This is a genomic window from Polyangium jinanense, assembly GCF_028435265.1.
GTDB classification, from domain to species: Bacteria; Myxococcota_A; Polyangia; order Polyangiales; family Polyangiaceae; genus Polyangium; species Polyangium jinanense.
Genome location: NZ_JAGTJK010000005.1, coordinates 1 through 57671, shown reverse-complemented (window position 1 = coordinate 57671; position 57671 = coordinate 1). Strand labels below are relative to the sequence as shown.

Below are 57671 nucleotides of genomic sequence, written 5' to 3'. Positions count from 1 at the left end.
CCGCCGAGGGTCCAGATCGAATCGAGCGCGCGCTCGTAGTCGGCGAACGACGGCCAGAGCTCCTCCCGCGCCTCGGCCGAACCCACGGGATAAAGCGGCCGGAACACGGCCGTGAATGCGCCCGTCTTCGCGGCGAGCTCGGCGAACGCGCGCGCCTCGTCGGCATTGTGCCGCATCACCGTGAACGCGAGCGAGAATCGCGCGTGCGCACGGAGCATCGCGAGCTTCTCGAGCACCCGATCGAACGTCCCCGCGCCGCGGACCGCGTCGTTCGTCGCGGCCGTCGCCCCATCGAGGCTGACGTTGAGCCAGACGAGCGACCGTTCGCCGAGCTTCTTCGCGGTCTCCTCGGTCAGCATGAGCGCGTTCGTCGTGAGGCACGGGTGCAGGCCGTGGCTCGTCGCGAGATCGAGGATGTCGAAGAGATCCTTGCGGAGCAGCGGTTCGCCGCCCGTGAGACCGAGGCGGAACGATCCCATTCGGGCCAGCGTGGCGAACAACGTATCGAGCTCGGCGAGCGTGAGCGGCGGCTCGCGGCGCGGCAGCTCACCGGCGAAGCAATGCGAGCAGGTGAGGTTGCACGCGGCAACGACCTCGAGGTGCACGGCGAGTGGCCCCGTGAGATGATCGGCCGGCGGCACGAGGTCGAGGGCCTCCCCGTCGAACCGCAAATCGTGGGTGAAAAAGTCCTTGCGATAGAACGCCTCGGCGAACGCGCCGAGCGCATCCTTTCGCTCGGGCGGGGCGGCGTCGATCATATCGCCGAGCGAGACCGAGCGAGCGCGGAGCAGGACGTCGGTCGCTTCGTGATCGAAGGGAAAATACCGCGAAGTTCGTCGATCGAAGACGGTCGATCCGAAGAACTGCGGCACGAGCACGAGGGGCGGGCGCGGGCTCACGGGGCACCTCCCAGGGCGATGTCGAAGGTGCAGCGCACCCAGAGCGGACCTGTCTGTCCTGGCAAACCGATGACACGCGCGCCCGTCTTCAGCACTTGCTCGAGGTGCCAGTTTTTCTCGGGATCCTTCGTCGCGGCCTTCATGCGGACGAGGGGCTGCCAACCGCTGTCGTCGAAACCAGGCTCGCGCCATCCCTCCCCTTTCGGCGGCGTCGTCGATCCGAGCATCACGGCACCCGCGCCCGAGAGGACCTCGACCTTGCGCCCGATCGACCGCGAACGATCGGGCTCGACGGTCCCCTCGGGGCCGTCGTCCGAGTACCTGAGCGCGAGCGCGAGCTGCGGCGGCAGGCCGTCCTTCGGGCGCACCGAGAGCGCGAGCACGTGGCGCCCCGCGCGCGCATCGACGCGGCTCGACGTGAAGGGCGCGCCGTCGAAGAAGAAGTCGGCCCCGCCCGTCGTCCAGCCCCACAGGTGCAGCGGCAGCGCTTCTTGCGGGTCGATCCATCGGAGGATCGCCCCGCCACACCCCGCCGGCACCTCGCAGCTCGAATATTCTTCGAGCACGAGGCGGCCCGACGACTTCTCGTAACGAGATACCGCGTTGACCTGAACCTCCCGCTTCTTCGCCATTCGCGGACGGTATCATGCGCCCGTTCGAGGAACGACACGGATTTGCAGGGCCCCCCTTCCGTCTGGGCCGGCGCATGCACCACCTCCCTCGGGGAGATCACCATGCGCGCTGCACGAAAGCTCGATCCGCGTGACCTCGGTCGATTGCACGCCCGCCCCACGCCCGGCCCCCGCGACGACGCCCAGCGCGGCGACAGGCCGCTCGGCCTCGGCGACAAACGCGACGGGATCCTCTTCATCCCCTCGAGCTACGATCCCGCCCGCCCGACCCCGCTGATGCTCTGCCTGCACGGCGCCGGCGGCGAGGCCCGCCATCGCATCGACGCCATTCGCCCGGAAGCCGAGCGCGACGGCGTCATCCTCGTCGCGCCCGATTCGTTTGGCTCGACGTGGGACCTGCTCCGCGGCGGATACGGCTCGGACGTCGCCCGCATCGATCGCGCGCTCACCGCCGCCTTTGATTGCCTCGCCGTGGACCCCACGCGGATAGCGATCGAGGGGTTTTCCGATGGGGCCTCGTATGCCCTCTCCCTCGGCCTCACGAATGGCGACCTCTTCCGATTCGTCTTCGCGTTTTCCCCCGGATTCATGCGGCCGCTCACGCAGGTGGGGGCGCCCGAGGTCTTCATCAGCCACGGCGTGAACGACCCCGTCCTCCCCGTTCGATGCAGCCGGAACATCGTCCCCTCTCTCGAAGCCGCGGGATATCACGTGACGTACCGCGAATTCGACGGGGACCATTACGTGCCCCAGGGCATGCTCCGGGAGGCGATGGATATCCTCCAGGGCGCGACGACGTGATCAGTGCCGCCTGCGGTTCGTCTCGAACCCGCCGACCATGATGGCGTGGTCGAGCGGCTCGGGACGGCCGAACGTCTCGTTGCGCGCCTTGTCCGCGCAAGGGCCGCAGAGCAGCACCTTGCCCACGTCGACCGCTTCGTACAGGCGAACCTCCCCGAGCACCGCGCAGGCATAACAAGCGCCCACGCCGCGGACCGCTCCGCTCCGCCGGGAGGCGAGCGTGGGGAGAGAATGGCGCTCGGCAGGCGCACGCCGCCTCACCATCTCCACGGGCGCACGCTCGGGCATCGGCGCGACGCGAGCTTTCCCGCTCGGACCGATCTTCACGAGTTTCCGCGCCTTGCCTTCTCCGGCGGCGCTCGTGGGTGCGTGCCGCTTCATCCGTTCCTCGAAACGGATATACAGAATCCTCCGGGGCCTGTCCAGACCGGACGCCCCGGAGGCTCCTTCACGCGCGCGGCGCGTGGGCTAGCGATTCGTAAAGGCTTGCGTCGACGCCTTTCGCTTCCGGGCCACGCGCCTCCGTCGCGCGAACGTCGCGGCGGCGAGCACGAGCGAGCCGAGGAGCAGCGGAGACGCGCTGCCACTGCCTCCGGCCGTGAGCGCACAGCCGCCGCCGTCGCTCCCGTCGCACTGCGACTCGCCCCATACGGCGTCCTTCTTCGCGAGGTAGTTCGAGCAGGCAGAACCCTCGCCGTCGCTGGTCGTCGCGAGCATTGCGTTGATCGCGTCCTGCTTCGAGATCTTGGGCACGTCGAACCCGCAGACGACCTCCGCGGTTCCATTCGCGTCGAGCCGCACCGCCAGGCCGGCGCCTTGCTCGTGGATCGGGACGAGCACCGGGGCACCGACGGTGTTGCCTGCATTCGAAACGTTGGTGAGCGTGTCGCCCACCATGGCGACGGAGGCATCGCCGTGAAGGACGTCAACCTTCACCGTGGCCGTTCCCCCCGACGTGACGGCAGTCACGGTCGCCTCGGCCACGGCGACGTTCCCCACGCCGGTATTGTTGCAGAAGCAGGCGTCGGCCTTGGACTCGAAGCAATACTCCGGCTGGATCCGAGCCGCCTCCGCCGCCGTGAGCCCCGCCCGATCGAGCCAGGCGCGGAGCGCGGCGTCTCCCTCGATCTCGCGAATGAACGCGTTGTTCGCCGTCCTTGCCACGCGCGCGACGAGATCGGTCTCGCCCGTCGACTCGATGAGGTACGCCATCGCGCAACGCGTCCCGAACGCGTCGACGAAATAGGGCATCCGGATCCCAGGGAAATCGAGGTTCCGCGGGAAACGCCCGGTGCGGGCATAACGCTGGAGCTCGGCGATCAAGCCCGCGCGCGCCGCGCGTTGCTCGGGCGAAAGGTGGCTCGTATCACGGGCGCGCAGCTCGGCGAGGACCGTGCGGAAATGGGCGACGAGGCGCGTTTTCTCCCTGGCGAGCGGGGAGCGCCCGTGGCGCAGAGTGGCACGCCGTCGGGCAGCAGGAGACGAGCGACGAGACTTGGACGTCAAAGCAAAGATCATTCTGGCTCCTTCGGGGCGCCCATCCGCGCCCCGGCAATCCCGATCCTAGCAGGAGTCATGCCGTCGCGAAGAGGGCGTTCAACGCAATGGCGAGCCAGCCGGCGAGCAGCATGAGGCCGCCGAGGGGCGTGACCGCGCCGAGCACGCGACGACCGGTCAGCGTCATGACGTAAAGACTGCCTGAAAATAGAAAAATCCCGCCGAGGAAGAACCAGGGCGCGAGGGCGCTGCCCTCCTTCGTCGGCGTGGGGTGCAATGCCGTCAGGCCTATCGCAAGGGCGTGGAGCAGGTGGTATTGGGATCCGGTCTGCCACCAGCCGAGGCGCTGCTCGGCGTCCGGGAACTGCGTGACCCATTTCTTGAGGCCGTGCGCCCCGAACGCGCCGAGCGCGACCCCGAGGAAGCCGACCACGCCGGCGAGCAGGAGGGAAAAACGTTCCATGCGTGGAGCGTGACGCGCGCACAGCGTTCGTGCACGAACCCGGAAGCACGAAAGTACCTGGGACGGAGCCCGGTTGTCGCGGTATGTTGCCTGCCCGATGAAATTCCGTGCCGCGGTCCCCTTCGCCCTCGCCCTCGCGCTCTCTGCCTGCTCGATGAGCGCTCCGCCGTGCCTCACCGGCGCGGTCCCCCAGGTTGGCCGTCCCGTCCCCGACGAGATGTTCGCCCTGATGCGGCGCGAGCGGGAACGAGCCGAGCGCGCCTCGCCGCTCGTCCGAGCCCATATCCTCGAAACGATCCCCCGGCTTTTCCCCGACGTCAGTGATCTCCTGCTCGCGCCGCCTTGCGACGAAGAGCTCGAAGCGGAGAGCGCGGCGGCGTTCGACGAAAAACCCCTCCACTTCACACGCTTGCTCGTCGCGCGCATCCGCACCGTGCACGACGCGGAGATCCTCATGGCGCTCGTCAAGCGGGACGAGGCGAGCATCACGGAGTACGAGCTCGGCCCGGACGAACCCGGGCCACGTCCGCCCAAATCCTTCGTCCGATATCTCGCGCTCGCCAGCATTCCCGCGTTCTGGGTGGTCAGCAATGTCCCCGAGGGCGGGCGGCTCCTTCTCGATCGGGTGCGCAAGAGCAAGGACGCGCGCGAGCAGCTCCTCTTGCACGACGCGACCTCCGCCATCTATGAGCATATGCTCTGGGGACATCCCGAGCGCGCGGTGGGCGACAAGGGGCCGGCGATCCTCCGCGGCTCGCTCCCCGAAATCAAGCGGAGGCTCGCAGGGCCCGCGGACGCGGCCTCGCTGGAGCTCGTGCTCCTGCAGATCAACGATCTGGGCACGTACGGCGTGCGTTTTGGCCTGGAGCGGGAGGCGCGGGCGCTCGTGAACGAGATCCTCGCGGCGAAAGGCGAGGTCCCGCTGACGCAGGGCACTCCGGGCGCGGCGCGGGACCTCGCGGAGGTGGCGCGCGGGGCGCTCTTCGATCTCGATACCCCGCAGAAATCGGTCAGCGGGGTGGAGCTCCCGCGGCCGCGACGAGATCGAATGTATGCCCAGGAGGAATTGCTTTACATGGAGCCTGGGAGCGGAAAGGTCCCGGAGGCCGCCGCGCTCGCCCGCGTGCGCGAGCTCGACCAGGAGCTCGAAACGCTGCGCTTCAATGCGCCCCGCTGCTACGTGCTCAACGAGCTCGGCCGATGGCTGCCGCCCGCCGAGGCGTCACGACGCTTCGACGCGTTCATCGCGCCGATCTTCGACGGAGAGCGCATCCGCCTCGACACCGAGTCCGTTTGCCGCATGGATGTCGCGCTGGGCCTCGACGGCGTGGACGAGGCGCGGCGCGTAAAGCTCCTTGAAAAGCTTCTCACGGCGAAGCCCGAGCAGGTCAGCCCGCGTGACCGGAGCCGCGACGAACATCATCCGGCGATTGCCTACCCTGCGGACGAGCAGCCCTTGTGGTCGGTCGTGGCGCGCGCCCTCCTGGTTCATCCGGGATGGATCGAGCGGCACGCCGGGGTGCGCGCCTGGCTCGAACAGCAGGCCCTCGCGCCGATTCCGATCGATTCTGCGACGGCGGAGGTGTGGAAGTACTTTCAGCCCTCGTTCGAGCGTGTGATCACGTTCCACGCCTCGGGCGCGCCCGGCGCGTCGATGGATACGGCGCGCGCGATTTTGCGCGGCTACATGCAGCCCGACCCGCCGGATCGGAAGAAGGTCGCGCACATCTACTTCCTCGAGGTGTCGAGAGCCCGAACGCGCGCGCTCGGCGAATACGGCAAGCTCGTCGGGCTCGTCCCGGAGATCACGGCGTACCTCGAAGAACGAAAAACGGAGCGCGCCGCGGCGATCGCGCTCCATATGCTGAACCTCTAGCGGTGGCCGGCGAACGACGGTAGCATCGCGCCCAGGGAGGAGCCCTCGCATGACCGACCGCGACAAGTACAACATCAACCTCGACGTGAAGTTCCAGCACCTCGAGCGCATCGACGTCCCCTCCGTCGTCGCCGCGTGCACCGAGAAATGGCAAAACCGGACGCTCACGCAGGTCAATGGCAGCGTGGTGCGGCTCGGGGTCGTGGAGGGCGATTTCCATTGGCACAAGCACGACGAGGACGACGAGTTCTTTTTCGTCCTCGAAGGCAAGCTGCTCATCGACCTGGAGGATCGGACGATCGAGCTCGGGCCGCAGCAGGGCGCGACGATCACGAAAGGGGTGATGCATCGGCCGAGGGCCCCGGGGAGGACCGTCATGCTCATGGTCGAGACGACGGCCATTCAGCCCACGGGAGATCCGTGAAGGATCCGCGGCGCGGGGCCGCGCGTACGTGGGGCGTGAGGCGACGTCTTTTGCTTCCTGCCCTCGTGCTCGTCCTCGGCTGCAGCGCCGCGCCCAAAGCGCCCCCCGCCGCCTCGCGCGGGCTCGTGCGCGAGGGGACGCCGGACGCGGTGAACCTCGCGCTCGCGCGGGCGAAGGAGAAGAAGCAGTTCTTCACGTGGCAATCGTTCTCGCCGGAGACCTTCGCGCGCGCCCGCGCCGAGCGGAAATTCATTCTCCTCGACGGCGCGGCCTCGTGGTGTCACTGGTGCCACGTGATGGACGAGACGACGTACCTCGACGAACGCGTGGGCCGCCTCCTTCACGAAAAATTCGTCGCCATTCGCGTGGACATCGACGAGCGCCCGGACATCGGCGAACGGTATGCCGACTGGGGCTGGCCGGCGACGATCCTGCTCTCGCCCGACGCCGAGGAGATCGGCAAATATCGCGGATACCTGCCGCCGGACGAGCTCTTGCCCATCCTCGAAGCGATCGCCCAGGCGGACGCGGAGAGCGGGGAGAAGTCGCCGGATCCGGCGCGAATCGTCCCCGCGCCCGAGGCGCTTCCGTGGATCGCCGCGCGGGTCTCGATCGACATGGACCGGTATTTCGACCGAGAACAGGGGAGCTGGGGTGATTTTCAGAAGTCGCCGCTCGGCGCGAACGTGCAGTTCGAGCTTCGGCGCGCGGCGCACGGGGACGCGCTCGCGCTTCGGCGCGCCGTGTTCACGCTGGAAAAACAGCGCGCGATCCTCGATCCGGTCTGGGGCGGCATCTACCAGTATTCCGCGGGATCGACCTGGACCGAGCCCCATTACGAGAAATTGATGCCCTACCAGGCGGCGAACCTCGAAGCGTACGCCGCCGCGCACAAGGCCGCGGGCCGCAAGGATCTGCTCGAGGACGCACGCGGGATCGCGCGGTACCTCTCGACCTTCCTGTCGAATGCCGAGGGCGGTTTCCTCGTGAGCCAGGACGCGGACGTGGGCGCGCACGAGGAGGGAAAACCGTTCATCGACGGGGACGTGTACTATCGTCTCGACGACGCCGGGCGGCGCAAGCTGGGGATTCCGCGGATCGACGAGCACGTGTATGCCTACGAGAATGGGCTCGCCATTGCGGCGATGTGCACCCTGTTCGAGGCGTCGGGCGACAAGGACGCCCTTGCACGGGCGGAGCGGGCCGCGGCCCTGGTGATGGCGAGCCACGTGGGGCAAGGCGGCGCGGTCGAGCACGACGCGAAGAACCGTTCGCCGGTTCATTATCTCGCGGACGCCGCGGGGTTTGGCCGGGCGCTTGTACGGCTCTTCGAGGTCACGCAAAACGCGACCTACCGTGACACCGCGCTCCGGATCGCAGAGACGATGGAGAAAACACTGCTCGACGAGGCGACGGGGGCATATTTCGCGCACACGAAGGATCCTTCGGCGGTCGGCGTGTTCGCGCGGCGCGAGCGGCCGTTCGTGAGCAACACGCAGGCCGCGCGGTTCCTCGCGGGGCTCGGACGGATCACGGGAGATCAAGCGTTTTTCACGCGCGCCAAGAGGACACTCGTGGCCATCGGGAGCCCGCGCGGTGTGGCGGAGCAGGGCCGGATGGTCGGGGAGTTCTTGCTCGCGCTCGACGAGGCGGGCGTTTTTCCTTGGCCGGGTGCGCGCTGAAGAAAACGCGGAGCTTCAAGGGCTTGCGGGAACGAGCAGGCTCGTGGAACACTACGTCGCCACTTCGTGCAGGAGGACGCGTGAAGCCCTCGATACGATCCATACCCCTCGTGCTGATGCTCGGCGCCCTTGGCTGCGCGAGCGCTCCCACGCCGCCGGTGGCCGCTTCCGTGCCGCCCGTGACCACGACGACGCAGGAACCCAAGGGCGCCGAGCCGCCCTCCGAACCGCCGCCTCCGCCGCCTGCATCCACGCCGAAGGTCTTCGGCTATCGGGATTTCCTCTCCATTGCAGGCGTGCGCGCCAGGGCCACGCTGGACGACGTCGAGGCGGCTTGGGGCAAGGGGGAACGGAAGAGCGACAAGATCCGGTACAAGGACGGGCCCACGGTGTCGGTCATGCCCTCCGGAGGGCTGATGATCGATATCCACGTGGGCGCGGCGGACTGGGTGAAGCAGCACGCGGACGGGCCGCTGTCCATCTGGGGAAAAACCTGCGAGGAGGCCGCCGCGGCGCTCGATTTCACAGATTCGGTGGGCGCGTACACGACCTGCAAGCATTACGAGAAGGACCTGTTCCTCGACGTGACCTTGATGTGCAGCTCGGGTCGCGTGAGCACGATCGCCGTCGTGTGGTATCCGTTTTCCCCGGCAGACGCGGTCCATCCGCTGCCGCCGGATCATTGTCGCTGATCCCTTGAACAAGAAAGGCGCACACGATCTCCTCGCCGATGGTTCGATCGCGGCGGACGAACGCCTCGCACGGGTGATCGGCGCGGGGGGTATTCCCGCATCCGTGCTGCTGCGGTTTGCCTGCGATTGTGCCGCCCGGGCCCTGGACGGGGAGCGAGAAGCGCGGCGCGAGCCCGAGGCGTCGAGCTGCGAGGCGATCCGGCGGGTGCAGCAATGGATCGAAGGGTCATGGCCCTGGAAGCCGGCCCCGGAAGAGGACAAACCTTCCCCCAACGGTTTCTTCGGCAGCATTGCATTGGCCGACGCCATGCTGAAGCGGAATCTGGCCCCGGCGCGCGTGCTCGCAGACGTGGGCGCGGAGGCGCGCAGGGCCGTCGAGGCATGGGATGCCCGCGCGCCAAGAGCCGCGGCCGAGGCGGCGGCCATCGTCGCGGAGGCGGCCGCCGAGATGGCCGCGGCCGAGGCCGACGCGGAGCACGAATGGAAGGCCGAGGAAATGTGGACCGACGTCGAGCTCGATGCCGCCATGCAAGCGGCCGCTTCACGGGGACCGGGCGCGTGGGCCGCGAAATCGGAGCTGGATGCCGGCGCGATTGCGACCCGGCTGGTTCAGCGACGACAAGCAGCGGCGAGCCGCGCCGCCATCGAGGTGTCTCGCCTCGCCGCGGTCCGCGCCGCCGAGGACGTGGCGGCCTCGATCCCCGAAGAAACGGCGCCCGGCGGCTTCACGTCGTGGCTTCGATCGCTGTGGACACCGCGGACTCCGCCCGCCGATTCCGCGGCAGCACGAACCCGCGCCGAGCAGGCGCACAGCGAGGAACATGCCTGGCAAATCGCGCACCTCAGCGCATTGCTCAGGCAGGACGATCCGGAATCGTGAAATTGGCTCAGGGAACGAGCAGAAGCTTGCCGACGACCTTGCCGGCGCGGGACCGTACGTGCGCCTCCTCGGCCTGCGCGAGCGGGAACTTCGCCTCGATGATGGCCTCGACCTCACCCTTCGCGAGTGCGGCGACGAGCGGCTCGAGGGCGGCGCGTGTGGGTTTGCCGAGGAGCGTCTTCGTCCGGCGCGAGAGCAAAAGCGAAGGGTAATCGGCGGGCCGAACGACCACGAGCCCGAGCAAGCCCGTCGCGGTCAAGAGCTTCCGGCACGCGGACGACGGATACACCGCCGAGCCCATGGCATTGAGCACGAGATCAAAGGGGCCGAGGCGAGCCGCGGCCTCGAACGGGTCGCCTGCATTGTAATCGATGGCCGTGGCGCCGAGCCGCGTGACGAGCGGTACGTTCCGCGCCGAGCACACGGCCGCCACGGTCGCGCCATACGAGCGGGCGAGCTGCAAAGCAAAAAGCCCGACGCCGCCCGAGCCTCCGAGCACGAGCACGCGCGCGCCGGGCTTCGCGGGGATATCGGCCTCCTCCAGCCAGCGCCAAGCCGTCACGCCGGCGACCGGAAGGCACGCGGCGTCGTCGAACGAGACCGACGTCGGCAGCTCGGCGCATTGATCGGGACGGATGATGACCTCGTCGGCATAACTGCCGCGCTGGTTGCGGGAGAAATCGGTGCCGCCGACGACGCGGTCGCCGAGCTTCGGCCCCTCGACAGCGCTCCCGACTTCGACGACCTCACCGGCGAAATCGATGCCGACGACGAGCGGCCCGGACGGGCCGATGATTCGCTGAGCCGTGCCGAGCGGGCCCCCTTCGCGCATTTTCCAATCGACGGGGTTGACGCCGATGGCCTGGACGCGGACGCGCAGCTCGTCCGGACGGAGCGGGCGTGAGGGCAGCTCGACGAGGCGTAGAGGTTCGCGGGACGAACGGGACGTCGCGACGATCATCGCCACGCGCCTCCGCGTCAATCCTTGCTCGTGCCGACGGACCCGCTCGCGCGCCCCGAAGCGTCGATCGAATAACAGAAGGTGCTTTTCGAGGAGGAGAACGGCAGGCGGGTGACGCTGCCGCTGCAGGTCGAGGCGCCCTTCTTCCCCTCGAAACTCCAGTCGAACAGCCCCGACGGCGAGACCTTGAGGTCGGTATACCCTTCCTCCGCGAGGGAGGCGCGAACGCTCGAAAAACCCATGCCCCAGTAGAGCGGGAGGATCAAGATCACGCCGCCGACGATGAGCAGCTTTTTCTTGCGCTGGTTCGCCGCGGCTTGCTCGAGCGCGGCGATGTCGGGATCGTTCTGGAGCGAGGAGTCCATGGCCTCGCGTACCACACCGCCCCCGCGTGCGTTAGTCAAGAGGATTTCAACGAATCATTTCACTCGGGCTCGGCGCTGCGGGTCGGGCGGGACAGCGCGGCGGCTCGGCGCACGGCGCTGCCGTCGTCGCTGAGCTTTCGAATCGCGAAGGCGAGGCCGTCGCGCAACGTCGCCAGCGTGCGTACGCGCGATAGGTCGAGGCCGAGGGAAACCATCGTCTGCGCGACGTTCGGGCGAATCCCGGTGATGATTCCTTCCGCTCCGAGGAGGCGGACCGCCGTGATGATGTTCAGCATATGGCCGGCCGTGGCCGTATCGACGACGTCGACGCCCGTCAAATCGAGGATCGCGAAGCGCGCCTGGGTGCGCGAGACCTCGGCGAGCAGGTCGTCCGTGACCCGCGCGGCGCGCCGGCTGTCGACGACGCCCACCATCGGGAGCGTGAGGACGTTGTCCCAGACCTGGATGATCGGGGTCTCCAGGTTGAAAATGACCTCCTGCTGCCGTTGAATGACGGCGAGTTTCGCTTCGAGCTCCGCTTTGGCCTGATGCGCCTCGGTGACGTTCAAGCTCAGGCCGAGAACACCCGAGACCTCCTTGTCGTCCTCGCCGAACGGGATGACCCAGTTGTCCCAGAAGGTACCGTTCGTCTGCGTGCGATCGTACGCCGCGCTGCCCAGGAGGGCGCGCTGCACGAGGCGATCGCCCGGGGAAATCTCGAAGATGTTTTTTCCTACGAGCGAGCCCCGTTCGAATCCAGCGGCCGGGCAGCCCTGACCGTCGTGGAACGTGAAGTCCCCTTTCTTGTCGGTCACCCAGACGACCACGTCGAGCTGGTCGAGGAGGCTCTGGAGGATCCGCGCCATACGGAGCCTCTCTTTTTCGGCGGTGAGCCGCTCCTCCTCGGCGCGCAGCCTTTGCTCGCGCTCGGCCTCGTAGCGCCTTCGCTCCCCGAGGTCGCGGCAGACGGCGACGGCGCCGCAGAGATCGCCGTCTGCGTCGCGGATTCCGCGCGCCGAGCATTCGATGTACCTGCCCGCCGGCAGTTGCTCGCTCCGCACGAAGAACTCGACGGCGTCGACGCTCTCGCCCTGCAAGGCCCGGACGAGCGGCATTTCGTGCGTCGGGAAGGGCGTCACGCCATCCAGATGGTAGATGCCATAACGCATCGACCACTCCGTGGGCATGACCTCGCTCCGCTCCCCGAAGATCGACGTCGCGACGGCGTTGAAATGAAGAAGGCGGCCCGCGCCGTCGCAGACCACCACACCGTCGGCCAGGCTGTGAATGGCCGCGCGGAGGAGCCGCGTCTCGCCGTCCTGGTCGGACGGACTCCCGTTCTTGTGGTGGCCATTCGTCTGGTGTCCATTCGTATAGTGGCCATTCGTCATGGCGGGCGCCTGCTCGGCGAGACGTGCTTCGAGCTCGGCGACCCGCGCGCGCAACTCCGCGCACTCCTGTTCAAAGGCAATAGACGACACGCTGTCCTCCCCCCTCGGTCCCACGTGAATGAGGGCGCGAGACCGATTGTCGTTCACGTTATCGGTGAACCCGTGGCGGTGTCAACGGACTGACGGCGTCGAAGACGTGCGCTCGAATTCGCGGCGCCGCCCGCAAGTCGGGATTTGCCTGATTGGAGGATACTCGTGAGGACGGGGGGATTCGTGCGTGGCGCGATTCAACCGGGCCGGGAGCTGCGGGCCTTTTGCGCTCCGGCCCCGAACCTGCCGCCGGCGGCCCCGTTGAGCTCTCGAATGACGAGGGACAGGCCGTCGCGCAACGTCGCCAGCGTGCGCACGCGTGACAGATCGAGGCCGAGGGAGATCATGGTCTGGGCGATGTTCGGGCGAATCCCCGTGATGATCCCTTCCGCCCCGAGGAGGCGAACGGCCGCGATGATATTGAGGATGTGGCCGGCCGTGGCCGTATCGACCACGTCGACGCCCGTCAAATCGAGGATCGCGAAGCGCGCTTGCGTGCGCGAGACCTCGGCGAGGACGTTGTCCGTGACCCGCGCGGCGCGCTGGCTGTCGACGACGCCCACCATCGGCAGCGTGAGGACGCGGTCCCAGACCTGGATGATCGGGGTCTCCAGATTGAAGATGACCTCCTGCTGCCGCTGAATGAGGGCGAGTTTCGCTTCGAGCTCCAGCTTGACGTGATAGGCCTCGGTGACGTTCAGGCTCAGGCCGATGACACCCGAGGGCTTCCCGTCGTCGTTCATCGGAATGGCCCAATGCTCCCAGGCGACCCCGTGGGCCTCGTTGCGGTCGTGCCCAGGGACACCCGCCGACAATGCGCGGTGGATGAGCATGTCGTCGGGGTAGACCTCGTGGGCACTCTTGCCGACGAGCCAGCCCCGCGCGAGGCCGGCCGACTCGGCGCCGCGACCATCGTGGAACGTGAAGACGCCTTTTTCGTCGGTCGCCCAGACGATGATGTCGAGGTGATCGAGCAGGCTCCTCAGGATCCGCGCCATGCGGAGCCGCTCGTTCTCGGCGGCGAGCCGCTCCTCCTCGGCGCGGAGCCGCCGCTCGCGCTCGGCCTCGTATCGCCTGCGCTCGCCGAGGTCGCGGCACACGACCACGGCGCCGCAGATAGCCCCGCTCGCGTCGCGAATGCAACGCGCAGAGCATTCGACGTACAGGCAGGCCGGCAGGCCCTCCCTTCGCACGACGAGCTCGATGCCGTCGACGCTCTCGCCCCGGAGTGCACGATGGGACGGCAGCTCGTCCGCCGGGATGTGGGTCACGCCATCCGGATAAAAGAGGCCGTATCGCGTCGACAGCGCCTCGGAGGTGACCTCTCTCGATAGCTCGCCGAAGATCTGCGTCGCAGCGGCGTTGAAGTGGATGGTGCGGCCCTCGCGGTTGCAGATCACCACGGCGTCGGCGAGGTTATGCAGCGCCGCCCGGAGGAGCCGCGTCTCGGCTTCGTGATCGGCGGGGATCGCCTCGCGATGGTGGCCATTCGTCGCGACGGGCGATCGAGCAGCGAGTCGCGCCTCCAGCTCGGCGACCCGCGCGCGGAGCGCCGCGTACTCGTTTTCCATCGGAAGATACACGCTGTCCTCCCCCTCGCGTCCGCGCAGATGGAGTCGAATCCAATCACCCTACGAACACGTCGCAACCTCGTCAACGGATTGACGCGTCGGAGACGTGCCTGCCAGCGCCGCGCAACGCTTGTGCATGTGCGATGGCTCTGCGCACGATTTCGACTCTGCATAAAGGATGGGTCCACATCGCGCCCTGGACGAACGGTCGACCCGGCTCGTCACGTGTTATCGCGGCGCGCACGCGCCCACGCTCGGGCAAGCGCCGCGGCTTCCCGGCCGCTCGGGATCCGCCGACCGACTTCGGCACGGCGACGTTTGCTGCCCCACGTTCTAACCCGACATCCGGGTGAGAATCGTCACGTTCGTCATCGATGGGCTTGGACGCGGGCGACGGTTTCAGGCATGAGCACGCCATGTCCGTACCGGTTCTGCCGAAACGCGCGCGTGTCGTCGTCGTCGGTGGCGGGGTCATTGGCTGCTCCGTCGCCTACCATCTGGCTCACATGGGCTGGAAGGACGTGGTCCTGCTCGAACGGGACCGCCTCACCTCCGGCACGACCTGGCATGCCGCCGGGCTCATCGTGACGTTCGGCTCGACGTCGGAGACGTCGACCGAGATGCGCAAGTACACGCGCGACCTTTACACGCGCCTCGAAGCGGAGACGGGCCTCGGCACCGGGTTCAAGCCGGTCGGGTTCATCGAGGTCGCGGCGGATCCGGACCGGCTCGAGGAGTACCGGCGCGTCTCGGCGTTCAACCGCCACTGCGGCGTCGACGTGCACGAGATCTCGCCCTCGCAGGTGAAGGAGCTCTTCCCGCTCGCGCGGACCGACGACATCCTGGCCGGCTTCTATGTGAAGGAGGACGGCCAGGCGAACCCGGTCGACATCACGATGGCGCTCGCGAAGGGCGCGAAGATGCAAGGCGCGACGATCCTCGAAAACGTGCCCTGCACCGGGGTGCTCACGAAGCGCGGCGCCGTCGCCGGCGTGCAGACGCCGTTCGGCGACATCGAGGCCGAGTGTGTGGTGAACTGCGCGGGCATGTGGGCGCGGCAGCTCGGCGCGAAATCGGGCGTCAACATCCCGCTGCAATCGGCCGAGCATTATTACCTGATCACGGCCAAGATCCCCGACCTGCCGAAATCGATGCCGGTGCTCGAGGATCCTGGCTCGTACGGGTATTACCGCGAGGAGGTCGGCGGCTTGATGGTGGGCCTCTTCGAGCCCGTCTGCGCGCCGTGGAAGATCGAGGGCGTGCCGGATGATTTTTCCTTCGGCGAGATCACCCCGGACTGGGATCGAATGGGCCCCTATGTCGAGAAGGCGATGCGGCGCGTGCCCGTCACGCTGGAGGTGGGCGTCCGCAAGTTCTTCTGCGGCCCCGAGAGCTTCACGCCCGACCTCGCGCCGGTCGTCGGCGAGGCGCCCGAGCTCAAGAATTACTTCGTCGCCGCGGGCTTGAACTCGATCGGCATTCTCACGGGCGGCGGCCTCGGGCGCGTGCTCGCGCACTGGATCATCAACGGCCGGCCCGACGTGGACGTCACGGGGATGAACATCGACCGGCTTCACACGTACCAGGCGAACCCCGAATACCGCCGCACGCGCACCGTCGAGTCGCTCGGGATGGTCTATCAATGCCATTACCCGACGCGTTCGATGCAAACGGCGCGCGGCGCGAAGACCTCCGCCATTCACGAGAGGCTCGCAGCCCAGGGCGCCTATTTCAAGGACGTGAGCGGCTGGGAAGGCGCGGACTGGTATGCGCCGCCCGGCGTCCCGCCGAAGGTGGAGCGCCTCTCGTGGGGCCGGCAAAACTGGTTTTCGTACTGGGAAGCCGAACACCGCGCCTGCCGCGAGGGCGTGATCCTCATGGACATGTCGTTCATGGCGAAATTCCTGGTGCAGGGCCGGGACGCGGGCAAGCTGCTCGATTACATCTCCGCGAACAGCGTCGACGGCGCGCCGGGCGTGATCACGTACACGCAATGGCTGAACGCGGGCGGCACGATCGAGGCGGATCTCACGGTCACGAAGCTCGACGACGAGCGATACTGGGTCGTCGCCTCGGACACGGCGCACCGCCACGTGCTCACGTGGATGCGACGGCATGCGTTGCCCGACATGCACGCATTCGTGACGGACGTGACCTCGGGTTATGCGCAGATCAACATTCAGGGCCCGCGGTCGCGCGAGCTCATGCAAATGGTCACGTCGCAGGACATGTCGAACGAGGCGTTCCCGTTCCGCGCCGCGCAGGAGATCGACATCGGGTTCGCCCGCGCGCTCTGCGTGCGTATCACGTACCTGGGCGAGCTCGGCTACGAGCTCTACATCCCCACGGAGCAGGCTACGCACGTCTATGATCGCCTCGTCGAGGCGGGCAAGCGCGTGGACCTCAAGCACGCCGGGCTCAAGGCGCTGGCGAGCCTCCGCATGGAGAAGGGCTACCGCGATTACGGGCACGACATCGACAACACCGATTCGGTGTTGGAAGCGGGGCTCGGCTTCGCGGTCGACCTGAAGAAGCCGGACTTCCTCGGCCGGGAAGCGGTGCTCGCGAAAAAAGCCGCGGGGCCGCTCAAGCGCCGAATCGTGCAGGTGCTCGTGAAGGATCCGGAGCCCTTGATGTTCCACGCGGAGGTCGTGCGTCGCAATGGAAAGCCCATCGGCTACGTGCGCGCGGCTTCGTACGGGCATACCGTGGGCGGCGCGGTCGGCCTCGTCATGGTGGAGGCCGGCGAGCCCATCGACACGAAGTACCTCGAGAACGCCACGTGGGAGGTCGACATCGCCGGCAAGCTCTATCCGGCCGTCGCCTCGCTCAAGCCGCTCTACGATCCCGAGGCGAAGCGCGTGAAGGCGTGAGCCCTCGCGGGCGATGCTTGACAGACCAGTCCAGAACGGTTAGAACTTCCGTGCGAGCATGGCACGCCCGAAGGAGTTCGACCGCGACGACGTGGTGAAGCGGGCCATGGCCGTCTTCTGGGAGAAGGGGTACGAGGCGACCTCGACGGAGGATCTCTTGCGCGCGATGGGCATCGGGCGCCAGAGCATGTACGACACCTTCGGCGACAAACGTCGCCTCTACCTCGAAGCGCTGCAGCGGTATCAAGCGGAGAGCGGCGCGCAGCTCATCGAGCGCCTCCAGGCCGGGGAATCACCGCTCCGGGCGATCGAAGAGGTCTTGATGGCCGTCGCCGCCGAGACGCCCGCCGAACGGGCGAGGGGCTGCATGTACGTGAGCTCCATCGTGGAGCTCGCGCAAAAAGATCCTGAAGTCGCGTCGCTCGCGAGGTCCGGGACGATCCTCTGCGAGACCGCGTTTGAACGGATCGTGCGGGAAGCCAAGCGCAAGGGCGAGGTCGATCGGTGCGTCGACGAGCGGAAAGTCGCGCGCTTCCTGCTCGCCACGGTGCAAGGCCTGCGGGTCATGGCGAAAGGGGGAGCCACGCCCGAGGCTCTCCGCGACATCGTCGCCGTCGCGCTCACCTCCCTGAAATCTCGTTAGTTCGTGCGCGGGCGCGAGGACGCCCGCGTTCGTTTGCTTGATTCTGGACTGATCCATCAACAACCAAGGAGTCCGCGATGTCTCTCGATCGATACTATCTGCTCGGCCGCTCGGGTCTTCGTGTCAGCCGCCTGGCCCTCGGGACCATGACGTTCGGCACCGACGGGGCCTGGGGCGCGTGGGGTTCGTCCGAAGAAACCGCCCGCGCCGTCTTCGACCGGTACCTCGACGCAGGCGGCAACTTCCTCGATACCGCGGACCTCTACACGCGAGGGACCAGCGAGACCATGCTCGGCAAGTTCATCGCCGAGCGCGGCGCGCGGGATCGCGTCGTTTTGACCACCAAGTACACCTACGGCCTCGACACGGGCAACCCCAACGCCGGCGGCAACGGCCGCAAGAACATGATCCGCGCGGTGGAGGCATCGCTCCGGCGGCTCGGGACCGATTACATCGATCTTTACCTCCTGCACACGTGGGATCGCCTCACGCCCGCCGAGGAGGTGGTCCGCACGTTCGACGATCTCGTACGCGCGGGAAAGATCCGTTACGCCGGTCTGTCCGACGTGCCCGCCTGGTATGCCGCGCGCGCGCAGACGTTCGCCGAGGCGCACGCGCTCGCGCCGCTCGTCAACCTGCAGCTCCAGTACTCACTCGTGGAGCGCCACATCGAGCACGAATTCGTGCCGCTCGCGCAGACGCTCGGCATGGGCATCACCGCGTGGAGCCCGCTCGGCGGTGGTCTGCTCTCGGGCAAATACCGGCCGAGCGAGGGCCGCGGCGAGGGCGAGGGGCGGCTCACGAAGAACGATGCCGGCACCCAGCTCGGGCTGTTCACGGAGCACAACTGGGGCGTCGTGGCGGCCGTGGAAACGGCATCGAAGGAGCTCGGCCGCAGCATGGCGCAGGTGGCGTTGAACTGGACGGCGACGCAGCCGGGCGTCGGCTCGGTGATCCTGGGCGCGACCAAGCTCGCGCAGCTCGAGGACAACCTCGCCGCGCTCGATTTCGAGATTCCGGCCGAGCTGCGCCGGGCGCTCGATCAGGCGAGCGCGCTCCCGCCGCCGTTTCCTTACAAAATGTTCGGCGATGCGTACCAGACGATGCTGCACGGCGGGGCTTCCGTGAGCGACAAACCGGTGGGGTATACGCGGCCGTGAGCGGATGAAAGGGGGCCGGCGGATCAGTCTTCTTGCGCCGGCGAGAACGGCGTGATGGGCGCGGATTCCTCGATTTCGCGCTTGGGCGGGTTCTTGACGTTGAGCGTGCTCTCGATGAGGACGGCTCGACGCGGGCGCGGCGCGCCGACCTGCGCTTTGCGGAGCTCGTCCACGATGCGCCCACGCAGCGCGTCGTTCATGTCCTTGTTCTCGCCGGGCGGCACGCGCGCGCTGACACGCAGGACGATCGAGCCCTCGTTCAGCTCCTCCACGCCAACCTCCACGCGCGCGGGAGCGCCCGTCCGCGCCTCGACCTCCTGTTCGGCGATGCTCGTGAGGAGCTCACGCACCCGCGGCAGATCCTCTTCGTAAGGCACGTGCACGTCGACCACTGCATTCACGAAGGAGCGCGAATGATTCGCGACCTTGCGGACCTCGCCATTGGGGATCGAGTGAAGCACGCCGAGATCGTCGCGGATCTTCGTGATACGAACGCCGATCTCCTCCACGCGGCCCTGGATGCCGCCGATCTCCACGAGATCCCCGACGAGCAGGAGGTTCTCGAAGAGAATGAAGAAGCCGGCCACGATATCCCCGACGAACGTCTGCGCGCCGAAGCCAATGGCGACGCCGATGACGCCGGCGCCCGCAAGAAGCGGCGTGGGATCGATGGAGGCCTCGCGGAGGCCCATCACGAGCGCCGAGAAATAGATCGCATACCGCACGAAACCCATGGCCACGGGGACCAGGGTTTTTCGTTGCTGGAGCGTCTGCGGGTTCGCCTCGGCCACCTTCCCGAGGAAGAGGTCGTTGATGAGTAGAACGCAGATCTCGACGAGGACCCGGCTCGCATAAAAGATCGCGATGATCCGGAGGCCGACGCGCCCCGCCTGCGAGAGCCACGTGTCGGGCGTGAGCGCGTCCGCGACCCACGTGGCCGCCGTGAGGTACACGCAATAATCGACGACCCGCTTCGTGATGCCGAGCAGGTGCGACAGGTTGCCGAGGTACCTGAGCGGGCTCTCGAGGTTGGCGAGCCTCGTCGCGTTGTCGAAGATGACGTCGAGGAGCAGGTATCCGATGCCCGTCGCGAGGCGGCTGACGTAGAAGGCGCCAAGCGTGTAGGTCGCGAGGACGATGGAGCGCTGGGTCCCAGGCGCGAGCGTGAGCTTGTCGGCGATGAGGACCGCCGCCGCGCCGAGGACGACCACGCGCAGCGCTTTGCGCAGGCGTATCGTGACCTCGGCGAGCGGCTCGCGCCGTTTGTCCAGCCACTCCGAGCGCGCGACGGCCTGGCCCAGCGCCTCCGCGAGCCCCCGGGCGAGGGCGTCGACGAAGAGCGCGCCGGCGGCAATGCCGAACGCCGTGAGCAATCGTGTCTTGACGAGCGCGGGATCGTCCCCGGCGAGCGCGACGAGCGCGCTCTTCGCCACGTCGAGGGCCCAGATTCCTCGATAGGTGGCGAAGCCCGCGGCGGCCATGAGCACCGCCACGAGGAGCGCGACCCAGACGATCGCGCGACGACGAACACGGCGACGGAATGCCTTGCGCTCGTCTGCCGTGACGTGCTCCAGCGTCGGCGAGCGCAAGAGGAAGGCATAGCCCCGATGAATTGTCCTGACCAAAAGCTCCGAGAGGAGCAAGAGCACCACGATCGTGATGCACAGGGCAACGAGGTTGTGGGCCAGGAGGTCGAGGTGCAGGGTCATCGGGGCCGCCGCGACTATCGCCCGATCTGGACGTTCTCCAGGATGCCGAGGGCGTCGGGGACGAGGACCGCGGCAGAGAAATACGTGCTCACGAGGTACGAGCTGATGGCCTTCTCGTCCGTGTCCATCTTGCGTGCCGAGACGCCGGGCTCGATTTCCTCGGGGAGGCCCGTGCGGTGGAGGCCGATGACGCCCTGATGATCCTGCCCCGTACGCATGACCAGGATGGAGCTCGTGTCATCCGGGTTGATCGGGATCTTGTCGCACGGCAGGAGCGGGACGCCGCGCCACGCGGAGACCCTCGTGCCGGAGATCTCGACGCTCGTCGCGTGAACCCCGCGGCGATTGCATTCCCGGTGGAAGGCGGCGATCGTGCGCGGGTGCGCCAGGAAAAACTGCGACTTGCGGCGTCGGGACAGGATCTCGTCCATGTCGTCGGGCGTCGGGGGGCCGCTGCGGGTATGGAGGCGCTGCTTGAGATCGGCGTTGTGCAAGAGGCCGAAATCGCGATTGTTGATGAGCTCGTATTCCTGCCGCTCGCGGAGGGCCTGGACCGTCAGGTGGAGCTGCTCCTCGAGCTGATTCATCGGATCGTTGAAGAGATCCGAGACGCGCGTGTGGAGCCGGAGGACCGTCTGCGCGACGCTGAGCTCGTATTCACGCGGCGCGGTCTCGTAATCGACGAACGTCCCCGGCAGCGTGGGCTCGCCCTTGTGACCGGCAGAGAGCGCGATCGCCGCCTGCCCCATCTTGTCCTGCGGCTTCTTCAGCCGCTCCTTGAACGATTCCACGTGCGCATGGAGCGCCGGGGAGCGCGCGATCAGCTCCTCGAACACGCGCTGCGGGAGCTCGAGCACGATGCACGGCGTGACGGTCCGGACCGAATAGGTCCAGAGATCGTTCGATTCGACGACGGCCTGATCACCGAAATGGTCCCCATCCGCGAGCGTGTCGAGGATCGTATCGTCGCCGTATTTGCCCACGCCGAGCTTCTGGGCTCTTCCGTGCGCGATCAGAAAAATGGACTCGGCCGGCTTTCCGCGCTCGGCGATGAGCGCGCCGGGCTTGTATTCGCGCTGGACGAACCGGCTCGCCAGGGTCTCGAGCAAGGCGTCGTCCGAGAAGCCGTGGAGGAGCGGCAATTCGCTGAGCTCCTGCGGAATCACCTGCACCTTCGCCCCGATGTTGCCGAAGCTCAGCCGCCCGTCGCCGACGGCATAACTCAGGCGGCGGTTCACGCGATACGTGCCGCCCTTGACCTCGACCCAGGGCAAGGCCCGCAAGAGCCACCGGGGCGTGATGCCCTGCATCTGCGGATGCGACTTGGTCGTCGTCGCGAGCTTCCGCGCCCCCAGCGTCCCGAGGCTCGAACGCTCCACCTCGTTCCCGATCCCAGGTTTTTCGGCGTTTGCCATGACGTACCTTTCCTTCTGCGAGCTTCGGAGAGCAGCGAGCGCTCCGCGTGTCCCCCGTATCTCCGGGGGACGCACGCGGAGCGCCTACCGCGCACGGCTCATTCGTGGGCGCGACCGATCTCGACGCTCTCCAGAACGCCGAGCGCGTCGGGGACCAGGACGGCCGCCGAGTAATAGAGGCTGACGAGGTACGAGATGACGGCCTTCTCGTTGATCCCCATGAAACGCACGTTGAGGCTCGGCTCGACCTCGTCGGGAATGCCGGCGTGGTGCAGGCCGATGACGCCCTGGTTCTTCTCGCCCGCGCGCATGAGCAGGATCGAGGTGGTCCGCGTGTCCGAGACCGGGATCTTGTTGCACGGGAAGATCGGCACGCCGCGCCACGCCGGGACGTGGTTGCCATTCACCTCGACGCTCTGCGGATAGATGCCGAGGCGGCTGCACTCCTGGCCGAACGCCGCAATGGCGCGCGGGTGCGCCAGGAAGAACGACGGCTCACGCCAGACCGTGGCGAGGAGCTCGTCCATGTCATCCGGCGTCGGGGGGCCGCTGCGGGTGTGAATGCGCTGCTTGAGGTCGGCATTGTGCAGGAGGCCGAACTCGCGGTTGTTGATGAGCTCGTTCTCCTGGGTCTCCTTCAGGGCCTCGATGGTCAGGCGGAGCTGCTGCTCGGTCTGGTTCATCGGCTCATTGAAGAGATCCGCGACGCGCGAGTGGATCTGGAGCACGGTCTGCGCCACGCTGAGCTCGTACTCGCGGGGCGCGGTCTCGTAATCGACGAACGTGCCGGGCAGGACGGGCTCGCCGGAGTGGCCCGCGGAGATCTCGATCGCGGCCTCGCCCGTGTTGTCCTGCTTCTTCGTGGCGAGCGCCTTGAAGTTCTCGAGGTGCTTCTTCAGCGACGGATACTGCGCGACCAGCTCCTCGAACACGTTCTGCTGGAGCGTCAGCACCGTGCAGGCCGTGACCGCCTTGGCCGTGAACGTCCAGTAATCCTGCGTCTCGAGGAGCGCCTGGTAGCTGTAATGGTCGCCGTCCGCGAGGACCGCGATCACCGTCTCGTCGCCGTACTTGCCCGTGCCGATCTTGTTGATCTTGCCGTGCGCGATGAGGGCGATGTGATCGGCCTCCTTGCCCCGCTCGGTGATGATCTCGCCGGGCTTGTATTCGCGCTGCACGAAGCGGCTGGCCAGCGCGGTGAGGACCTCGACGTCCTCGTAGCCGCGGAGGAGCGGCAGCTCGCAGAGCTCCTGCGGGATGACCTGGATCTTGGCGCCGGTGTTCGTGAACGTCACGCGACCGTCGCCGACGGCATAACTCAAGCGGCGGTTCACGCGGTACACGCCGTTCACGTGCACCCACGGCAGGAGCTTGAGCAGCCACCGCGACGAAATGCCCTGCATCTGCGGGACGGACTTCGTCGTCGTCGCGAGTTGCCTTGCGGCCGCCGTCGCGAGGCTCGTCTGCTGCTGATCGATTCCCGAACCCAACTTCCCTGAGATTGACATGAATCCCTCTTTCCTTGACGGCTACGACCGCCCGAGCTTCCACGGCACGGCCCGCGCCGTACCCATCGAAAGATCCGCCTTCGCGGCAGGAACCACGGCACCGGCCTTTCCGGTGCCAAAGAAACTGCTGATACGCGCGGCCGACGCGCCAAACCCACGCGCGCCCTCGATCGCCCGCTCGAGCGGGTGGCGCTCGAGCTCCGCGTCCACGTAACGGCTGGTCAGGACGTGCCAGTTGAGCACGCCGGCCATGTACAATCGCTGCTTCTCGACGTATCCGAGCACGGCATCGCGGGCCGCCTTCTCGAGCTTGAACTCGTCCAGAATGCGGGGCAGCTCGGTCGCGACGATGTGCTCGAACTCGACGATGCGCGCCGTGAGCATGTCATTGACGACCTCCTTGGCCCGCTGCGCGTCGCATTCGAGGAACCGCTCGACGACAAGCACGAAGTTACTGAGCTCGCCCTCGAACTCGATCTCCTTGCGATACGAATAGAGATCGTTGGTCCACCCGCCGACGTCGGCCGTGGTGTTGTCGAGGCTCCGCATCGTTCGGGTGCGGAAGACCTCGGCCGGGACGACGTCGCCGAGCGTGAGCTTGGACAGACCCATCGTGAGATCGGCGCCGAACGTCTTGCGGCGCATCTCGACGTAATCGACCGGATCCGGGATCCGGTTCTGGGTCTGGTTCAAAAGCTCCCAGAGCCAGCTCTCGCACATGGTCTCGATGCTGCGGCGGAGCGTCCGCCTTGCGTTCATCGACATGGGGGACGCCGTGCGAATCCAGAGATCGAGGAGGCTGCTCTCCACGGGGTTCTCGGGCACCGGGGCGCCGGCGCAGTCGAGGGGCATGAAGAGCGAGAGCCGTGCAACGAACCGCTTCGCGCCCGCCATGTCCCGCGTCGCGCCGAAGACGAGCGGGAAATAATCATCGCCGTACGTCCCCCAGGTCAGCCAGCCCGAGCTGATATCGAGCTCCTGCGGGGACGCGTCCGGATGGATGCCCGCAGCGCACACGGGGAAATCGAAGCCGATGAGCCTGCGCTCGTCCCAGAGCCCGGAGCCGAAGACGCCCGGCACCACGTCGAGCATCCCGAACTTGCGCGCCCACTCGACGGTGTTCCGGCGCGAGGCAGGCAGATGCGGGCTCAATCGGAGCTTGAACGGCATGTAGATCTTCGGGAGCGGCATCCGCCCCACGGGCCGGAACGGCGTGTGGGTGAGCGTCTTGATCCGCTGCAAACCGAGCGCGCCGGGTGTGAGCTTGATCCGGAGCGCCGAGGTGCCGAGCCCCGTCGGCCCACCGAGGAAATCGGGCACGGACGCGGATTTGTCCGCGTTTTCGTTCATGTAGCGGCTCGACCGCATGTGCCATTCGTGGCCGCCGGATTGCCAGTCCTGGAGCCCCTTCACGTACTTGGCGACATCGAGGGCTTGCGCCGGCGAAAGCCCGTACTCCGCGCAGAGCGCCGGCACCTCGACGAGCGCCGTGTTCTCGAATTGATGGAGGCGCGACGTCAGGATCTCGTTCGTCAGATCGGCCGCTTTTTGCGTGGGGACACCGAGGAATCGCTCGAGGACGAGCACGCAGTTGGCATTCTCCCCCTCCTCCTCGACCTCGCGCTGGTACGAGAACAGGTCATTGCGCAGGTGGACGCCGTCCGAGAACGTGTCGCGCAGGACCTCGAGGGGGCGCGTCGCCGCGACGGCGGCCGGGACCTCGGCGCCGACCGCGATCTCGACGAGGCCCGCGGACCAGGGCGCGCCGCCGACCTTGCGTCGCATCTCGACGTATTCGACCGGGTTCGCGACGCGGTTCTCCTGGATATTGGCGAGCTCCCACATGCACTCGAGCAGCAGGTTCTTCGTCGCTTCGAGGAAACGCTCGCGCCAGTTCACCGAGGTGAGCGGGACCGTGCGCGCCCAGAGGTCCGCGAGCGCGCGCTCGACGACGTTCGTCGGCTCCGGCGGCGTCCCCGTGGGCACCACGGGCATGAAGAGCGGCAGGCGATCGAGATACGCCTTCGCGCCGGACATGTCCTTGGTGCGCTTGTAGATTTCGAGGAAATGGTCGTCGAAGAAGAACACCCAGACATACCAATCCGTGATGAGATCGAGCTCGGCCGGGGGTGCGTCGGGGTGGGTGTACGCGCAGAGCAGCGCGTAGTCGTGCGCGTCGAGATCTTGCTCGGTCCAGATGGGTTTCCCCTGCGGGTTCTCCTCGAGGATTCCCATCTCATAGGACCAGGCCTTGGTATGCACGCGCGCCCCCTCGAGGTGGGGATTGATGCGCGCCGGATACGGCATGTAGAAGTCGGGCAGCGTGAAAGGTTGCATGTTCGCTGACTTCTCTCGCGCGTCGTTGACATTCACGACGCGAGCGACGGTGACCCGCTTGTTTTGGCGGTGTGTATCCCGGACACACCTCGGCCGATCCGCACGACGTGCGGCGACGCGCCTGTAAGGTTCGACCATACAGACCGTTCAGGATCTTCCGGACGAAAGCGGATCTAGATCAGTCGGTTCAAGCAAGTAAATTGAAATGTGACCGTCCGTGACGTTTTTTTGGCGCACTCCTCGGTCGAGCGCGGTGGGCAGCCAGATCTGCCTTGATCTTCGCAAGGTTTCGCGCCACGCCGTTTGTCCGCGGATGTTTGTCCATCGCCCGCGGCCACTCGTTTTTAGACGCCTGTGGCGCGTTTTTTTCGCACAGATCGCCTTCATGAGAACTTCCCTACCTTTCACCCGACTTTCCAGACAAATCATCGGGGTGTCTACATGGTGACACGCAGTGCAAAGTAATAATTCATACGTTAGGGCGGGCGTCGACGGGCCATCGGACTTCACTTCAGCGCCGCAGCGTCGGCTCGAAGGCCGGCGCTCGCCGCGCCTTCGTGCTTTGCTCGAATGCGAATGCCATACCAAGGAGCTCCCCCTCGGAATATGCGCGGCCCATGAATACGAAGCCGAGGGGCAAGCCGTGGCTATCGCCCATCGGCACCGTGATGCTCGGCGTGCCGGCGACGGCCGCGACCGCATAACTCTCGCCCACGAAATGATCCCCGAGGACGTGATCGGTGAGCCAAGCCGGGGCCATGCTCGGCGCGACGACGGCATCGAGCTTGCCGCCGTCGAGGATCGCGAGCAGGCCCTCCTTGCCCGCGAGGCGCCGCGCGGACTCGCGCGCTTCGAGATACTCCGCATCCGTGAGCGGCCCGAGCGCCGCCGCCTTCTCGAAGAGCTCCTGGCCAAAAAACGGCATCACGGTTTCGGCGTGGGCCTCGTTCCACGCAATGAGGGCCGAAAGCGATGCGTGCGGCGCGCCGCTGCGACGCAGATACGCATTCAGCCCATCCTTGAACTCGTACAACATGACCGTGAGCTCGGGGTTGTCCCAGCGGTGGTAGGTGGCCATCTCGACATCGACCACCTCGGCGCCCTGCGCCCGCAAGGTCGTGAGTGACGCTTCGGCCGCCCTGTCGACGTCGGGGTGGTATCCCATGGCCTGACGAAGCACACCGAGCCGCTTTCCTTTGAGCGCGCCCGGCTTCAGGAACGTCGTGTAATCGGTCGGAAGCCCGCCTTCCTTCGGCGCGGCCGGATCGGCCGGATCGACGGCCGCGAGGGCGCTGAGCAAAAGGGCCGCGTCGGTCACGGTCCGGGCCATCGGCCCTGCGGTGTCCTGCGAGATGGAGATGGGAATGATCCCGCTGCGGCTGACCAATCCCACCGTGGGCTTGAGCCCCACGAGGCCATTGACGGCCGAAGGGCAGATGATGCTGCCGTCGGTCTCGGTGCCGACCCCGATCGCGCCGAGGCTCGCGGCGATGGCCGTGCCGGCGCCGGAGCTCGAACCGCAGGGATTGCGGTCGAGCACGTACGGGTTTTTCGTCTGGCCCCCGCGCGAGCTCCAGCCGGATGTCGCACGGGTCGACCGAAAATTCGCCCACTCGCTGAGATTGGTTTTTCCCAGAATGACGGCGCCGGCCGCGCGAAGGCGGGCGACGAGAAAGGCGTCCTCTTTCGGCCGATGGTCGGCGAGCGCCAGCGATCCGGCCGAATTCACCATGCCGGCGACGTCGATGTTGTCCTTGATCAAGACGGGAATGCCGTGCAGGGCGCCGCGCACCTTCCCGGCCCTGCGCTCCGCGTCGAGGGCCTCGGCGTCCGCAAGCGCGCGGGGGGAGAGCTCGATGACCGCGTCGAGCCGGGGCCCGGCGTCGTCGATTTGGGCGATTCGATCGAGATAGGCCTGCGTGAGCTCCCGCGCGGTGAGCGTGCCTTTGACCATACGATCCCGCGCGTCCGCCGCGCTGAGCTCGACGACGTCGGTTCTTTCGCGGGCGACGGTCGACGCATCGGCCGGCCGGGCGCCGCTCTTCGCCGCTCCCCCGTCACATGCCCCGACGCATGCAACGCCGAGCAGCGCCGCGCGCACCATCCATTGCACGGTCTTCATTCCTCGGCTCCCGCCTGCACGAACATCCCTTGCGCCTCCTTCACCGCCGCGCCCCGTTCCCGCGCGAGCAGCGGATTCTCGCGGAGCGCGGATTCCAGCGAAGCCTTGGCCTCACGCGCGGCCTGCTGCTTTTCTTTTGCATCTCGCGCGGCGCTGACGCGCAAGAGGGAAAGGGCCCCCTTTGCCGCGAGCGCCGTCGCCATGTTCGGATGGATGGCAAGCGCCTTGTCGGCCATCACGCGCCCCATCGTCAGATCCTTTTCGGCGTTTTTCCTCCGCCCGAGGAGCCAGCCGGCGCGTAGCTCGTAGATCTCGGCCAGCGCCTCGTAGACCTGCGGATTGGCGCGCTCCTTGTCGAGGACGGGCAGGAGCGGCGCGAAGGCCGCGCCGAACATCGCGGCATCGGCGTTTCCCTTCGCGAGGGCCCAGCGAAGCGCAATCGTCTCCGTGCGCGCCTGCTCGACGCGGTAGTCCACGTCCCAGGGCGATCCCTCCGCGCTCTTGCGGAAAAACCCACGCGCCGCCTCGACCGCCATCGTCGGGTCCTTTCCTTGTCGCAACAGGTAAAGCGCCCGCGTCATGGCGACGAGCCCCCAGAGCTCGTCGTTCGCGGAGGAAGGCGCGAGCTGTTCCTTTTCACGGAGAAACGCCTCGGCGCGCTCCAGGGAGGCGCTCGGATCCTGGCCCGCATTGCATGCATGAGAAGCACGGTGCAAGAATGCCCAGGCCGAGACGTGCGCCGCGTCCAGCGGATTGTGTTCCTTCACGGCGGCGACGGCCTCGAGCGCGCTCGCCACCGGCGCCTCCGGCGAACGCCCATGTTCCACGAGGTGCAGAGCCTTCTGCAAATGTGCGTGCGCCTTGTAGAGCGCCGGGTACGTGAAGCTCGGGTTTTGCGCGAAGGCTTGATCGCAGCGGGACGTCGCGCGCTCGACCGAAGGGCTCGGATCGACGCCTCGCCAGTTCTCGCTCCTGGCGCGCTCCACGTACGACGCGCACACCTCGTTGTAGGGCCAGAGAAAGCCCGGATCGAGCCGGATGGCCTCCTCGTGCGCCGCGATGGCGCGGTCGCTCACGTCCCGCGCCTCGAGCCCTCGGTTCATGCGGTGCAAGAGCTCCATGCGGTACGCGGCGCCGACCAGGTAATGTGCCATCGGATCGCCCGCCCGGCGACGGGCCGCCTCCTCGGCGCGATCGATGGCGACCCGGATGATCGCCTCCGGATCCTTCTGCCCGGGCCCGTTCATGACCTGCCACGCGAAGGCGTTCTGCGCGAACGCCATCGTCAGGCGTGCCGAGCCGCGCTGCGGGTCCGCCGCGAGCGCCTTCCCGCAGGCGCTCACCGCTTTCTCGAAGCTCGGGCGCAAAAGCTCGGGCCGAGCGTCCGACGCGAAGACGACCTGGGTCCAGAGCTCGCACTCGGCTTCGTGCACGGCCGGATCACTCCGCGCAATCGAAGCGGCCTCCGCATAGGCCGCCGCCGCCGGCTCGAACGATCGCATCATCCTGTCGTAATCGAACGCGGCATCCCGACCGAAACGCTTGCCTTCCGCGAAATGCGCGTCACCTTCGAGCTTTTTTGCTTCGTGGAGCCAGGGTGATTGCGCGAACGCTTCGCGCGCCTTCGCGAACGCGACGTCGTTTTGCCCCTCGTGGAGCGCGATGAGCCCCTCCACATACGCCGGCGACGAGAGCCGCGCCCCGAGCGCCGCGCGCAGGTGGGCGAGGGCGGGCGATTTGTATTCGGCGTCGATCGCCGCGAACCTCGCCTTCTTGCGCGCTTCGTCCTGGATCCGCTTCGTCTCTTCGAGGGCCTTGCGATAGAGCTCCACGAGCACGAGGCCCATGGCATAACGGAGCTCCGGCGGCGTGTACCCGGCGGCCTCGGCGCGGCGCAGATGGGCGAGCGCCTCCTCGGGCTCCTGGAGCGCCAAAAATCCCCGCCCGAGCGCGTAATGCCCCGGCCCCTCCCCCGCCCGCCCGAGGGTCGCCATGCGTGCCTCGATGTCCCGCAACTGCTGCCGCACGATGCTCCGCTCCCGCTCGATATCGTGCAGCGGGAGGCTGTACGCACGTGACAGGAAGAGCTCCATCTCCTTCACGTCCTCGCCGAGCTCGCGCGAGAGGGCCGTCTGCTCGGCCAGAGCTTGCCGTTGCCGGATCCAGAAGACGCCGAACACCAGGAGCACCACGAACAGCGCCGCCCCGAGCGCGACGCGCACCTTGTGCCGCCGCGCGGCCTTGAGCAGGACGTACCCGAGCGACGCCCGGCGCGCCAGCACGGGCTTGCCGTCGAGGAACCGCTGCAGGTCCTCGCCGAGGGCCAGGGCCGACTCGTATCGCCGCCCTTGCTCCTTTTCGAGGCATTTCATGACGATGGCCTGGAGGTCCTCCGGGACGTCCGGGCGAATCTTCCCGAGCTGCGGGGGATCCTCGGTCAGGAGCTTTCGCATGACCGCGAGCGCATGGGAGCCCTCGAACGGGGGCCGCCCCGTGAGCAGGTCATACAGCGTCGCGCCGAGCCCATACACGTCGGTTCGCCGATCGAGCGTCTCGGCATCGCCGCTCGCTTGCTCCGGGGCCATGTACGCGGGTGTCCCGGCGAGCGAGGCCGTCACCTGGATCGATTTGCCCATTTCGCGGGCAATGCCGAAATCCATGATGTAGGGCTTGTAGGCTCCGTCCTCGCCTTGCTCGACCATGATGTTGCCGGGCTTGACGTCGCGATGGATGATTCCCAGCCGGTGCGCCTCGTGGAGCGCCATCGATACCTGCTGGACCGCGCGTACCTTTTGCTCGCGAGTCATCCGTTCGCTCGCGCAATCGAGCGATTTGCCCGCGATGTATTGCATCACGATATAGGGGCGATCGCCGTCCGTCCCCACCTCGTGGACCTTGCACGCGTGCTCGTGCTCGATTCGCGCCTGCGCGCGCGCCTCGCGCAGGAGCGTCCGGTTCGTCTCCAGGTCCGCCTGGTGAAGAAATTTGACGGCGACGTCGCGGCCGAGGTGCCGATCCTTGGCGCGGTACACGGAGCCCATCCCACCGGAGCCGAGGAACTCGAACTCCCCGAAACGCGTGAGGAGCCCCAGCGGAACGCTCGGCGGGCCCGGCGGCGCGCTCGACGGCGTGGCGTCCGGCTGCGTGGTCTCCGGAGCTGTAACAGGAGTCACAGAACGCACTTGAACAGCATGACCTATCGTCAAGGGGGCACACCATGGGACCAAGGTCCCATGGTGTAAGGGTTGCAAGAACCCTACCGTAACGTTCGGTTCTGGATGAGGCCCAGGCCACAGGCGCCGGCTGTATCGTAATTATATTTACGATTGGAAGCGCCGACCAGGGGACCCAGCGCCGAGCAGAAAGAGTAGGAGATCATGCTGTCATTTCGCTTGCTCGAGGGGGTTGTCCTTGGAACCGTGCTCACACTCATCGGCTGCGGCACCGCGGTGGATCCGGGTGATTTCGTGGAGTCCCAGGCGCTCGAGCCGCAAGGCGGTTCCACCAAAGGCACGGGGGGCATGAACGGCCTGAGCCCGGCCGACTACCACGCGAACGTCACCGCGCTCGTGAGTGCGTTGGGTGTCGCCGCTGCGGATCCACAGAACCCGTCGGCAGTCAACCCCGCGATCGAGGCGACGGGACTGCTCGCCACCGAAGGCGGGCGCGAGGTCTTCTCCTACGCCGCGCGATGCACGCTCCCGGCCGGGACGCAGCTCACGAACGGGAGCGGCGTCTACACGGGCGGCGGAATCCTCACCACCACCGGGTCATGGCCGAGCGCAGGCCTCACGACGTCCCAGAAGGAGGACGCGCTCACGTGCATGGTGACGCACCTGAACCCGTTCGGCGCCCACGTGCCGTTTTTCCTCTCGGGGCCCAGCATCGCCGGGACGGAGAGCTCGGACGCGCAAGGGTTCACCATCGAGGAGGCGATCTGGCAGGTGAAGCTCGAGGGCCCGAACCAGACCCCGATCTACTACGCCTGGCCCCGCGTGGACCTGCTCAACACCTGCGGGCTCGTGACATCGCTCACCTGGGTCACCCGCATCTGCGGCTCGGCCCTCAACACCTGCGGCGTGCAGGTGCGCTACGATCGCGCCACGGCTTGCACCGGCTCGGACGGGATCTTCACCTGCAACGGCAAGCCGGCCGTCCAGACCTCGCTCGAGGAGAGCGACCTGTGCATCCTGCACCTCAACGTACTCGGCATCGGCCTGCTGTAGCTTCGTTCGAGGCGCGGGCTGATGCCTGCATGTCTCGGCGTCCGAGGACTCCAGACCTCAAAGGAGCGTCAGGTGATCGAGGCCGGCCTCACGACGCCGCGCTCGATGTCCCGCCCGCACGCCACGTCCCATTGCGACGTCCGGCGCGTTTCCTCCTGAAAAGCCGATGCTCCGGACGGCGCGGGGACGATGGCCGTCCAGCCCTGCGCCCCCTTCCCTGCCCCTCTCCCTCGCTGTAGCCTCCCAGCTCCAAGGCCCAAATCGCCGTTTCATCGGCTGACGAGCCTACGTGGGCGCTCATGACGTCGTTCAAGTATCCCCGAGACATGCTCGCGCCGCTGAAGGCGCGCTGGTACGAGTGGGCCCGGCAGGAAAGCGAGCCTCCGGCCTTGCCGAGCGACGACAAGCTCGCGCTCTTGCTCGAAGTCGCATACCACGCGAGTTACACGGCGGACGAGCGCCGCGGGACCCAGTTCCGCGCCGTCGTTTGCAGCCCCGACCTGCGGGAATCGGAGATCGATCATCCGCTCCGGATCGACCCGCCGCGTGGCTTCACGCCCCACGAAATCATGCGCCTCGCGCCGGCCGCCGACGCCGCGAAGGTCATGCTCGCCGTCGATCCCGGCGGGGACGAGCCGCTCATCTGGGGGCTATGCAATGGCGCGGACATGCAGCTCACCGTCTCGGTGATGGCGCCCGGCAAGCTCTCCGTCGGGCGCAACATGCGCAGCCTCGTGGCCCTGGAAGACGGGCGCATTTTCGAGGAAGGGGAGCGGCTCGGCGTGTTTCAATCCGTGGTCGAGGCGCTCTCCGAGGCGACCGACGCGTTGTGGGACGGCGTCAACTGGCGCGGGGGATCGTGGTCTCCCCAGGTCAATTACCCGGCGCACCTGCACGACATCCTCTCGACGATCCGGAAGCTCGGGCACGGGGGCACGGTCCTCGTCGTCCCCGACCGCGAATGCAAGTCCCTCTCCTGGCGGCAGCTCCTCAAGATCAAATACCAGTGCCAGGACGATTCGGTCTGGCCGCTCTTGCGAAAATCGGTGTTCCAGTTCGACGAGGATTCCCCGGGGCGCGGCGCCATGGAATTTCAGTATGCAGAGGACAAGGCGCGCCGCTTGCTGGAGCGGCTCCCCGGTCTCACGGCGGTGGATGGGGCGCTCTTGATCACGGACCGATATCGGGTGCTTGGCTTCGGGGTCGAGGTGCTGGCGCAGACCGAGCTCGAAACGATCTTCCTGCCGGACGGGGCATCTCGGAGCGTCGAGGCGTACGGCACGCGGCATCGCTCCGCGTTCCGCTTCTGCGCGGCGTACCCGCGCGGGGTCGCCTTCGTTTGCTCGCAGGACGGCTCGATCAAATGCGTACGCAATCGCGACGGAAAGGTCACGCTGTACGAGTGATGCGGTGTATCCGCAGGGAGGTGCTTCATGCGAAAGGGTTTGCTGGTATCGCTGTTCGTGCTGATCGCTGGCTGCACGCAGGGCCCGGATGAGCCGGGCCCGAATGAGCCCGTGGAGCAAGACGAAGCGTTCCACCCCGGCCTTCAATACGCAGGGGCAATCGCGATCGGGAACGCGGGCCAGCCGAGCATCGAGCTCTCGGCCCCGCTTTTCCCCGATTCCGTCGTGTTCCAGCAGTTCCAGGACGCGAGCCTCTATCCCACGCTCTCCGATGCCGATCGCGACGCGCTCCTCGACGACATCCGCACCTTCGAGCAGCTCGTGCCGCTCTGCGCCGCCACGCATCCGGCCATCAAGCAGCAGAGCCCCGGCGGGCCGCCGCTCACGCCGGCCGAAATCGCGACCAATTACGACGAAGTGGCGCGCTGCGGGTACGAGGATTACGGCGCCAAACCTTACTGGGTCCCAGAGCACGTGAGCGACGTCGACATCTGCTCCGCGAAGCTCGGCGACGATTGGCGCCTGCCGACCGAGGCCGACGTCGCCACATTGCAGGAGAGCGACTTCGCGTTCTTCCAGTCGACGCTCGCGGCCCAGCCGGGCCAGGACGAGTTCCCGGTCCACTTCTACTATTCGCTCGACGTGTACGTACGCGGCAATGACGGGGCGCTCGCGCTCGGAAACCTCGCGCCGCAGACGGACCACGTCGTGCCCCTGCCCGTCTCGGGCGCCGCGATGAACGAGCTTTACATCGGGAATGGCAAACCGATTGGTCTACGCTGCCTCCGGCTCCCGAGCCCCGCGCCTTGAGGTCACGAATTCGGGACCTTGAGCTTATTTCGCACCCATATTCCCACGAGCACGCCGGGCGTCGCGAGCAGCGCGAGGAGCCTCGCCATGGATCCCGGGCGCGAGCCGTCCCAGTCTCCTTCCATGACGCTGAAAAGCCCGCCGATCAGAGCCGCGCTGTTCACGACAGCGACGAGGATGCCCGCCGCCATCGCTTTCGTATTGCGGATCGTATACTCGCGCCGCCGAGCGACCGCCCGCTTCCATTCTTCTTCCGGATCCAGGGCGACCTTCGCGGCGCCCCCCGCACGTTCGTCCGCCATGTCGCACGTCTAGCACGAACCCATGCGCGCGGGAACCGGTCCACGCGCTGACGAGCGAGCTCAGGGAGGCCATCCGCGGGGCGCGTGGGATGCACCTCGGGGTGCTATGCTCCGAGGGAGGGGGCGAAAAAATGGTCGCGCCGGACATCCTGCTCATCGGGCACGTCGCCCGGGATCTGCTGAGCGCCGATCCGAACGACGGCTACCGCCTCGGGGGCACGGTGAGTTTCGCCGCCGTCACGTGCGTGAAGCTCGGGCGGAGGCCGACGATCCTCACGTCGGCAGCGCCGGGGCTCGACGTCTCCGAGCTGCCGCGCGAGGTGGAGCTTTACGTCCTCCCCTCGGAGGTCACGACGACATTCGCCAACGTTTATACCGACGCGGGGCGTATCCAGCATTGCAGCGCGCGGGCGCGACCGATCACCGCCGCCGATATCGATCCCTCGTTGCGCCGGCCGCGGGCAGCGCTGCTCGGGCCGATCGCCGACGAGATCACCCCCGACGTGGCCCACGTTCTCGCCGAGGAAACGCTGGTCGTGGCCACGCCGCAGGGATGGATGCGGCGCTTCGACGAGGCCGGGCGCGTCCATGGCAAACCCTGGGAGAGCGCGAGCGCGATTCTCCCGCGCGTGGACGCCATCGTGCTCTCGCTCGAAGACATTGGCGCCGACGTCCGCCGCCTGGATCCCATGATCGAGCAGGTCCCTCTCGTGGTCCTCACTGAATACCGGGACGGGAGCACGCTTTACCGGCGCCGCGACGACGGAACGATCCTCGTGACGCGAATCCCGCCGCGCCCGGCTCGGGAGGTCGATCCTACCGGCGCCGGGGACGTCTTCGCGACGGCATTCATGATTCGTTTCCAGGAGACCCTCGATCCGGTCGAAGCAGCGCGCTTTGCCAACGTCACGGCGTCGTTCGGCGTCGAGGCGGTCGGCGTGACCGGAATTCCGAGCCGCGAGGCGGTCTTCGCATATATGCGGGAGAACCCATTCCGAGATGGCGCGCACGGCTGACGTATGGCAAGACAGGGTTCCGCCCCATGACTCGCCCCCGCCTCCTCGCGAAGCGCCCGATCCTCCTCGCTACCCTCGTCCTCGCGGCCGTCGCCCTCCTCGTGCTTTTTCTGCCCCCTTCGAGCCTCGCCACGCCCGCCTCCTGCAACAAGCCCGAGATCGTCATCCGCAAGAAGGACGCCGCGCTCGATCTGCACTGCGGTGGAAAGCTGTTCCGCACCTTCTCGGCCACGTTCGGGGCCCAGCCCGTCGGGCAGAAAGAACGCGAAGGGGACGAGCGCACGCCCGAGGGGGTTTATCGCATCGCGAGCAAATCGGAAAGCGAGCGGTTTTATCGATTCCTGGGGATCTCCTACCCCGGGCCCGAAGACCTCGCGCGGGCGAAGAAAAACGGAATCGACAAGCCGGGTGGCGGCATTGGCATCCACGGGACCAAGCCGAAGCTTGCGGCCCTGGCGCGGGCATGGATCCGGCTCTCGAGCGCGACCGGGCTCGGGCAGGTCTGGGGCCCGACGGACGGCTGCATCGGGCTCGCCAATGAAGACGTCGTCGTGATCTATGCCCTCGTGCCCGTCGGCACGAAGGTGACGATCAAGCCTTGAGCATGCGAGAAGGAGGGCGCCAAGGGCCCCCGAGGATCCCCGGGAAAACCTTCGAGCGCCCCCGGACGTGAGAGCGAGGCCCGATCAGTGCGCCGTGATCCAGCTCCGGATGGGCTCCCAGAAGAGCGCTTCCGCGTCGTAGCCCTGGAAGATGTCGGTGTGACCGATGTCGAGGAGGCGATACTCCTCGGGGTAATGCTGGACGACGTGGCTCGACACGTCCTGGCTGCCGAGCAGCGTGGTCGTGTAAATGCCGGCCGCGCCAAACCCGCCGCCGGCGCCGACGTAGAACGTCGGGACCGTGATGTCGGCGAGGTGATCGTCGAACGGCACGTCATCCTGCGGATCGTCGCAGGTGGCCGCGTCCGCGTCCGCAATCATGGCCCAGGGCTGCCAGGGTTTGGCGCGGGCGAGGACGTCGAACCAGACGGCCGGATCGGCATACGCGAGATCCTGCACGCCGGCCGCGTCCCAGAGGCCCCCCGTGAGGTGGTACGAGGGGACCGGCGGCTGCGGCATCAAGAGGAAGGTGGCCGCGCCGAGCGTCATGGCGGCGTGCTCGTTGTCGAGCCCCGGGAACGCGGGCGACGGGCCCATGGGATCGATTTGAGCGAGGTAGCCGAGCGGCCCGAGCTGCCCTCCGAGATTGTTTGCGTATTGCCCCGCGGCGACGAGGGCGCGCTGGTCGGCCCGACGCTGACAGGCGCCCGCGCGGAAATCCGGGTCGTCGGTTTCGAGATAGATGTCCACGGGAATCAGGCCGCCGACGTGGCGCAGACCTGAGGGCCGCTGGGTCTCGGCGCCCGCATACGCATACGCGAGCTGACCGCCGCGGCTCCAGCCGAGCAAATGCAGGCGGCCGTGCCCCTGGCCCGAGAGCGCGCGGACCACGCGGGCGACGCCGAGCGCCGTGCCGATGTCGCGCACGTCGCGCTGAAAACCCCAGTTTTGCATGAACGAGAGATTGGTCTCGCTCGCGGGGACGCGGGTCCAGCCGAGATCGACGCCCCAGACGTCGATGCCGTGCGAGGCGAGGTGCACCGGCAAGCTCGCCCCGTCCGGCGAAGGGCCCGCGGCAAGGAAGGCGGACTCGAAATCCCAGGCGTCGCCATGGACCATCATGACGGCCTTGCTGGTGGGTGCGGGGACGTTCGGCGCCGATTCGCGCACGACGCGGTGGAGGCCGATGACGTCGTAGGTGCCGGGGCCGACGCGGAGATCGACGCGGTATTCGACGACGTCGCCGACGAGGACGCGCCGCGAGACGGCGGCGGAAAGGCTTTTCTCCGGCGCATCGCAATCGGCTTCGTTCGACTCGCAAGCAATGGCGAGCGCGCGGGCCAGGCTCGGTCCGGCGGCGGCGGTCGAGGAAAGCAGAGCGATGGGCGCGACGGCGAGAATCGAAGAAATGATGTGTCGGATCAAGATGTTACCTCTCGGTAGGATGGCGCGGGCGCCCTTGGCAAGAACCGCGCCGAGGCCAGGGGAGGGCAGCACTCCAGGGTTCCAGGGTCTCGCGGTTGTGCAGGGTTTGCGCGAACTGTGCCAGATTGCGACAACGCGCCGGACATCGACGGCAGGATCGTTTTCTGCGAGGATCTTGTCATGCCGGTGGTTCAATACATCGTCATCAATCGCGAGATTCTCGCACTCGGACCGGGCGTGCTCGCGAGCCAGGCCGCGCATGCCTCCATGGCAGGTTATCTCCTCGCCGCCGAAACGGAGTCTGCGCGCGCCTGGGCGAATGGCACGTTCACGAAGATCGTGCTCGCCGTCGAGACGGAAGCGGCGTTGCGGGAGGTCGGAGCGGCGCTCGCCGCTGCCGGCGTCACGCACAAGGTGATCGAAGAGAGTCGGCTCGGGGGAAAGGCCACGTCGCTGGGCGTAGCGCCGCTCGAAAAGGCGGAGCTCGGCAAGGTGCTCGGGCACCTCACGCTGCTTCGATGACGGACGTCATCGACGAATACGCCGTCCGCTGCCCGAGGAATCGGCAGGCCATTCTGGAACGGGTTCGTCGATTGCGAGACGTCGGCCCTGGCTGATCGCCCACCCGACGATTGCAGCTCAAGGAACGGAATTCCTCCGCTGCCCCGGTCCGCCCCGCTGGCGCGTACCTTCGAACTCCACCAGCAAGTCGAGCATCTCGACGAAGCGGTCCATCCGTGCGGCTTGCTCCTCGAGCAACCGGGTGCGTGTCACGAGCTTTCGTGCGATCAATCGGTTTTTCGCAAACTTGGCTTGCTCGATCGCATGATTGAAGCGCCGCAGCGTTCCCTTGAGCTCCTCGACGATCTCTCTCTGTTCCTGCCAGTCCGCTCGCAACTGGGAGACGAACCCCGCGTGCGCTTGTTGCCGGGCGAGCGCCTCCTTCGCGAGGACGTCGTCGCCGGCCTCGCTGGCCTTACGAGCACGTTGCTCCCATTCCTTGGCAGCTTCTACCTCCTGCTCGATCTGCTTGAAGAGGCGCTTCTCGTCGGCGATGGCGACCGCCGTATCCTTCTTGGCCTCGATCAGCGCCTCGGCCGCCTGGATGATGAATCGATTCAGGAGCACCATGGAGGGCTCGACCGTGCGCCCCAGGTATCGCTCGCGTACGCGCGAAATCGCGTACTCGGACCATCCGAGAGAAGCTCGCGAGCGGCGCCAGCCTCCATGAGCAGCTTGTCGGCGTAGCCGCGGAGCCAATCGAGACCGTCGTTCAAGTGATCACGCACGTCGTGGAAGACCATGAAACCACCCTCTCAGGATTGCGCTGCAAGCGAAGGCGCGAGCTCGACCTCGATTCCGAAGTGATCGGAGATGAACGTATCCTCTTCGTCGATCGGCTCGACGCCGACGAGCGTCGCCGCGCGGGGCGAAAATGCGCGGCTGCGCAAGAACACACGGTCGATGCGCTTGTGGGCATGCTCGGCGTGCATGACGTAACGCATGAAGTTGATGTTCGTGTCGACCGTAAAGCCCGGACGATCCCCATGCAACGCAGGCCATACATCGACGAACGTGGGATCGAGCGCGGCGTTTTCGGCCGCGGCGTCCGGCGCGAAGTTCATGTCGCCCGCGAAGACCACGTCGGGGCTCGATGCCGCGAGGTAAGGTTGGATGATGCCGAGCTGGGCAACCCGCGTGGCCGTGCACTCGGACGTACTCTCCAAGTGAATCGTTGCGACGGTGAGGCCACACGAAAGCTCGGCCGAAAGGAGGCGTCGCCCCATTTCCGTCGGCAAATCGAGCACGACGAGGCGTCGGATGGGAATCCGCGAAAGCAAGAGGACGCCGTAGCGACTGAAGGTGCTGCCATCGACGTCGGAGATTTGATAACCGGCGCGAACCCAGGGGGCCTCGACGATGGCGGCGAGGAGCTTCTGGGTCACCTCTTGCAGCACAATCACGTCGGGGCTCCGTCGGGAAAGCTCCGCGAGCAGCGCTTCCTGCCGCACGCGGAACTTGTGGGCGCCAAACCACACGTTCCACGTGACGAGTTTCAAGGGGCGGGCAGCAATACGGGCCGGAGGAGCGGCGGCCTGCCATTCCCCTCGGGTAAACGCGTAAGGCTTCATGACCGTGGGGCTTTCCGACGACGACATGGCATACCGTACCACCGTCTCGGGTGGCCGCCCAGAACGAGCAGCAAGGACTCCCGCCGTCGTGCAGACGTGGTAGCTTCCGGCGCACGCCATGTTGTCCTCGTCGTTGCACCGCATCTGCCACGAATCCTGGGAGCTGATACAGGTCTTCCGCGGGCCCACCATCCCGCGCGAAGGGGAACTGCTCCTCCTCGAGCAGAACGGGCAGGAGACGAAGTTCCGCGTCATCCGGGTGATGTACAAGGCCGCACCGGGAGGTGAGCTCCTGGCGACCGTGTTCGTGACCCCGGCTTGAATGGCGGACGGACCGACCGATCAGAGCGCGAACCGCACCGTCGTCGCAGCGATGGCGCCGATTGCAACGCCCGCGAGTAGCCAGGCCAGGCGCGAGGGCCGCGGAGATTCGCTTTCGCCGAGCGGAAACTCCACCGCGTGTACCCGCTCCGCCTCGGCGTCGACCAGCAAGACACCGTCCACATCGAACGCGATGCGGTATTCGAGGAGCTGGCGGCGCGTGCCGGGTGTGTCGATCCGCGGCGCCGCGCGGCCCGTCTTCACCTCGGCCACGTAACGCTTGTCGCCCCAGCCCACGAGGTAATCGGCGCGCAGGTCGATCGCCACCGGATCGCCGTCGACCCGCACGCCGTACGAGACGGCCACCTGCCGGCCCAGAATGGTGAAGCCGAGGTCGCGCAACAGGCCCTCGGCGCGAAGCTCGCCCGCCGCGCCTCGCTCGCGCCGAACCGCGATCGTGCGCCGCCGCCAGAAGCCCCGCCACGCAATCCGCGCGGTCTGCACCAAAGCGAGCAGCGCCGCCGCCGCAAGGAGGACGAGCAGGACATCGGGCGGGAGCGCGCGCAGATCCACCTGCGCGTGCATGACAGCAGGCGCCCACGGTGGGCCAACTTTTCGGCAGCGACTTCGTTCGATGCACCACGGGATCTCGAGCGGAACCGCGCGCGGGTTCTACCTTCGGAACGTGGCCCATCGATGAAGGGCGCGTCGATTGTCCCTGGGTGACGTTTCACTTCGGTTGATTTCGCGCGACGATCGAGGTCAGGAGTTTCCCGCTTTTGTAGGAGAAAGACCGAATCGCAGGATCTCGACGTCCGTTGGGAATTTGCGCAGGCGGCCCCCGCCAAGCTCCCGATGCGGGAAGGCAGAATTCTGACAGTCGGACGAGCATACGGGGACTATCGCTTCGTGTATTCTCGTGGGATGCAAGCCGCGGTCGATCGCGGCTTCGTAGCGGAGGGGAAACACGTGGCGACCGTAGGGGAGGTCATCGCCGGCAAATACCGCATCGAGCGGGAGATCGGCCGGGGAGGAATGGGGCTCGTGCTCCTGGCGACGCACGTCGACCTCGAGCAGCCGGTCGCCGTCAAAGTCCTGCACGAGGACTCCGCTTACGACGCCGATGCGATCGCGCGCTTCATCCGCGAGGCGCGCGCCGCAGGCAAAATCCAGAGCGATCACGTCGCCCGCGTGATGGACGCCGGCGTGCTGCCCGAAGGCGGCGCGTACATCGTCATGGAGCTGCTCGACGGGAAAGACCTCGCCGATGTGCTGCATGACGAGGGCCCCCTCGACATCTCCGTCGCCGTGGGCCACGTGCTCGAAGCCTGCGACGCGCTCGCCGCGGCGCACGCGGTGGGGATCGTGCACCGCGATCTGAAGCCCGCGAACCTGTTTCTCGCCCGCAAGCCGGACGAGACGAAGATCGTGAAGGTCCTCGATTTCGGCGTCTCCAAGATGGCCGCGCAGAACACGCCGTCGGCGCCGTCGGCGCTCACGCAGTCGGGCCAGATTTTCGGCTCGCCGAGTTACATGGCGCCCGAGCAGCTCCGCAGCGCGGCCGACGTCGATGCGCGCGCGGACATCTGGTCGCTCGGCGTCGTGCTGTACGAGCTCGTCACGGCGAGCCTGCCGTTTCCCGCGCGCACGATGGCGGACATGATGGCGGCCGTCGTACGCGATCCGCCGCAGCCGCTCGCGCAGGTACGCGCGGACGTGCCGCCCGCGCTCGAGGCGATCCTGGTGCGTTGCCTCGAAAAGGAGCCGAGCGACAGATATACGAACGTCGGGGAGCTCGCCCGCGCGCTCGCGCCGTTTTCCCCGGGAAACGAGGCGCTCGTCGCGCGGATCGAGCGGGTCTCGGCGCGAAGCGGGGCCAGCGGCGTGCCCTCGCTCCCGGCGCCGAGCTCGCTGCGGATCGACGTCGTCGCGCCGGAAGAAGCCGGCGAGACGGAGCATGAAGGCAATGCGGAGGAGCCGCAGGACACCCCGAGCGAGGCGCCTCTTTCCAGATCGCTGGGCAGCGGGCGCGTGTCGTCCTTGTCCGGTCGGTCCTCGCGGTGGGTCGTCCTCGGGCTCGCACCGGCCCTCGCGGCCGCGATCGGGTTTTTGGTGACCCTCTCGCACCGCGCGCCTCCCGCGCCGACGCCCGCGTCCGCGCGCGCGCCCGAGCCTCCGCCGGCCGCGGCGCCCACGGAGACCGCGCAGGTGCTCCCCGCGGTGGCCCCGGCTTCCGCGGCGCCTTCGCCTTCGGCCGCGCGGACCGAGGTCACGATCAACGTCTCGTCCGCGCCGAAGGAGACGCGCGTCTATCGCGGCGCCGAACTCCTCGGGACGGTGCCCGGCCCGCTCGTGTTCGAGCGAGGACAGGCGCCGATCGAGCTCAGGTTTGTCGCGGAGGGATACACGTCCGCCGAGGTCACGGTGGTACCGAACGTCGATCGTGTCCTCGCCGTCGAGCTCAAGCCGACGAAGCCCACGCTGCGCACCCAGAAGGCCGGGACCGGGCCCAAAGGAAAGGTCCCGGGCGACCTGGAGCCCTTCTGATGCGCCGCGCGGGTGCTCGGTCCCCTGCGCGCGTCTTTGCCGCCCTCGTGCTCGCCCTCGCGGCGCCCGCGTGCGCGCCGCTGCCCACGTTGTCGGAGGGCGTTTGCGGCAATTTCGTGGTCGAGGCGGGCGAGGATTGTGATGGCCACGCGCCCGCGCCGGGCTCGTGCGCGCCGATGGGCGCGACAAACGAGTGCCGCTTCGTCTGTGACCCCACGCTCCCGGAGCCCGGGTGCCCGGCTGGCTTCGGGTGCGGGTCCAATCGGGTTTGTCGTCGCGCGTCGGGCACGATCGAGCCCACGGGCGAGCGGGTGGGGTACACCTGGCCGACGTCCTTGCGCGTGGGGGATTTTAATCTCGACGGCGCGCCCGATCTCCTGCTGCTCGGCGCGCCGGACGCCGCGGGACTCCGGCCCGCGCGCGCGCTCTCCTCGCATGGGTTCTCCCTGTCCGAGACGCTCACCGAGCTCCCGTTCGAGATCGCGGCTCCGACCGTCGGCGCTGGGACGGGGGAAGCGTACCGCGACATCGCCTTCGCGGACCGCGAGGGCGTGGCGATCCTGCGCGGGTACTCGGAAGACGCAGCCCGCTTCGCGATGGTCCCTTCGATCATCTTGAGCCAAGGGACATCCGCGCGGCTCTTGTTCGTCGACGTCCTGCCGGATGCGCCGGGGGACGAAATCGTGGCGCTCACCGACTCGGTCGAGAACGGCGCGTTGCTCACGGGAATCGCGGCGGACGGGACCCCTCCCGCCGGGCTCTCGCCGATGCCGGGAGGCGAAGCGGAGGTCATCGGCGCCGTGCCCATGCTCGCCGCTGCGCTCGACGAGGCCGTGCCGTGCAAGCAGATCCTCGTCGCGTATCGCGGGGCCACGACCGTGCCCGTGTTCACGCCTTGCAGGCTGGGCGATTTCGGGGTGGAGTGGAATACGGGAGGCGCGCCCCTCGACGTGAAGCTCGCGCCGGAAGCCCCCATCGATCGTGGGGTCTTCGTCGCCGACGTGGACGTGGACGGGCACCTCGACCTCGTCGTGGGCGCGGGCGGGCAGACGTACGTCGCGCTCGGGCTCGGGGATGGCACGTTCGTCTCGAAAAAAAACGGGGGGATGCCAAACGAGGCGGCGCCGTACATGCTGCCGGAGGCCGCGGGTGACGCCACATTTCCGCTCGCGATGGCGGACCTGAACACCGACGGCCATGTGGATTTCATCGTCCCGCGCGGGATCGTGATCTCTCGCCCGGCGGGGTACGAGCTCGCGTATGGCAACCTCGGGGCGGCCTGGTCCGAGGCGGTGATCGGGCATTTCAACGGCAATGACGCGCTCGACGTCGTGGCGAGCACGGCGGGCGTCGTCGACCTCGATTTCTTGAACAACGCGGGTGACGGCGTGTTCTCCCCGGCCGTCATCTCGACGCATGGCTCCGCGCGGCTGCTCACGGTCGGCGATGTCGACGGCGATTTGCTCGACGATATCGTCTTCAGCGAGCAGAACGGGGAAAACGGGGAGCTCGTCGATCAAATCGCTTTGAGCTTCGGCGTACCGTTTGGCGTGCCTACGTCGGCGGTCGCCGCGGTGGAGGCCGGGTCGGTCGAGCAGATCACGGCGGGTCATTACGTGGGGCAAACGGGAATGAACGCGATGGCGGAGGTGGCCGTCGTCTTCGAGGCCGAGGCGCACAATTCGGACGCGCTGGCGGTGCTCCAGGGGCGGACGTCGCGCAACATCTACCCGGCCTTGCCTTTGCGGGGCGAGGGCAGCTCGTTCTTGCCCATCGCGCTCACGTTCGGGAATTTCGGCGATGAAACGGCCGACATCGCGGCACTCGGCGTGAATCCGGCGACGCGCGACCTGCGCCTGTTCCGCGTCGAGGCCTTCGAGGACGGCCCGCCGGGATTGCCCGCTGCGAGTGAGGCGCTCGATTCGTGGTTTTCCCCCGTGGAGGGGACGGACGCGATCCTGTTCCGTCATGGCGCGCTCGTCGCGGCGGCGGACTTGAACGACGACGGGCTCGACGAGGTCGTCCTCGTCGGAGCCCATGGCGAGCAGAAGCAGGCCGCTGTGATGGTCGCCGATTACGATGAAGCGTCGGCGACCTTCCAGCCCCGCGCCGCGCAGCCGTTCGCCGCGACGCTCTCCATCGACGCGGACCTGCTCGTCGCCGACGTCGACGGTGACGGGCACGAGGACGCGCTCGTCCGGACCGGCTCCCCGGACACGCCGAGCTCTCTCGTGATTCTGTGGGGAAACGAGACGGGGGACCTCGGGAAGGACGCGCAAGTGTCAGCGCCGCTCGACCCCGACGGCTCGGGCGTGCGTGCGCTCACGTGCGTAAAATCCCCGCGGGGAAAGGGGTTCGACGTGCTGGTTGCGAGTGACCAGGCCATCTATCGGTACGAGCTCGACGCAGGCAGGGACGCGACCGCCGCGCCCGTCCAGGTGTTGCCGCTCATGCACGTGCGCGCGCTCGCGGCGGCCGATTTTGATCACGACGGCGTCGACGATATCGCCGTGCAGACGGAGGACGGGTTCGAGCTGTATCGCTCGATCCCGGAGCTCCAATGAAGCGCGTCGTGTATGGTCTCGTCGCGGCGATGCTCGCCTCGGCCTTCGCGGGCCCGGCGCGCGCCGGGGATGCGGTCGAGGAGGCGCGGATCCTGTTCACCGCGGGCGCGCAGGCTTATGAGGCGGGTCGATATGCCGACGCCGTCGACGCATTCCGGGCGGCGCACGCCCTGACGCCGGAACGGCCGACCGTCCTTTTTTCGCTCGCGCAGGCCGAGCGCCGCCATTTCACGGTCGCGCGTGATCCTGCCGTGCTGGAGGCCGCGATCACGCATTTCCGCAGCTATCTCGAGCTCGTGCCCGAGGGAGGGCGCCGCGCCGACGTCGTGGCCGCGCTCGGCGAGCTCCAGGCCATCGCGGCGAGCCTCGAGCAGAAGAACATCGAAGCGTCGGTGTCGAAGGCGCGGCTCTTGATCACGACGCAGACGCCGGGCGCCGTCATCACGATCGACGGCACGGAGCGGACGACGGTGCCCGTGATCGAGGCCATCGCCGCGGGCAAACATGCGGTCGTCGTCTCGGCGCCGGGTTTCATCGGAGAAACGCGTGAAATCGTGGCCGTGGAGGGGGCGATCTTGCCGGTGGAGATCAACCTGCGCGAGCGTCCGTCGTTCCTCGCGGTGACGGCGCCGCGGGGCGCTTCGATCCAGGTCGACGGCCGTTCGCAGGGCGAGGCGCCGCTCGTTTCGCCGATCGAGCTGCCCTCCGGGGCGCACGTGGTCACCGTCGCGAAACGTGGCCACGATCCGCGCACGTTGCGTGTGATGATCGAGCGAGGCGGGACGAACCGCCTCGACGTCTCCCTCGCGACGACCCGCCAGCGTCGCGTCTCGTACGGGCTCGTGGTCGGCGCGGGCGTGGCCTTCGTCTCCGGCTTCGCGCTCGCCGTGAGCTCCGCGTTGCAGGAGGACGCGGCGCAGCGGCTGCTTTCGCGCACCGAGCAGGGGAACATCGACCTCGGCACGCTCGAAGCCTACGAATCGGCGCGCACGTCGCGGGACGTGCTGCGCACCGGGGCGATCGGCTCGTTCGCCATGTCGACGGTGTTCGGCGTGGCCGCCATCGCAACGTACTGGTTCGACAACCCCACGCCCGGGCCCGCGGGGTCCGGGGAGACGGCGCGCATGGAGCGTTTTGCGCGGGTGGTGCCGATGCCGGGTGGGGCGTGGATCGGCGTGGGCGGGCGGTTTTGACGGAGGTCCTCCCCGCCCCCGCGGCTGGCGTGCGGCTCAGAGCGCGAGGCACTCTTTCAGCAGCGCGAGACCAAACGCCCACTGCCCCTCCGCCGTGCCGAGCTTCAGCGCGCCGGTCATCATTCGCTGATAGAATTCGCCGAGCGAGAGCGTCGATTCGGGCGTCTCGGCGCCGGTGGCCCCCGCGTGGTTCATCTGGCAGGCGAGGAAGAGCTGCATCGCGCCGGCGAGCGCCGCCGCCAGCCGGCGCATGTACAGAAAGCGCTTCGGGAGCTCGGCGATAGGCTTGCCTTCGTAGGCCGAGAGCAGGCGCAGGCAGGTGCCCCCGTCCATGCGCAGGAAGACGGCGATCACCGCGAGATCGTAATACGCGTCCATCGGCCCGGCGGCGGCCCAATCGAGCACCAGGATCGCCTCGCCGTCATAGACGAAATTGGAGGGATTGAGATCGTTGTGGCCGAGGACCAGGGCGCCCTCACGTATCGGAGGAGCCTCGGCGAGCACGCGCTCGACGGCACGGGCGATGAAACCCGGGAGGGGGAAGCCGGAAAGGACCTGGTTCCATAGCTGGGTGAGGAACTCGCGGGGATCACGCATGGGCGCGACGCCGGGAATCGGGAGCGCGTGGATGCGGCGCACGGTGCGGCCGAGCAGGGTGAGCGCGGCCTCGTGGGTCTGCGGATCCCGATAAAAGGCCGCGAACGAACGGTCGGCGACGAATTCGGTGAGGACCGCGCGCCTCGGCTCGTCGACGTGGATGACCCGAGGCGCGAGGCCCGCGTCTGCGGCAAGCCGCTGGATGTGGAGCGTACTCCGCCAATCCTCGGCGCTCTCGCTCTCCGCGGCGACCTTGAGCACGAACGCCTGTCCCGCCGCGTCGACGCGGTGGACGCCGGCGCCCGAGAGCCCCGCGGCGATCGGGGTGATCGTGGTGTTGGGTCCTCTGAGGTCCGGGGGGAGGAGATCTTCGAGGGTCATGATCGGCTCGCTCGACGGGGAAGGGATTGCGGCCCGTTCGAGCGTCAGGGTGTCACGTTTGGGGTGGGCCGTCTTCGCGATCCGGCGATCACGACCGTGCTCGGGCGTGGGAGCGGCAAGTGGGGGTGATGCGGGCTTTCGACGGACGACCGCGGAGGGTCTTCGTCCGGCGGGATCGGCGGAGCGAGGTCAGACGTCGAAGAACGGCAGCTCGCCGATGAAGTCGAGCTTGCCCACGTCCACGCCGTTGTGGCGGAGGATCGCGTAGGCCGTGGTGGCGTGGAAGTAGAAGTTTGGCAGGGCCATCTTGACGAGGAAGTCCATGCCCTTGAGCCCCTTGCCCGGCGCGAACGGCAGGGTGATGGTGCGGGCCTCGGCGCCCTCGAACTGCGCGGGCTCGAGGGTCTTCAGCCACGCGATCGTCCTGTCGAGGCGGGCGCGGATCTCGTCGACGGTCTTCTCGTTGTCCTCGAACACGGGCGGCGTGACCCCGGCCAGGCGCGCGGCCGTGAACTTGGCGCCGTCGCTGATGGCCTGGAACTGCCTCACGAGCGGATACTGATCCGGCGCGAGACGACAGCCGAGGAGCACGTTGACGTCGAACTTCTTTTGCTCGGCAAGCGCCTGGGCCTTGTCGAGCCACGCACGCGCCTGGCCCACGATCTGGATGAGTTGCGGCACGAAAGGATCATAGAGGTTCATGGGTCATCTCCTGGGTAGAGCGGGAACGGGTGTAGCACGCGCCGCGGATACGCCAAAGGCCGATGCGCGGGCAGCCCGCCAGGCCCGCAATACCCGCCGCATTGCGATTTCCTGCTTCTCCCTTGACAGGGCAGAGACCTCTGTTCCTGTGGGGCACGCGAGAGGGGGGACTGGACGGTGATGTGGTGAACGAGCGGACGACTTCACGTTTCAATTTGGATCACAACGCAGCGCAATACCCCCGAGCCGAGCCGGTGCACCGGCTCTTCGAGCAGCAGGTCGAGCGGACCCCACGCGCGGTCGCCGTCACCTGCGGGCAGGTGAACCTCACGTATGCGGCGCTCGCCGAGCGAGCGAATCGGCTCTCGTGCAGGCTCCGACGCTGGGGGATCGGGCCGGGGAGCAAGGTCGGGATTCTCCTCGACCCCACGGCGGATGTCCCCGTGGCCATGCTGGGCATCTTGAAGGCGGGCGCCGCGTACGTACCGCTCGATCCGGCGCATCCGCACGCCCGCACCAGGTTCATCGTGGGCGACGCCGGCCTCTCGGTCCTGCTGACCGAGCCGTCGATTTCGCAGGGGCTCGGCGAGATCCCTGCACGCGTGGCTTTTCTCCCGGAGCTCTTGCTGGATCCGGCCGAGACCGAGCCCCTCCCGACGGTCCCCTCCCCCGAGGACCCTGCGTACATCATCTATACCTCGGGCACCACCGGGGATCCCAAGGGCGTGGTGATCCCGCACCGCGCCCTCACGAGTTATGCCTGGTGCGCGAAGGAGCTCTACGCCGGCGCGGGCGCCGCGACGTTTCCTTTGTATTCATCGCTGGCCTTCGATCTGACGGTGACGTCCCTCTTCGTCCCGCTGCTCGCGGGCGGCCGCATCATCGTGTATCCGGGCGCTTCGCCCATCGCGTCCCTGATGGCCGCCGTCCACGACGAGCGCATCGATACCCTCAAGCTCACCCCGAGCCACCTCTCGCTCGTCGTTTCGCGTGACAACCGGGGCAGCCGTATCCGGCGAATGATCGTGGGGGGCGAGGCGCTGTCGACGAAGCTCGCGCGGCGCGCGCTGGAGAGCTTCGGGCCGCACCTCGAGATTTTCAACGAATACGGCCCCACGGAGGCGACCGTGGGCTGCATCGTCCACCCATTCGATCCTCACCGGGATAGCCTCGACAGCGTCCCCATTGGCCGGCCGCTACCCAATACGCGGGCCTACGTCCTCGACCCGTCGCGCGCGCCGGTGCCGGACGGCACGACCGGCGAGCTTTACCTCGCCGGCGATTGCCTGGCGACGGGCTACCTCGGGAATCCCGCCGAGGCGCAGGGCAGCTTTTTGGAAAACCCTCGCGCGCCTTCCGAGATCCTCTACAAGACGGGCGATCTCGCGCGGCGGCTCCCGGAGGGTGATCTCGAATTCCTCGGTCGAAGCGACACGCAGATCAAATTCGCCGGCCATCGCGTCGAGCTCGCGGGTATGCGGGCGCTCCTCCAGCGGCACCCGAAAGTGCGCGACAGCGTCGTCGTGCTCCGGGAGGATGAGAGCGGCCATGGCGCCCTCGTCGCCTATTACACGTCCGAAATGCCGCTCGCGCCCGGTGTCCTGCGGAGCTTCATGACTTCGCTCGTCAGCCAGGACATCGTCCCGAGCTTTTTCGTCCACGTCCCCAGCCTGCCGCTCACTTCGAACGGGAAGGTGGATACGGCCGCCTTGCCGTCCCTCGAAGACGTGCGGCAAACGGTGGGAAGCGCGTCGGCGCCGCCGCGCACGCCCGCGGAGGTCGAGCTCGCGGCGATATGGGCGCGCTCGCTCGGGCTCTCGCACGTGGGTATCGACGACGATTTCTTCGAGCTCGGCGGGCACTCCTTGCTCGGCAATCGGATCATCCTGCAGATCCGCGAATCCTTCGGCGTCGACCTCAACATGCGCAGCATCTTCGAAAACCGGACGATCGCCGCGCTCGCCCGCAGCATCGAGCAGGCCCGCGCGAGCGCGGCCGTGCGCCTCGGGAGCGATGAGGCGCAGGCGGAGCCGCCCCCCGACCTCCCGGCGCTCCCGTTCGACCTCGCCATGGCAGAGCGAAGCGCCTCGCCGGGCGCGCGGACGGCGAGGCGCAGCGACGAGGAGAACCTTCCGTCTGCCGAGTCCATCGCCGCGGTCGACGACATGGTCGGCGACTTCTACAGCCGTTTTCCCTGGCCGTGGAATAGCTCCAAGTTCGAGACGCTCGCCGACCCCGATTTCGAGACGGTCATGGTGAGCCAGGAGGTCGGCGATTACGAGCATCGCGCCCTGCCCAGAGAGGCGTCGATCTGGGTCGCCGGGTGCGGGACCAACCAGGCGCTCTTGACGGCCCTGCGCTTCCCCAAGGCCCGGGTGCTCGGGACCGACCTATCCACCAAATCGCTCGAGATCTGCGCGGAAAGCGCGGCCGAGCTCGGCGTGAAAAACCTGGAGCTCAAGCTGGAGAGCATCAATGACGCGCCCTACGAGGGAGCATTCGACCACGTCGTGTGCACGGGCGTCATTCACCACACCTATGACCCCGCCCACGCGCTCTCGCGACTGTCGCGCGCGATGAAACCCGACGGCCTGCTGGAGCTGCTCGTCTACAACCGGTTTCACCGCACGATCACGAGCGCGTTCCAGAAGGCGATCCGGATCATGACGCGCGGGCTGTCGGCGAACGACTATGCCGTGGCCAAGCGGCTCGCCGCGGGGTTCGCGCTCGACAATACGATGGCGAGGTTCATCAGCCGCCACCGCGACTGGGAGGAGTCCGACTTCGCCGATCTGCTCATCAACCCGGTCGAGCACAGCTACACCGTCGATTCGCTGGCCGAAATGGCGGAGGGATGCGACCTCGAGCTCGTCCGCCCCTGCATCAGCCTGTACGCCAAATATCGAGCGGAGAGCATCTTCTGGGAGATGTCCTACTCCGACCCCGACATCCAGCGCCTTTACGACAAGATGCCCGACCTCGACCGTTGGCGCGTGTCGAACCTCCTGATGCACGAGAAGTCGCCGATGCTGTGGTTCTATCTGCAGCGCAGGGACACGCCGAGGCCGCGGAAGTCGGAGCAGGAGCTCAATGCGGCCTTCCTGCAAACGCGGTTCGAGCGCGCGATCACCGAGCAACGCAGCTACATTCGTGGCACCGACGGCCGCTTCCGGGTCGCGCCGAGGTCGATCCGGTATCCGGCGTCGGTCCCGGACGATTCGGTGCGCGCGATCTACGAGCGATTCGATCGGAGCCGGGTCATGGGCGAGGTTTTTGCCGAGCTCGGGATCGAGCCGTCCTTCGCAAACGTGCAGCGCGCGCGGATTTACCTCACGATCCCCGCATTTCCGTATCTCCGGGCGACCGTGGGATAAAAAGGCTCCCGGAAGGGCGCAGGGCACAGCTCGCCCAGAGAGGTGCCCTCGCGCCCTCCCGGGAGCGCGCAACGTAACTTTCCGACGAACCCGATCCGGTCGTCAGCGCTGTACGGCCAAGGCCCGAAGCACCGCCGCGCGTAGGTTCTCCCGATCCTCGTCAGCCTGCGGCCTCTCGCGCGCGTCGAGCTCCACGAGCTCCAGCGCTCTCCGGGCGTTGCCGCGTCGCAATGCGGCCTTCGCCTTGAAAAGGCATGTATCGGGTGACGCAGGGTCATCGGCTTTTCCCGCACCCGACGAATGGCCTGCCATCGGCGCCCGCCTCTCCGGCGCGACCACGCGCGTGACGGATGGCGCATCCACGACGGGAGGACCCGCATCTGCACTCGATTCCGTCTTCGGCGCCGCGCTCCCCCTCGGCTCCGCCTGCACCACGACCGCCCCCGATTCATGGGCCGAGGCGGATGGCTTTTGCTGCGTGATGGCCAATGCAAGGACACCGGCCGCGACGCTCGGTACCACGCGGAGCGGCACGCCGAGCGCCCGCGCGTTGACACGGAAGAACCCGCGCATCCATGCCTCGAATGCCTCGACGACCCTCGCCGCCGCGAGGAAACTCCCGAGCCCGACCAGGACCACCACGGTGCGAATGCCGCGGGGTCTCTTGATCCTGTCGAGCGCCGCCAGCTCGATACGAGCCATTCTTCGGCCACGACGCAGCCACGTCTCGACCGACTTCACGCTCGCGCCGATCCTTTCCGCGGTTTCCTCGGCGTTTTCCCCGAGCGCATTGCCCTCGATCGCCCGCCGATACTCCAGTCGCAAGAGCGGCCAGATCCGCTCGATGCGCTGACGCTCCTCCAAAGCCGCGATCGCGTCGCGCGGATCGGCCGCGAGCAGCTCCAAGGCGGGCCCCTCCACGAGCTCCTGCCGTGCCAGCGCCCTGCGCTCCTTGATGTGCGAAAGGACGCGGAAACTCAGGATGGCCAGAAAGATTCTTTTCCGTTCGTCCGGCGCGCTCGGGAGCGGATCCTCTCGTGCACAAACGTCGACGAAAACATTGGCGATGACATCGTCTGCGTCCTGATCGTGAACGCCCTTTGCTCGTGCTCGCTCATAAAGAATCGGGACGAGCTCCCTGAGCTCATCGAATTCTTCTTTTTTGGGTTGGTTCACGGTAAAACCTCTCGGGTCGCGACAGCGTCCCCTCACCCATAGAGGGTCGACGAGACCCAAATCCCTTCAACGATCGACATGCACCCCGAAAAAATCCGGGCGACAGTGTTTTACCGAACCAAACAGCGACCGAGACTCGGTTTGGCGGTGCCGGCTCTCACGCTCGCCCTCTTGGCCGAAGCCCCCGCGCACGCCGAGGAGTCCCACTACCGGGTGGAGCTCTCCGCAAAGCAGCTCCCGGCCTGCGACCGCCTCCAGGAATTCGAGGGCCTGCTCGATCTCGTGCTCGCACGGCCGCTCCTCGATCCACCTGCGTCGCGGGTCCTTTCGGCGCGTATCGTCCGGACAACCACGGGCGGATACGGCGTCGATCTCGTGTTCACGGATCCGGACGGCCACGTGCTCGACACGGTCCACCGCGAATATCCGGCGGCGATGTGTTGCCACGAGGTGCTCTACAAGGCGGCGCTCGCCGCGGCGCTCTGGATGGAGAACCGCGAGGCGCCCCCGGAGGAGCCGCCCGCGCCTGCAAAAGCGCCGGAGCCCTGCCCTTCGCCGAGCCCGCCTCCGCCCGCGGATCCGCCGCCCCCCGCGCCCCCGAAGCCGCCCGCGCCTGCGGTGCCGATCGAACGCCTTTGGTTCCTCGGGGCCGGCGGGCTGTTCGCGGTGGGCATCGCGCCCGAGGTCGTCGGCGGTGTGCAGCTCGGCGGCGGATTTCGTTTGGCAGAGCGGTGGACCCTCGAAGCGCATGCGCGCGCGACGTTCCCGCTGCTCACGCGGCCGCTCGGAGAGACGCAGGTCCGCGCGCAGACCGTGTCGACGACACTCGGGCCCTGTTATCAGCGCGGAGTGTTCGGGCTCTGCGGAGTCGTCCTGGGTGGAGCCACGTGGATGGAGACGACAAACCGGACGTACCCGATGCCGAGCCGTCGCGCCTTCCTCGGCCTCGCCGCCCGTGGGCTGCTGGAGCATCCGATCGGGGATCGTCTGAAGGTACGCGTGGACGCCGAGATCGCATCCATCCTCTATCGCCCGCGGGTCAAGGAGGCAGACGACCCGATCCGGTGGCACACGGCGCCCGTCACAGCGAACTTCGGGGCGTCGCTCCTCTACTGGTTCTGACGCTGCACGATCAGCTCACGGGCTCGCGGCAGCAGAACGTTGTCGCGCCCGTGAGGAAGACGTCCCCGACCGGCTCGCTGCCGTGCGGTTCGCAGGTGCCCGGCTGGTAGTCGAGCACCTCGGCGGCGATGCCAGCGAGCGCGACCCCGGACATGAGGGGGTGACAACCACCCCCCATCTCGGGCGAGATGTCAACCTCCAATCGCTGCACGGTGCACGCCGCCTCGCTGTACACGTGCACCTTGACGGAGCACGTCGCGCCCGTCGGCGGGTCGCACGAGCACGCCTCGCACTGCCGTTGATCGTCGACCTCTCCATAGAGGAGGTGCTTGTCCGGCCAGCCTTCGGGGCACGTCTCGTCTCCCTCGTGCATCACGCACGTGGCGAACGGCGCGCCCGTGTGCGGGAGACAAACCTCATCCGCGCCTTCACACGCAGACCAAGGTGTACGGGCGCAGGCGCGGGCAAACCGTGCGGCAAAACCTCCGGGCGCGAAGTGGGGCACTTCGGGCGGAGGATCACTGCCGCGCGGCGTGCAGGGCGGCTCCTCTATCGTGGGCGCGGAGATCAGGATCCCTCCGACACAGGGCACGCCGCCGCACTGGAGCCCCTCCGGGATCGAGTTCGTCGCGGAACATGTGCCTTCCCAATCCGCAGGAGGGTCGAAATTGGTCTGGACACCGCCGCCCGTGCATGCATCGGAGGTCACGGTCCACGTCGTGGGTACCTGGCATCCTCCTCCCACCGGGGCATCACACGTGCACGTCGGGCAGACGGGCCCCCACGCCGGCGCGGGCCTTCCTTCGAAGGCGATCTCGGGCGCGTTCTCCGGACAAACGGGCACGCTGATCTCCGCGCCCTCCGCGAGAAACACGGGATCCCAGTCGGGAGCAGGGACGACGCACGTGCCATCCGTACATAAGGAGAGCGACCCATCCCCAGCCTCGGTGCCGCCATCGACGCACTCGGGGGGCGTCGGAGGAGCACCGTCCGGGCAATCCTCGGGCCAGGGGCAGAGGCAACACTCCCGCGGCTGATCCGGCGGGCAGTCGGACCCGATGGCCATGTCGTTGAACCAGCACCCGGAGGCGACCAGAGAGGCGACGGTGGCAGCCGTCGCGAGCCCAACAGCGAAGAAGAGACGAACGCGCATCATGGGCGGGATGCTACCGCGCCGGCGGGCCGAGAGGCAACCGCGGACAAACCAGGCGGGCTGTCCGCCAGGAAATCGTCCGTTCATGTGCCCCGACAACCGAAAAACGTTTGTCCAGGGGCGGTGGTGGTGGTAAGGGGGGAGTCTGTCGGGGCAACCTCCCGACCGAGACATCCGAGGAGACCACCATGCCGCGAAGGAACACCCCTGACCCCATCTCCGCCAAGATCGGCGCGCGGATCCGCTTGCTCCGCGCCGAACGTGTCATGACCCTGGTCGAGCTCGCCGATGCGAGTGGGCTCAACAAGGGACACCTGTCGAGCATCGAGCAGGGGCTCGTGCGAATCAACTTCGAGACGCTGGTTCTGATTGCGAAAGCGCTCCGTGTGCAGCCGATGATCCTGGTCACGTTCCCGGACGAACACCCGATGGCGCGGATGGTGGAGCGCTGGAGAAAGCTGTCACCGGACGCGCTCGCGCGGGAGCTCGCGGAGGTGCGGGAGACGTTGAAGCGGATGAGGAATTAGCCGGTGCGGAGAAACGCAGCGAGCGCCCGAAAGCCCTGAACACGGCCCCCGCGGGTCGAAGGGCGCTTGCGGCTTGCTCGACACGATGGACGGGATCGTCACCTCCAAGGAGGTGGACATGATATAGATGACGAAGCCATGAAAGCGCGTCTCCAGGATCCGCGTGCCTTATCGAAAATGTTTCGTTTGATCGCCACGCTCGCCGTTCCGCCGGCGAGCGTGGCGGCTGTGGCGGTCGGTTGCGGGGGAGGGAGCGGGGGAGGCAGCTACGATTGTGGCTCGCATCCTTTCACGGAGGAAAGGCACCACTCCTGTCCGACGGAGGAGGAGGCGCAAAAGGCGTGGGAGGCCCAGACGCCCGAGGGGCGTGAATCCACGAGGGCGAGGCTCGTTCAGGCAGGTCTCGTCGATGCGGGGACGAGCGCGGACGCAAGCGAGGACGGCGGCGCGAGCGTGGCCATGCCTGATTTCGGCTCCTGCCAGGCGCGTTGCACGGCATTCAACCCGATGGGTGATTGCCCGATCCACGCGACCGCGGACAGGTGCGAGGTTGTCTGCACGATGACGGGTTTTCACCCCTGTGGGCGGAGGCCTGCGGGATATGCGGGGCCGCGTGGGGGTCGTTCGAGACGTTTGGCGGGGCGATACCTGGCCGGATCCGCGGCGCTCGAAGCGGCGAGCGTGGAGGCTTTCGAAGGTTTGGCTGAGGAGCTTGCGAAGCACGGCGCGCCGGACGATTTGATTTCGCTCGCGAAACGGAGCGCCGAGGACGAGCGGCGGCATACGCGCACGACGAGACGTCTAGCCCAAAGGTTCGGGGGGGAGTATCTGGCCCCGAACGTGCGTCGAAGGCGGGCGCGAACGCTCCGAGCGATGGCGAGGGAAAACGCCGTGGAGGGATGTGTTCGCGAGGCCTACGGAGCGCTGATCGCAACGTTCCAGGCGGCCCACGCGCGGGATCCGAAGGTGCGTCGAGCGATGCAGGTGATCGCGGCGGACGAGACGAGACATGCGGCGCTCGCCTGGAGGATCGCCTCCTGGGTCGAGAGCAAGCTCGACGAAAAGGCGCGGCGCGCCCTGGCCGCCGCACGTCGAAAGGCGGCCAGGGAGCTCCTGCTCTCCGCTGACAAACCGGTGGATCTCGAGCTCATCGAGGACCTTGGCTTGCCGAGCCGAGAGGTCGCCCTGCGCTTGTCGAGAGCCTTTTCGGAAGGTCTCGCAGGCTGTTGAGGACCGCCGCGAGCGGCCTGGAGCTTCGAGGGTGTTCCGCAGGCGTACGGACCTCACCCACCCCAACCCTCCCTCTCCACACGGTGGAGAGGGAGGGAGTTTCCGGCTCGATCCAGCGCCTTTCGCCCCCTCTCCGCCGCGCGGAGAGGGGGTCGGGGGGGTGAGGTTCTGGGGCCGACGACGTCTGTGGAACACCCTCTTAGGGAGGCGGGTGCCTGTGGCTCAGGCCGGGGAGGGCTTGGTCTTCTCCGCGGCCTTCTTGTTCTTTTCGCGCATGGCGGCGATCTTCTGGCCGACGGCGAAGTGATACGCGAGGAGCGGCTCGAACGGGGCGGCCACCTCCGTGCCATTGGGTAGCCGGTCGGCCCGACGCCGTACCTGATGCGCCATCTCGCCGAGGCGGAACGCAATCGCGTGATTGCGCATGAGGCGCGTCTCGTGGAGGAGCTCGAGGAGCTTCTCGACCGCGGGCACGACCTCGTCGATACGCTTGGACGTTTCCCAGTCCGCTCCGAGCTCGGCGACCTCGATCTCACTGAGGCCGGCCCGCTGCCGAACCGCGGGGTCTGCAAGGAGAATGGCCTTGATGGCGCTCGCGTACCCGTCGCGGAGCTTGCTCAACCGGGCAATGTGATCGGGGGTGATGTCGACGAGGTCGAGATCGGTGACGTCGATGCTGCGATCGCCGGGCTGGGGATGCTTGGAATCACTCATGGGGGATGGTCTCCTCTTCCTCGGGGGAAGGGTGATGGTGCGTCGAATGAAAGTCCGACGTGGGTGACGTCGGTGCGTGCGAGGGCTTTGTGCAAGGGGGATGCCAGGATTGCGGGTGGTGAGATTGGAGCGGGGGTGAGGTCGGAGTTTCGTGGGGCGA

50 protein-coding genes (1 of these 50 running past the window's edge) are annotated in these 57671 nt (G+C 67.5%); 23 read left to right on the top strand and 27 right to left on the bottom strand.

The features are described from left to right. A protein-coding gene (locus KEG38_RS13270; RefSeq protein WP_272419787.1) for a radical SAM protein crosses the window boundary here: on the bottom strand, nt 1-899 show its 5' portion. The gene continues 421 nt to the left of window position 1, outside the view; only the first 899 of its 1320 coding nucleotides appear in the window; it begins with the start codon at nt 897-899; its stop codon lies beyond the left edge, outside the window. Continuing rightward, nucleotides 896-1531 (bottom strand): hypothetical protein, encoded by a 636-nt coding sequence (locus KEG38_RS13265; protein WP_272419786.1) that lies wholly within the window; start codon nt 1529-1531, stop codon nt 896-898. The genes KEG38_RS13270 and KEG38_RS13265 overlap by 4 nt, the downstream gene beginning before the upstream one ends. A gap of 102 nt (nt 1532-1633) precedes the next feature. On the opposite strand from KEG38_RS13265, the gene KEG38_RS13260 reads away from it, so the two are divergent. Further along, nucleotides 1634-2332, top strand: coding sequence for an alpha/beta hydrolase (locus tag KEG38_RS13260; RefSeq protein WP_272419785.1), 699 nt, complete (start codon nt 1634-1636; stop codon nt 2330-2332). Here the strand turns inward: KEG38_RS13260 and KEG38_RS13255 are convergent, their stop codons facing one another. The 3 genes from KEG38_RS13255 to KEG38_RS13245 form a co-directional block, all read right to left on the bottom strand. Next, a complete protein-coding gene (locus tag KEG38_RS13255) occupies nt 2333-2713 on the bottom strand; it encodes a hypothetical protein (RefSeq protein WP_272419784.1) in 381 nt (126 codons plus the stop codon). It lies immediately after the preceding gene. Between the two features lie 87 nt (nt 2714-2800). Beyond that, nucleotides 2801-3850 (bottom strand): hypothetical protein, encoded by a 1050-nt coding sequence (locus KEG38_RS13250; protein WP_272419783.1) that lies wholly within the window; start codon nt 3848-3850, stop codon nt 2801-2803. A 55-nt stretch (nt 3851-3905) separates the two neighbouring features. Next, nucleotides 3906-4292: a DUF423 domain-containing protein gene (locus KEG38_RS13245; protein ID WP_272419782.1), complete on the bottom strand. Its 387-nt coding sequence runs from the start codon at nt 4290-4292 to the stop codon at nt 3906-3908. 97 nt (nt 4293-4389) lie between these two features. On the opposite strand from KEG38_RS13245, the gene KEG38_RS13240 reads away from it, so the two are divergent. The 5 genes from KEG38_RS13240 (at nt 4390) to KEG38_RS13220 (ending at nt 9846) form a co-directional block, all read left to right on the top strand. Next, nucleotides 4390-6168 (top strand): hypothetical protein, encoded by a 1779-nt coding sequence (locus KEG38_RS13240; RefSeq protein WP_272419781.1) that lies wholly within the window; start codon nt 4390-4392, stop codon nt 6166-6168. Between the two features lie 49 nt (nt 6169-6217). Then, nucleotides 6218-6592, top strand: coding sequence for a cupin domain-containing protein (locus KEG38_RS13235; RefSeq protein WP_272419780.1), 375 nt, complete (start codon nt 6218-6220; stop codon nt 6590-6592). Nucleotides 6593-6627: 35 nt separating this feature from the next. Beyond that, nucleotides 6628-8274 carry a DUF255 domain-containing protein gene (locus tag KEG38_RS13230; RefSeq protein WP_272419779.1) on the top strand — a complete coding sequence of 549 codons (1647 nt, stop codon included), beginning with the start codon at nt 6628-6630 and terminating at the stop codon, nt 8272-8274. Nucleotides 8275-8354: 80 nt separating this feature from the next. After that, nucleotides 8355-8966 (top strand): hypothetical protein, encoded by a 612-nt coding sequence (locus KEG38_RS13225; protein ID WP_272419778.1) that lies wholly within the window; start codon nt 8355-8357, stop codon nt 8964-8966. 4 nt (nt 8967-8970) lie between these two features. Beyond that, nucleotides 8971-9846: a hypothetical protein gene (locus tag KEG38_RS13220; RefSeq protein ID WP_272419777.1), complete on the top strand. Its 876-nt coding sequence runs from the start codon at nt 8971-8973 to the stop codon at nt 9844-9846. 7 nt (nt 9847-9853) lie between these two features. Here the strand turns inward: KEG38_RS13220 and KEG38_RS13215 are convergent, their stop codons facing one another. The 4 genes from KEG38_RS13215 to KEG38_RS13200 form a co-directional block, all read right to left on the bottom strand. Next, complete coding sequence (locus KEG38_RS13215) at nt 9854-10807, bottom strand: NAD(P)-dependent alcohol dehydrogenase (RefSeq protein WP_272420122.1); 954 nt, start codon at nt 10805-10807, stop codon at nt 9854-9856. Nucleotides 10808-10824: 17 nt separating this feature from the next. Further along, the gene (locus KEG38_RS13210; protein WP_272419776.1) at nt 10825-11172 is read right to left on the bottom strand and encodes a hypothetical protein; all 348 of its coding nucleotides are present in this window, start codon (nt 11170-11172) and stop codon (nt 10825-10827) included. Nucleotides 11173-11231: 59 nt separating this feature from the next. Further along, nucleotides 11232-12653 (bottom strand): PAS domain-containing protein, encoded by a 1422-nt coding sequence (locus tag KEG38_RS13205; RefSeq protein WP_272419775.1) that lies wholly within the window; start codon nt 12651-12653, stop codon nt 11232-11234. Nucleotides 12654-12850: 197 nt separating this feature from the next. Then, entirely contained in the window at nt 12851-14236 is a 1386-nt protein-coding gene (locus tag KEG38_RS13200; protein ID WP_272419774.1) for a PAS domain-containing protein, read from the bottom strand. A 404-nt stretch (nt 14237-14640) separates the two neighbouring features. Between KEG38_RS13200 and KEG38_RS13195 the strand changes: the two genes are divergently transcribed. The 3 genes from KEG38_RS13195 to KEG38_RS13185 all read left to right on the top strand — a co-directional run bounded on the left by KEG38_RS13195 (nt 14641) and on the right by KEG38_RS13185 (nt 18900). Then, the gene (locus KEG38_RS13195) at nt 14641-17097 is read left to right on the top strand and encodes a GcvT family protein (RefSeq protein WP_272419773.1); all 2457 of its coding nucleotides are present in this window, start codon (nt 14641-14643) and stop codon (nt 17095-17097) included. Between the two features lie 58 nt (nt 17098-17155). After that, nucleotides 17156-17740 carry a TetR/AcrR family transcriptional regulator gene (locus KEG38_RS13190; RefSeq protein ID WP_272419772.1) on the top strand — a complete coding sequence of 195 codons (585 nt, stop codon included), beginning with the start codon at nt 17156-17158 and terminating at the stop codon, nt 17738-17740. 77 nt (nt 17741-17817) lie between these two features. Next, a complete protein-coding gene (locus KEG38_RS13185) occupies nt 17818-18900 on the top strand; it encodes an aldo/keto reductase (protein WP_272419771.1) in 1083 nt (360 codons plus the stop codon). Between the two features lie 23 nt (nt 18901-18923). On the opposite strand, the gene KEG38_RS13180 is transcribed toward KEG38_RS13185, so the two are convergent. The 6 genes from KEG38_RS13180 to KEG38_RS13155 form a co-directional block, all read right to left on the bottom strand. After that, the gene (locus KEG38_RS13180) at nt 18924-20609 is read right to left on the bottom strand and encodes a mechanosensitive ion channel family protein (RefSeq protein WP_272419770.1); all 1686 of its coding nucleotides are present in this window, start codon (nt 20607-20609) and stop codon (nt 18924-18926) included. 14 nt (nt 20610-20623) lie between these two features. Further along, nucleotides 20624-22024, bottom strand: a complete 1401-nt coding sequence (locus tag KEG38_RS13175; protein WP_272419769.1) for a family 2B encapsulin nanocompartment shell protein — start codon at nt 22022-22024, stop codon at nt 20624-20626. Between the two features lie 98 nt (nt 22025-22122). Then, nucleotides 22123-23532: a family 2B encapsulin nanocompartment shell protein gene (locus tag KEG38_RS13170; RefSeq protein ID WP_272419768.1), complete on the bottom strand. Its 1410-nt coding sequence runs from the start codon at nt 23530-23532 to the stop codon at nt 22123-22125. A 21-nt stretch (nt 23533-23553) separates the two neighbouring features. Then, complete coding sequence (locus KEG38_RS13165; protein ID WP_272419767.1) at nt 23554-25869, bottom strand: family 2 encapsulin nanocompartment cargo protein terpene cyclase; 2316 nt, start codon at nt 25867-25869, stop codon at nt 23554-23556. A gap of 511 nt (nt 25870-26380) precedes the next feature. Next, nucleotides 26381-27991: an amidase gene (locus KEG38_RS13160; RefSeq protein ID WP_272419766.1), complete on the bottom strand. Its 1611-nt coding sequence runs from the start codon at nt 27989-27991 to the stop codon at nt 26381-26383. Continuing rightward, nucleotides 27988-31164, bottom strand: a complete 3177-nt coding sequence (locus tag KEG38_RS13155; RefSeq protein WP_272419765.1) for a serine/threonine-protein kinase — start codon at nt 31162-31164, stop codon at nt 27988-27990. Before KEG38_RS13155 ends, KEG38_RS13160 begins: the two co-directional genes overlap by 4 nt. 204 nt (nt 31165-31368) lie before the next feature. Between KEG38_RS13155 and KEG38_RS13150 the strand changes: the two genes are divergently transcribed. The 3 genes from KEG38_RS13150 to KEG38_RS13140 all read left to right on the top strand — a co-directional run bounded on the left by KEG38_RS13150 (nt 31369) and on the right by KEG38_RS13140 (nt 34433). Next, nucleotides 31369-32217: a hypothetical protein gene (locus KEG38_RS13150; RefSeq protein ID WP_272419764.1), complete on the top strand. Its 849-nt coding sequence runs from the start codon at nt 31369-31371 to the stop codon at nt 32215-32217. A gap of 299 nt (nt 32218-32516) precedes the next feature. Continuing rightward, nucleotides 32517-33623 carry a putative sensor domain DACNV-containing protein gene (locus KEG38_RS13145; protein WP_272419763.1) on the top strand — a complete coding sequence of 369 codons (1107 nt, stop codon included), beginning with the start codon at nt 32517-32519 and terminating at the stop codon, nt 33621-33623. Between the two features lie 27 nt (nt 33624-33650). Then, nucleotides 33651-34433: a hypothetical protein gene (locus tag KEG38_RS13140; protein WP_272419762.1), complete on the top strand. Its 783-nt coding sequence runs from the start codon at nt 33651-33653 to the stop codon at nt 34431-34433. Nucleotides 34434-34435: 2 nt separating this feature from the next. On the opposite strand, the gene KEG38_RS13135 is transcribed toward KEG38_RS13140, so the two are convergent. Further along, on the bottom strand, nt 34436-34735 hold the full coding sequence (locus KEG38_RS13135; protein WP_272419761.1) for a hypothetical protein: 300 nt from the start codon (nt 34733-34735) through the stop codon (nt 34436-34438). Nucleotides 34736-34866: 131 nt separating this feature from the next. On the opposite strand from KEG38_RS13135, the gene KEG38_RS13130 reads away from it, so the two are divergent. Further along, entirely contained in the window at nt 34867-35751 is an 885-nt protein-coding gene (locus KEG38_RS13130; RefSeq protein WP_272419760.1) for a PfkB family carbohydrate kinase, read from the top strand. Nucleotides 35752-35777: 26 nt separating this feature from the next. After that, nucleotides 35778-36353 (top strand): L,D-transpeptidase family protein, encoded by a 576-nt coding sequence (locus KEG38_RS13125; RefSeq protein WP_272419759.1) that lies wholly within the window; start codon nt 35778-35780, stop codon nt 36351-36353. A gap of 84 nt (nt 36354-36437) precedes the next feature. On the opposite strand, the gene KEG38_RS13120 is transcribed toward KEG38_RS13125, so the two are convergent. Continuing rightward, on the bottom strand, nt 36438-37778 hold the full coding sequence (locus KEG38_RS13120) for an esterase/lipase family protein (protein WP_272419758.1): 1341 nt from the start codon (nt 37776-37778) through the stop codon (nt 36438-36440). 180 nt (nt 37779-37958) lie between these two features. Here KEG38_RS13120 and KEG38_RS13115 point away from each other — a divergent pair, with 180 nt between their 5' ends. Further along, nucleotides 37959-38300 carry an aminoacyl-tRNA hydrolase gene (locus KEG38_RS13115; RefSeq protein ID WP_272419757.1) on the top strand — a complete coding sequence of 114 codons (342 nt, stop codon included), beginning with the start codon at nt 37959-37961 and terminating at the stop codon, nt 38298-38300. A gap of 117 nt (nt 38301-38417) precedes the next feature. On the opposite strand, the gene KEG38_RS13110 is transcribed toward KEG38_RS13115, so the two are convergent. The 3 genes from KEG38_RS13110 to KEG38_RS13100 are packed head-to-tail and all read right to left on the bottom strand — an operon-like array spanning nt 38418 to nt 39838. After that, nucleotides 38418-38909 carry a PspA/IM30 family protein gene (locus tag KEG38_RS13110; RefSeq protein ID WP_272419756.1) on the bottom strand — a complete coding sequence of 164 codons (492 nt, stop codon included), beginning with the start codon at nt 38907-38909 and terminating at the stop codon, nt 38418-38420. Further along, complete coding sequence (locus KEG38_RS13105; protein ID WP_272419755.1) at nt 38897-39082, bottom strand: hypothetical protein; 186 nt, start codon at nt 39080-39082, stop codon at nt 38897-38899. Before KEG38_RS13105 ends, KEG38_RS13110 begins: the two co-directional genes overlap by 13 nt. 12 nt (nt 39083-39094) lie before the next feature. Next, nucleotides 39095-39838 (bottom strand): endonuclease/exonuclease/phosphatase family protein, encoded by a 744-nt coding sequence (locus tag KEG38_RS13100; RefSeq protein WP_272419754.1) that lies wholly within the window; start codon nt 39836-39838, stop codon nt 39095-39097. A gap of 190 nt (nt 39839-40028) precedes the next feature. Between KEG38_RS13100 and KEG38_RS13095 the strand changes: the two genes are divergently transcribed. Further along, nucleotides 40029-40232, top strand: a complete 204-nt coding sequence (locus KEG38_RS13095) for a hypothetical protein (RefSeq protein WP_272419753.1) — start codon at nt 40029-40031, stop codon at nt 40230-40232. A gap of 20 nt (nt 40233-40252) precedes the next feature. On the opposite strand, the gene KEG38_RS13090 is transcribed toward KEG38_RS13095, so the two are convergent. Then, a complete protein-coding gene (locus KEG38_RS13090) occupies nt 40253-40816 on the bottom strand; it encodes a hypothetical protein (protein ID WP_272419752.1) in 564 nt (187 codons plus the stop codon). A 384-nt stretch (nt 40817-41200) separates the two neighbouring features. On the opposite strand from KEG38_RS13090, the gene KEG38_RS13085 reads away from it, so the two are divergent. The 3 genes from KEG38_RS13085 to KEG38_RS13075 are packed head-to-tail and all read left to right on the top strand — an operon-like array spanning nt 41201 to nt 46535. After that, a complete protein-coding gene (locus tag KEG38_RS13085) occupies nt 41201-42778 on the top strand; it encodes a serine/threonine-protein kinase (RefSeq protein ID WP_272419751.1) in 1578 nt (525 codons plus the stop codon). After that, entirely contained in the window at nt 42778-45342 is a 2565-nt protein-coding gene (locus tag KEG38_RS13080; RefSeq protein WP_272419750.1) for an FG-GAP repeat domain-containing protein, read from the top strand. Before KEG38_RS13085 ends, KEG38_RS13080 begins: the two co-directional genes overlap by 1 nt. Next, a complete protein-coding gene (locus KEG38_RS13075; protein ID WP_272419749.1) occupies nt 45339-46535 on the top strand; it encodes a PEGA domain-containing protein in 1197 nt (398 codons plus the stop codon). The genes KEG38_RS13080 and KEG38_RS13075 overlap by 4 nt, the downstream gene beginning before the upstream one ends. A 36-nt stretch (nt 46536-46571) precedes the next feature. On the opposite strand, the gene KEG38_RS13070 is transcribed toward KEG38_RS13075, so the two are convergent. Together KEG38_RS13070 and KEG38_RS13065 are read right to left on the bottom strand one after the other, a co-directional pair. Continuing rightward, nucleotides 46572-47513: a phosphotransferase gene (locus KEG38_RS13070; RefSeq protein ID WP_272419748.1), complete on the bottom strand. Its 942-nt coding sequence runs from the start codon at nt 47511-47513 to the stop codon at nt 46572-46574. 189 nt (nt 47514-47702) lie between these two features. Then, entirely contained in the window at nt 47703-48215 is a 513-nt protein-coding gene (locus tag KEG38_RS13065) for a DUF1993 domain-containing protein (RefSeq protein WP_272419747.1), read from the bottom strand. Between the two features lie 185 nt (nt 48216-48400). Here KEG38_RS13065 and KEG38_RS13060 point away from each other — a divergent pair, with 185 nt between their 5' ends. Further along, a complete protein-coding gene (locus tag KEG38_RS13060; RefSeq protein ID WP_272419746.1) occupies nt 48401-51589 on the top strand; it encodes an amino acid adenylation domain-containing protein in 3189 nt (1062 codons plus the stop codon). 102 nt (nt 51590-51691) lie between these two features. Here KEG38_RS13060 and KEG38_RS13055 read toward each other — a convergent pair whose 3' ends face one another. Continuing rightward, the gene (locus KEG38_RS13055) at nt 51692-52765 is read right to left on the bottom strand and encodes a sigma-70 RNA polymerase sigma factor region 4 domain-containing protein (RefSeq protein ID WP_272419745.1); all 1074 of its coding nucleotides are present in this window, start codon (nt 52763-52765) and stop codon (nt 51692-51694) included. 147 nt (nt 52766-52912) lie between these two features. Between KEG38_RS13055 and KEG38_RS13050 the strand changes: the two genes are divergently transcribed. Then, nucleotides 52913-53887, top strand: a complete 975-nt coding sequence (locus KEG38_RS13050) for a hypothetical protein (protein WP_272419744.1) — start codon at nt 52913-52915, stop codon at nt 53885-53887. A 10-nt stretch (nt 53888-53897) separates the two neighbouring features. Here KEG38_RS13050 and KEG38_RS13045 read toward each other — a convergent pair whose 3' ends face one another. Then, nucleotides 53898-55043 carry a hypothetical protein gene (locus KEG38_RS13045; RefSeq protein ID WP_272419743.1) on the bottom strand — a complete coding sequence of 382 codons (1146 nt, stop codon included), beginning with the start codon at nt 55041-55043 and terminating at the stop codon, nt 53898-53900. A 185-nt stretch (nt 55044-55228) separates the two neighbouring features. Between KEG38_RS13045 and KEG38_RS13040 the strand changes: the two genes are divergently transcribed. Beyond that, nucleotides 55229-55567 carry a helix-turn-helix domain-containing protein gene (locus tag KEG38_RS13040; protein WP_272419742.1) on the top strand — a complete coding sequence of 113 codons (339 nt, stop codon included), beginning with the start codon at nt 55229-55231 and terminating at the stop codon, nt 55565-55567. A 392-nt stretch (nt 55568-55959) separates the two neighbouring features. Here the strand turns inward: KEG38_RS13040 and KEG38_RS13035 are convergent, their stop codons facing one another. Continuing rightward, a complete protein-coding gene (locus KEG38_RS13035; protein WP_272419741.1) occupies nt 55960-56127 on the bottom strand; it encodes a hypothetical protein in 168 nt (55 codons plus the stop codon). 313 nt (nt 56128-56440) lie between these two features. Here KEG38_RS13035 and KEG38_RS13030 point away from each other — a divergent pair, with 313 nt between their 5' ends. After that, on the top strand, nt 56441-56797 hold the full coding sequence (locus KEG38_RS13030; protein ID WP_272419740.1) for a hypothetical protein: 357 nt from the start codon (nt 56441-56443) through the stop codon (nt 56795-56797). Nucleotides 56798-57019: 222 nt separating this feature from the next. Here KEG38_RS13030 and KEG38_RS13025 read toward each other — a convergent pair whose 3' ends face one another. Beyond that, the gene (locus KEG38_RS13025; protein ID WP_272419739.1) at nt 57020-57511 is read right to left on the bottom strand and encodes a hypothetical protein; all 492 of its coding nucleotides are present in this window, start codon (nt 57509-57511) and stop codon (nt 57020-57022) included. Between the last annotated feature and the right edge of the window lie 160 nt (nt 57512-57671).

Coding starts and splice junctions, on each gene's coding strand:
- KEG38_RS13145 (WP_272419763.1), top strand. CDS start 32,517: ATGACGTCGTTCAAGTATCCCCGAGACATGCTCGCGCCGCTGAAGGCG.
- KEG38_RS13040 (WP_272419742.1), top strand. CDS start 55,229: ATGCCGCGAAGGAACACCCCTGACCCCATCTCCGCCAAGATCGGCGCG.
- KEG38_RS13210 (WP_272419776.1), bottom strand. CDS start 11,172: ATGGACTCCTCGCTCCAGAACGATCCCGACATCGCCGCGCTCGAGCAA.
- KEG38_RS13260 (WP_272419785.1), top strand. CDS start 1,634: ATGCGCGCTGCACGAAAGCTCGATCCGCGTGACCTCGGTCGATTGCAC.
- KEG38_RS13130 (WP_272419760.1), top strand. CDS start 34,867: ATGGTCGCGCCGGACATCCTGCTCATCGGGCACGTCGCCCGGGATCTG.
- KEG38_RS13255 (WP_272419784.1), bottom strand. CDS start 2,713: ATGAAGCGGCACGCACCCACGAGCGCCGCCGGAGAAGGCAAGGCGCGG.
- KEG38_RS13125 (WP_272419759.1), top strand. CDS start 35,778: ATGACTCGCCCCCGCCTCCTCGCGAAGCGCCCGATCCTCCTCGCTACC.
- KEG38_RS13195 (WP_272419773.1), top strand. CDS start 14,641: ATGTCCGTACCGGTTCTGCCGAAACGCGCGCGTGTCGTCGTCGTCGGT.
- KEG38_RS13070 (WP_272419748.1), bottom strand. CDS start 47,513: ATGACCCTCGAAGATCTCCTCCCCCCGGACCTCAGAGGACCCAACACC.
- KEG38_RS13030 (WP_272419740.1), top strand. CDS start 56,441: ATGGCGAGGGAAAACGCCGTGGAGGGATGTGTTCGCGAGGCCTACGGA.
- KEG38_RS13025 (WP_272419739.1), bottom strand. CDS start 57,511: ATGAGTGATTCCAAGCATCCCCAGCCCGGCGATCGCAGCATCGACGTC.
- KEG38_RS13190 (WP_272419772.1), top strand. CDS start 17,156: ATGGCACGCCCGAAGGAGTTCGACCGCGACGACGTGGTGAAGCGGGCC.
- KEG38_RS13250 (WP_272419783.1), bottom strand. CDS start 3,850: ATGATCTTTGCTTTGACGTCCAAGTCTCGTCGCTCGTCTCCTGCTGCC.
- KEG38_RS13165 (WP_272419767.1), bottom strand. CDS start 25,869: ATGCAACCTTTCACGCTGCCCGACTTCTACATGCCGTATCCGGCGCGC.
- KEG38_RS13185 (WP_272419771.1), top strand. CDS start 17,818: ATGTCTCTCGATCGATACTATCTGCTCGGCCGCTCGGGTCTTCGTGTC.
- KEG38_RS13235 (WP_272419780.1), top strand. CDS start 6,218: ATGACCGACCGCGACAAGTACAACATCAACCTCGACGTGAAGTTCCAG.
- KEG38_RS13135 (WP_272419761.1), bottom strand. CDS start 34,735: ATGGCGGACGAACGTGCGGGGGGCGCCGCGAAGGTCGCCCTGGATCCG.
- KEG38_RS13245 (WP_272419782.1), bottom strand. CDS start 4,292: ATGGAACGTTTTTCCCTCCTGCTCGCCGGCGTGGTCGGCTTCCTCGGG.
- KEG38_RS13090 (WP_272419752.1), bottom strand. CDS start 40,816: ATGCACGCGCAGGTGGATCTGCGCGCGCTCCCGCCCGATGTCCTGCTC.
- KEG38_RS13095 (WP_272419753.1), top strand. CDS start 40,029: ATGTTGTCCTCGTCGTTGCACCGCATCTGCCACGAATCCTGGGAGCTG.
- KEG38_RS13075 (WP_272419749.1), top strand. CDS start 45,339: ATGAAGCGCGTCGTGTATGGTCTCGTCGCGGCGATGCTCGCCTCGGCC.
- KEG38_RS13065 (WP_272419747.1), bottom strand. CDS start 48,215: ATGAACCTCTATGATCCTTTCGTGCCGCAACTCATCCAGATCGTGGGC.
- KEG38_RS13215 (WP_272420122.1), bottom strand. CDS start 10,807: ATGATCGTCGCGACGTCCCGTTCGTCCCGCGAACCTCTACGCCTCGTC.
- KEG38_RS13180 (WP_272419770.1), bottom strand. CDS start 20,609: ATGACCCTGCACCTCGACCTCCTGGCCCACAACCTCGTTGCCCTGTGC.
- KEG38_RS13175 (WP_272419769.1), bottom strand. CDS start 22,024: ATGGCAAACGCCGAAAAACCTGGGATCGGGAACGAGGTGGAGCGTTCG.
- KEG38_RS13160 (WP_272419766.1), bottom strand. CDS start 27,991: ATGAAGACCGTGCAATGGATGGTGCGCGCGGCGCTGCTCGGCGTTGCA.
- KEG38_RS13140 (WP_272419762.1), top strand. CDS start 33,651: ATGCGAAAGGGTTTGCTGGTATCGCTGTTCGTGCTGATCGCTGGCTGC.
- KEG38_RS13115 (WP_272419757.1), top strand. CDS start 37,959: ATGCCGGTGGTTCAATACATCGTCATCAATCGCGAGATTCTCGCACTC.
- KEG38_RS13045 (WP_272419743.1), bottom strand. CDS start 55,043: ATGATGCGCGTTCGTCTCTTCTTCGCTGTTGGGCTCGCGACGGCTGCC.
- KEG38_RS13150 (WP_272419764.1), top strand. CDS start 31,369: ATGCTGTCATTTCGCTTGCTCGAGGGGGTTGTCCTTGGAACCGTGCTC.
- KEG38_RS13170 (WP_272419768.1), bottom strand. CDS start 23,532: ATGTCAATCTCAGGGAAGTTGGGTTCGGGAATCGATCAGCAGCAGACG.
- KEG38_RS13240 (WP_272419781.1), top strand. CDS start 4,390: ATGAAATTCCGTGCCGCGGTCCCCTTCGCCCTCGCCCTCGCGCTCTCT.
- KEG38_RS13080 (WP_272419750.1), top strand. CDS start 42,778: ATGCGCCGCGCGGGTGCTCGGTCCCCTGCGCGCGTCTTTGCCGCCCTC.
- KEG38_RS13105 (WP_272419755.1), bottom strand. CDS start 39,082: ATGGTCTTCCACGACGTGCGTGATCACTTGAACGACGGTCTCGATTGG.
- KEG38_RS13110 (WP_272419756.1), bottom strand. CDS start 38,909: ATGGTGCTCCTGAATCGATTCATCATCCAGGCGGCCGAGGCGCTGATC.
- KEG38_RS13265 (WP_272419786.1), bottom strand. CDS start 1,531: ATGGCGAAGAAGCGGGAGGTTCAGGTCAACGCGGTATCTCGTTACGAG.